At 59.9% G+C, this 56,444-nt stretch carries 54 protein-coding genes; 28 read left to right on the forward strand and 26 right to left on the reverse strand.

Annotated features, from left to right (window positions below; translation table 11 throughout):
- The first annotated feature begins 176 nt into the window (after positions 1-176).
- The 4 genes from NW870_RS00750 (at position 177) to NW870_RS00765 (ending at position 4,668) form a co-directional block, all read left to right on the forward strand.
- Complete coding sequence (locus NW870_RS00750) at positions 177-884, forward strand: Crp/Fnr family transcriptional regulator (RefSeq protein WP_414373342.1); 708 nt, start codon at positions 177-179, stop codon at positions 882-884.
- A 19-nt stretch (positions 885-903) separates the two neighbouring features.
- On the forward strand, positions 904-1,398 hold the full coding sequence (locus NW870_RS00755) for a DUF427 domain-containing protein (protein WP_011433071.1): 495 nt from the start codon (positions 904-906) through the stop codon (positions 1,396-1,398).
- Between the two features lie 128 nt (positions 1,399-1,526).
- Positions 1,527-3,605, forward strand: coding sequence for an SH3 domain-containing protein (locus NW870_RS00760; protein WP_414373345.1), 2,079 nt, complete (start codon positions 1,527-1,529; stop codon positions 3,603-3,605).
- A gap of 79 nt (positions 3,606-3,684) precedes the next feature.
- Positions 3,685-4,668, forward strand: a complete 984-nt coding sequence (locus tag NW870_RS00765) for an energy-coupling factor transporter transmembrane component T family protein (RefSeq protein ID WP_414373348.1) — start codon at positions 3,685-3,687, stop codon at positions 4,666-4,668.
- 24 nt (positions 4,669-4,692) lie between these two features.
- Here NW870_RS00765 and NW870_RS00770 read toward each other — a convergent pair whose 3' ends face one another.
- From NW870_RS00770 to NW870_RS00780, 3 genes are all read right to left on the reverse strand, one after another.
- Positions 4,693-7,599: a GAF domain-containing protein gene (locus NW870_RS00770; protein WP_414373350.1), complete on the reverse strand. Its 2,907-nt coding sequence runs from the start codon at positions 7,597-7,599 to the stop codon at positions 4,693-4,695.
- Positions 7,600-8,209: 610 nt separating this feature from the next.
- A complete protein-coding gene (locus NW870_RS00775; RefSeq protein WP_414373352.1) occupies positions 8,210-8,833 on the reverse strand; it encodes an NADPH-dependent FMN reductase in 624 nt (207 codons plus the stop codon).
- Positions 8,834-8,978: 145 nt separating this feature from the next.
- Positions 8,979-11,321 (reverse strand): fused MFS/spermidine synthase, encoded by a 2,343-nt coding sequence (locus tag NW870_RS00780; protein ID WP_414357267.1) that lies wholly within the window; start codon positions 11,319-11,321, stop codon positions 8,979-8,981.
- Between the two features lie 268 nt (positions 11,322-11,589).
- Here NW870_RS00780 and NW870_RS00785 point away from each other — a divergent pair, with 268 nt between their 5' ends.
- Positions 11,590-12,543 (forward strand): alpha/beta fold hydrolase, encoded by a 954-nt coding sequence (locus tag NW870_RS00785; protein ID WP_414357269.1) that lies wholly within the window; start codon positions 11,590-11,592, stop codon positions 12,541-12,543.
- Between the two features lie 66 nt (positions 12,544-12,609).
- On the opposite strand, the gene NW870_RS00790 is transcribed toward NW870_RS00785, so the two are convergent.
- Positions 12,610-13,092, reverse strand: coding sequence for a pyridoxamine 5'-phosphate oxidase family protein (locus tag NW870_RS00790; protein WP_414357271.1), 483 nt, complete (start codon positions 13,090-13,092; stop codon positions 12,610-12,612).
- 199 nt (positions 13,093-13,291) lie between these two features.
- Here NW870_RS00790 and NW870_RS00795 point away from each other — a divergent pair, with 199 nt between their 5' ends.
- Positions 13,292-13,513, forward strand: a complete 222-nt coding sequence (locus NW870_RS00795; RefSeq protein WP_414349692.1) for a high light inducible protein — start codon at positions 13,292-13,294, stop codon at positions 13,511-13,513.
- A 340-nt stretch (positions 13,514-13,853) separates the two neighbouring features.
- On the opposite strand, the gene NW870_RS00800 is transcribed toward NW870_RS00795, so the two are convergent.
- The 3 genes from NW870_RS00800 to NW870_RS00810 form a co-directional block, all read right to left on the reverse strand.
- Complete coding sequence (locus NW870_RS00800; protein WP_414373354.1) at positions 13,854-16,040, reverse strand: CHASE2 domain-containing protein; 2,187 nt, start codon at positions 16,038-16,040, stop codon at positions 13,854-13,856.
- Positions 16,041-16,215: 175 nt separating this feature from the next.
- The gene (locus NW870_RS00805; protein ID WP_414373357.1) at positions 16,216-18,354 is read right to left on the reverse strand and encodes a polyribonucleotide nucleotidyltransferase; all 2,139 of its coding nucleotides are present in this window, start codon (positions 18,352-18,354) and stop codon (positions 16,216-16,218) included.
- 59 nt (positions 18,355-18,413) lie between these two features.
- Positions 18,414-18,695 (reverse strand): MoaD/ThiS family protein, encoded by a 282-nt coding sequence (locus NW870_RS00810; RefSeq protein ID WP_414357275.1) that lies wholly within the window; start codon positions 18,693-18,695, stop codon positions 18,414-18,416.
- A gap of 251 nt (positions 18,696-18,946) precedes the next feature.
- Between NW870_RS00810 and NW870_RS00815 the strand changes: the two genes are divergently transcribed.
- Entirely contained in the window at positions 18,947-19,867 is a 921-nt protein-coding gene (locus NW870_RS00815) for an arylamine N-acetyltransferase family protein (protein ID WP_414373359.1), read from the forward strand.
- Between the two features lie 59 nt (positions 19,868-19,926).
- Complete coding sequence (locus NW870_RS00820; RefSeq protein WP_414373361.1) at positions 19,927-21,567, forward strand: 2-isopropylmalate synthase; 1,641 nt, start codon at positions 19,927-19,929, stop codon at positions 21,565-21,567.
- Here the strand turns inward: NW870_RS00820 and NW870_RS00825 are convergent.
- From NW870_RS00825 to NW870_RS00840, 4 genes are all read right to left on the reverse strand, one after another.
- Positions 21,564-22,625, reverse strand: coding sequence for an ABC transporter ATP-binding protein (locus NW870_RS00825; protein ID WP_414373362.1), 1,062 nt, complete (start codon positions 22,623-22,625; stop codon positions 21,564-21,566). The two genes, NW870_RS00820 and NW870_RS00825, sit on opposite strands and share 4 nt — an antisense overlap.
- A gap of 132 nt (positions 22,626-22,757) precedes the next feature.
- On the reverse strand, positions 22,758-22,961 hold the full coding sequence (locus tag NW870_RS00830) for a phycobilisome linker polypeptide (RefSeq protein WP_414373364.1): 204 nt from the start codon (positions 22,959-22,961) through the stop codon (positions 22,758-22,760).
- 167 nt (positions 22,962-23,128) lie between these two features.
- A complete protein-coding gene (apcB, locus tag NW870_RS00835) occupies positions 23,129-23,614 on the reverse strand; it encodes an allophycocyanin subunit beta (protein WP_414373367.1) in 486 nt (161 codons plus the stop codon).
- A gap of 63 nt (positions 23,615-23,677) precedes the next feature.
- The gene (locus NW870_RS00840) at positions 23,678-24,163 is read right to left on the reverse strand and encodes an allophycocyanin (RefSeq protein ID WP_414373368.1); all 486 of its coding nucleotides are present in this window, start codon (positions 24,161-24,163) and stop codon (positions 23,678-23,680) included.
- Positions 24,164-24,505: 342 nt separating this feature from the next.
- Between NW870_RS00840 and hslO the strand changes: the two genes are divergently transcribed.
- A complete protein-coding gene (gene hslO / locus NW870_RS00845; RefSeq protein WP_414328989.1) occupies positions 24,506-25,396 on the forward strand; it encodes an Hsp33 family molecular chaperone HslO in 891 nt (296 codons plus the stop codon).
- Positions 25,397-25,443: 47 nt separating this feature from the next.
- Complete coding sequence (locus NW870_RS00850; RefSeq protein WP_414373371.1) at positions 25,444-26,448, forward strand: glycosyltransferase family 2 protein; 1,005 nt, start codon at positions 25,444-25,446, stop codon at positions 26,446-26,448.
- Here the strand turns inward: NW870_RS00850 and NW870_RS00855 are convergent.
- The gene (locus NW870_RS00855; RefSeq protein ID WP_414373373.1) at positions 26,440-27,522 is read right to left on the reverse strand and encodes a YcjF family protein; all 1,083 of its coding nucleotides are present in this window, start codon (positions 27,520-27,522) and stop codon (positions 26,440-26,442) included. The genes NW870_RS00850 and NW870_RS00855 overlap by 9 nt on opposite strands.
- A gap of 466 nt (positions 27,523-27,988) precedes the next feature.
- On the opposite strand from NW870_RS00855, the gene NW870_RS00860 reads away from it, so the two are divergent.
- The 4 genes from NW870_RS00860 to NW870_RS00875 all read left to right on the forward strand — a co-directional run bounded on the left by NW870_RS00860 (position 27,989) and on the right by NW870_RS00875 (position 30,719).
- Positions 27,989-28,540, forward strand: a complete 552-nt coding sequence (locus NW870_RS00860) for a Dps family protein (protein WP_414357283.1) — start codon at positions 27,989-27,991, stop codon at positions 28,538-28,540.
- 123 nt (positions 28,541-28,663) lie between these two features.
- Positions 28,664-28,942: an Asr1405/Asl0597 family protein gene (locus tag NW870_RS00865; RefSeq protein WP_414357285.1), complete on the forward strand. Its 279-nt coding sequence runs from the start codon at positions 28,664-28,666 to the stop codon at positions 28,940-28,942.
- A complete protein-coding gene (locus NW870_RS00870; protein ID WP_414357287.1) occupies positions 28,926-29,576 on the forward strand; it encodes a (2Fe-2S) ferredoxin domain-containing protein in 651 nt (216 codons plus the stop codon). Before NW870_RS00865 ends, NW870_RS00870 begins: the two co-directional genes overlap by 17 nt.
- A 180-nt stretch (positions 29,577-29,756) precedes the next feature.
- Positions 29,757-30,719 (forward strand): Gfo/Idh/MocA family protein, encoded by a 963-nt coding sequence (locus NW870_RS00875; RefSeq protein WP_414373487.1) that lies wholly within the window; start codon positions 29,757-29,759, stop codon positions 30,717-30,719.
- Between the two features lie 19 nt (positions 30,720-30,738).
- On the opposite strand, the gene NW870_RS00880 is transcribed toward NW870_RS00875, so the two are convergent.
- The 6 genes from NW870_RS00880 to NW870_RS00905 all read right to left on the reverse strand — a co-directional run bounded on the left by NW870_RS00880 (position 30,739) and on the right by NW870_RS00905 (position 36,360).
- Positions 30,739-31,989, reverse strand: a complete 1,251-nt coding sequence (locus tag NW870_RS00880) for an LL-diaminopimelate aminotransferase (RefSeq protein ID WP_414373488.1) — start codon at positions 31,987-31,989, stop codon at positions 30,739-30,741.
- Between the two features lie 33 nt (positions 31,990-32,022).
- Entirely contained in the window at positions 32,023-32,298 is a 276-nt protein-coding gene (locus tag NW870_RS00885) for a hypothetical protein (RefSeq protein ID WP_414358425.1), read from the reverse strand.
- Positions 32,299-32,464: 166 nt separating this feature from the next.
- Positions 32,465-34,351: an AAA family ATPase gene (locus tag NW870_RS00890; protein ID WP_414358428.1), complete on the reverse strand. Its 1,887-nt coding sequence runs from the start codon at positions 34,349-34,351 to the stop codon at positions 32,465-32,467.
- A 122-nt stretch (positions 34,352-34,473) separates the two neighbouring features.
- Positions 34,474-35,163, reverse strand: coding sequence for a hydrogenase nickel incorporation protein HypB (hypB, locus tag NW870_RS00895; protein ID WP_414373376.1), 690 nt, complete (start codon positions 35,161-35,163; stop codon positions 34,474-34,476).
- Between the two features lie 35 nt (positions 35,164-35,198).
- On the reverse strand, positions 35,199-35,771 hold the full coding sequence (locus NW870_RS00900) for a phycobiliprotein lyase (RefSeq protein WP_414373378.1): 573 nt from the start codon (positions 35,769-35,771) through the stop codon (positions 35,199-35,201).
- A 61-nt stretch (positions 35,772-35,832) separates the two neighbouring features.
- Complete coding sequence (locus tag NW870_RS00905) at positions 35,833-36,360, reverse strand: HNH endonuclease (protein WP_414373381.1); 528 nt, start codon at positions 36,358-36,360, stop codon at positions 35,833-35,835.
- Positions 36,361-36,527: 167 nt separating this feature from the next.
- On the opposite strand from NW870_RS00905, the gene NW870_RS00910 reads away from it, so the two are divergent.
- From NW870_RS00910 to NW870_RS00930, 5 genes are all read left to right on the forward strand, one after another.
- On the forward strand, positions 36,528-38,735 hold the full coding sequence (locus tag NW870_RS00910) for a glycoside hydrolase (RefSeq protein WP_414373383.1): 2,208 nt from the start codon (positions 36,528-36,530) through the stop codon (positions 38,733-38,735).
- A 27-nt stretch (positions 38,736-38,762) separates the two neighbouring features.
- The gene (gene pip / locus NW870_RS00915) at positions 38,763-39,713 is read left to right on the forward strand and encodes a prolyl aminopeptidase (RefSeq protein WP_414373385.1); all 951 of its coding nucleotides are present in this window, start codon (positions 38,763-38,765) and stop codon (positions 39,711-39,713) included.
- Between the two features lie 242 nt (positions 39,714-39,955).
- The gene (locus NW870_RS00920) at positions 39,956-40,495 is read left to right on the forward strand and encodes a PDZ domain-containing protein (protein WP_414373387.1); all 540 of its coding nucleotides are present in this window, start codon (positions 39,956-39,958) and stop codon (positions 40,493-40,495) included.
- 35 nt (positions 40,496-40,530) lie between these two features.
- Positions 40,531-40,836: a hypothetical protein gene (locus NW870_RS00925; protein ID WP_414373389.1), complete on the forward strand. Its 306-nt coding sequence runs from the start codon at positions 40,531-40,533 to the stop codon at positions 40,834-40,836.
- A gap of 10 nt (positions 40,837-40,846) precedes the next feature.
- Positions 40,847-42,442: a hydantoinase B/oxoprolinase family protein gene (locus NW870_RS00930; RefSeq protein ID WP_414373390.1), complete on the forward strand. Its 1,596-nt coding sequence runs from the start codon at positions 40,847-40,849 to the stop codon at positions 42,440-42,442.
- On the opposite strand, the gene NW870_RS00935 is transcribed toward NW870_RS00930, so the two are convergent.
- Together NW870_RS00935 and NW870_RS00940 are read right to left on the reverse strand one after the other, a co-directional pair.
- Complete coding sequence (locus NW870_RS00935; RefSeq protein ID WP_414350227.1) at positions 42,379-42,771, reverse strand: thioredoxin family protein; 393 nt, start codon at positions 42,769-42,771, stop codon at positions 42,379-42,381. The genes NW870_RS00930 and NW870_RS00935 overlap by 64 nt on opposite strands.
- A gap of 34 nt (positions 42,772-42,805) precedes the next feature.
- Positions 42,806-43,546: an NnrU family protein gene (locus tag NW870_RS00940; protein WP_414373392.1), complete on the reverse strand. Its 741-nt coding sequence runs from the start codon at positions 43,544-43,546 to the stop codon at positions 42,806-42,808.
- A 68-nt stretch (positions 43,547-43,614) separates the two neighbouring features.
- Here NW870_RS00940 and psb27 point away from each other — a divergent pair, with 68 nt between their 5' ends.
- Positions 43,615-44,016, forward strand: coding sequence for a photosystem II protein Psb27 (gene psb27 / locus NW870_RS00945; RefSeq protein WP_414329352.1), 402 nt, complete (start codon positions 43,615-43,617; stop codon positions 44,014-44,016).
- Between the two features lie 218 nt (positions 44,017-44,234).
- Entirely contained in the window at positions 44,235-44,699 is a 465-nt protein-coding gene (locus NW870_RS00950) for a YHS domain-containing (seleno)protein (RefSeq protein ID WP_414373491.1), read from the forward strand.
- Between the two features lie 24 nt (positions 44,700-44,723).
- Here NW870_RS00950 and NW870_RS00955 read toward each other — a convergent pair whose 3' ends face one another.
- The 3 genes from NW870_RS00955 to NW870_RS00965 all read right to left on the reverse strand — a co-directional run bounded on the left by NW870_RS00955 (position 44,724) and on the right by NW870_RS00965 (position 47,318).
- Entirely contained in the window at positions 44,724-45,539 is an 816-nt protein-coding gene (locus NW870_RS00955) for a sensor histidine kinase (RefSeq protein WP_414373394.1), read from the reverse strand.
- A gap of 87 nt (positions 45,540-45,626) precedes the next feature.
- Positions 45,627-46,514 carry a peptide chain release factor N(5)-glutamine methyltransferase gene (gene prmC, locus NW870_RS00960; protein ID WP_414373396.1) on the reverse strand — a complete coding sequence of 296 codons (888 nt, stop codon included), beginning with the start codon at positions 46,512-46,514 and terminating at the stop codon, positions 45,627-45,629.
- Between the two features lie 12 nt (positions 46,515-46,526).
- Positions 46,527-47,318: a Tic22 family protein gene (locus tag NW870_RS00965; RefSeq protein ID WP_414373397.1), complete on the reverse strand. Its 792-nt coding sequence runs from the start codon at positions 47,316-47,318 to the stop codon at positions 46,527-46,529.
- A gap of 946 nt (positions 47,319-48,264) precedes the next feature.
- Here NW870_RS00965 and NW870_RS00970 point away from each other — a divergent pair.
- The 3 genes from NW870_RS00970 to NW870_RS00980 all read left to right on the forward strand — a co-directional run bounded on the left by NW870_RS00970 (position 48,265) and on the right by NW870_RS00980 (position 51,131).
- The gene (locus tag NW870_RS00970) at positions 48,265-49,365 is read left to right on the forward strand and encodes a serine hydrolase (protein WP_414373399.1); all 1,101 of its coding nucleotides are present in this window, start codon (positions 48,265-48,267) and stop codon (positions 49,363-49,365) included.
- Between the two features lie 126 nt (positions 49,366-49,491).
- On the forward strand, positions 49,492-50,889 hold the full coding sequence (locus tag NW870_RS00975; RefSeq protein ID WP_414373402.1) for an NAD-dependent succinate-semialdehyde dehydrogenase: 1,398 nt from the start codon (positions 49,492-49,494) through the stop codon (positions 50,887-50,889).
- Positions 50,889-51,131: an RNA-binding S4 domain-containing protein gene (locus NW870_RS00980; protein ID WP_414373405.1), complete on the forward strand. Its 243-nt coding sequence runs from the start codon at positions 50,889-50,891 to the stop codon at positions 51,129-51,131. Before NW870_RS00975 ends, NW870_RS00980 begins: the two co-directional genes overlap by 1 nt.
- 2 nt (positions 51,132-51,133) lie before the next feature.
- On the opposite strand, the gene NW870_RS00985 is transcribed toward NW870_RS00980, so the two are convergent.
- The 3 genes from NW870_RS00985 to NW870_RS00995 all read right to left on the reverse strand — a co-directional run bounded on the left by NW870_RS00985 (position 51,134) and on the right by NW870_RS00995 (position 52,893).
- Positions 51,134-51,661 carry a hypothetical protein gene (locus tag NW870_RS00985; protein ID WP_414373407.1) on the reverse strand — a complete coding sequence of 176 codons (528 nt, stop codon included), beginning with the start codon at positions 51,659-51,661 and terminating at the stop codon, positions 51,134-51,136.
- 9 nt (positions 51,662-51,670) lie between these two features.
- Positions 51,671-52,057 carry a plastocyanin/azurin family copper-binding protein gene (locus NW870_RS00990; RefSeq protein WP_414373408.1) on the reverse strand — a complete coding sequence of 129 codons (387 nt, stop codon included), beginning with the start codon at positions 52,055-52,057 and terminating at the stop codon, positions 51,671-51,673.
- A 170-nt stretch (positions 52,058-52,227) separates the two neighbouring features.
- Positions 52,228-52,893: a DUF4439 domain-containing protein gene (locus NW870_RS00995; RefSeq protein ID WP_414373409.1), complete on the reverse strand. Its 666-nt coding sequence runs from the start codon at positions 52,891-52,893 to the stop codon at positions 52,228-52,230.
- 205 nt (positions 52,894-53,098) lie between these two features.
- Between NW870_RS00995 and NW870_RS01000 the strand changes: the two genes are divergently transcribed.
- The 4 genes from NW870_RS01000 (at position 53,099) to NW870_RS01015 (ending at position 56,397) form a co-directional block, all read left to right on the forward strand.
- Positions 53,099-53,848 carry a WecB/TagA/CpsF family glycosyltransferase gene (locus tag NW870_RS01000; protein ID WP_414373411.1) on the forward strand — a complete coding sequence of 250 codons (750 nt, stop codon included), beginning with the start codon at positions 53,099-53,101 and terminating at the stop codon, positions 53,846-53,848.
- Between the two features lie 40 nt (positions 53,849-53,888).
- A complete protein-coding gene (locus tag NW870_RS01005) occupies positions 53,889-54,728 on the forward strand; it encodes a cell division ATP-binding protein FtsE (RefSeq protein ID WP_238376738.1) in 840 nt (279 codons plus the stop codon).
- Positions 54,729-54,821: 93 nt separating this feature from the next.
- The gene (locus NW870_RS01010; protein WP_414373412.1) at positions 54,822-55,733 is read left to right on the forward strand and encodes a cell division protein FtsX; all 912 of its coding nucleotides are present in this window, start codon (positions 54,822-54,824) and stop codon (positions 55,731-55,733) included.
- Between the two features lie 61 nt (positions 55,734-55,794).
- The gene (locus tag NW870_RS01015; protein WP_238376736.1) at positions 55,795-56,397 is read left to right on the forward strand and encodes a hypothetical protein; all 603 of its coding nucleotides are present in this window, start codon (positions 55,795-55,797) and stop codon (positions 56,395-56,397) included.
- The last annotated feature ends 47 nt before the right edge of the window (positions 56,398-56,444 follow it).

Here is a 56,444-nt window from a genome sequence, read left to right on the forward strand (position 1 = left end):
ATCTAAAAAAACCAACTTCATCCTCTTTCCTCTATAAATTATTCTCTCTATCCTAACATAAGATCAACACGACCTAGATCTTGGCGCACATGGCGGGGTGGTGGATTGCAGGATAGCTCTTGAGTTGGTAACTGGGCTACAGTGGGCTTGCGGTATGGTGAAACGTCCGACCCGCCATGGCTTCCGATGCTCCTGTTGCCGTCCTCTCCGAGCTCAAGGCGGTACCCATGTTGGCCGAACTTTCGGCAACGTCCTTGCAATGGTTGGGATCCCAGGTCAAGCTGCGGGATATCCCGGCGGGACAGGCCCTCTTCATGCAAGATGCCTGGGGCAGCGTAGTTTATCTGATCCTCGCCGGCTGGGCTAAGGTGCGGCGGGCTTTGCGGGCGCAAGACAGCACCAAAACCCTTGCCTTGCTGGGGCCGGGCGCTTGGGTGGGGGAAATGGCGGTACTGGACGAAGCTCCCCGCTCGCGAGATGTGCTGGCCCTAACCCCGCTGCGGGTGGCCGGGATCCCGGCGGCAACCTTCAAAGCGCTGATGTTGCGGGAGCCGCAACTGTGTTACCAGCTGGCCTGCAGCCTCTCCCGTCGCCTGCGCCTGGCCAACTTGCAGGCGGATCTTGACCAGCAGAGCCCCCCGCTGCGAGTGGTGCATACGCTGGTGCAACTGGCGGAAGCTTTTGGCGAGAAGACCGCCCAGGGGATGCGCATTGTCTACCCTCCCCCCCAGGATTTGGCCGATCTCAGCCAGGTTAGCCGAGAGACAGCCACGGCGGTGCTAAGCCGTCTGCAGCAGCAGGGAGTTATTCAGCCTTTGCCGGAGCAACAGTCTTTGCTGCTGATCCAGTACGCCAAACTGGTAGAGGCCACCCGTCTGCTTTAGATATTGAAGATATTGACCCATGTCTCCCCAACCGATTTCTCCCCATCCAGGACAAGAATCTGTCTGGGACTATCCGCGCCCACCTCGTCTGGAGCCCACCACAGAACTGGTGGAAGTTCTCTTCAATGGCGAGCTCATTGCCCAAAGCCGCCGTTGCTACCGCGTCCTGGAAACCAGCCACCCGCCCACCTACTACATTCCCCCCACCGACGTTCGACTGCAGTATCTCCGCCCCAGCTCTCGCACCTCTTTCTGTGAGTTCAAAGGGGCTGCCTGCTACTGGACAGTTCAGGTCGGATCCCAAACAGCCGTAGATGCCGCCTGGAGCTATCCGGATCCCAGCCCGGCGTTTTTGCCCATCCGCGACTACCTTGCCTTTTATCCAGGCCGTGTGCAGGAGTGCCGGGTAGGTGGAGAACGAGTCCGGCCTCAACCCGGAGATTTCTACGGCGGTTGGATCACCTCAAAGGTCGTAGGCCCTTTCAAAGGAGAGCCGGGTAGCTGGAACTGGTAGGGGCGGAGCAGCGATTCCCGAGGGGGGATCCCTTTTACCGGGGAAAAGGACTACAGTTAAGTCGATGCGGGTCAGTTGTCCAAGGACTCCGTCCCGCTGGCACGAACAGGAGAGCGCGGACAAAAACCATGACGGTGCGGGTGCCCCTCGACTATTATCGGGTTTTGATGCTGTCGGCACGGGCAGATGAGCATCAGATTGAGCAGGCATACCGGGAGCGAATCGATCTCAAGCCGGGCGAGCGCTCCTGGCTGCTGGAGTTCTCGCCACAGGCTGTGGAAGCTCGCGCTCAAATGATCCAAGAGGCAGCTTCTGTGCTGCTTAACCCTGAGGCACGGCGAAACTACGACGAACATCTCATGCCGGCGGATCCCACCTTAACGGTGGAGGAAACACGCTTGCCGGGAGTGCTGTGCTTGTATTGCGAAGCCGGAGAATACCAAGCTGCCTTGGACTTGGCTCAACATATGCTGGAGCAGGGCCACCCTGCTCGTTCCGATGCCATTTTGGCGCGGGCCATCGCTCGTCTGACACTGGGTCGAGAAGCCTGGCAACAGGGATCCTATGAAGAGGCGGCGCGTTCCCTACAGGCGGGCTTGGCGGAGCTGGAGGAGTATCAGGCCTTTCCGCAGATGCAAGCGGAGATCCGTATCGATTTGGGCAAGCTGCGTCCCTATCGCATTTTGCAACTCCTCAGCCAAAGTGCTCCCGCCCAAGCTGGAAGACACACCGCTGATGGGAACGGGGAGCGACAGCAGGGACTGGCTCTCCTCAAAGCCATGCTGGACGAACGGGGCGGCATCGAGGGGATGGGGCAAGATGGCTCTGGCCTCAGCACCGAAGATTTCCTGCGCTTTATCCAACGGGTACGTCGCCACCTCACCCTCAAAGAACAGCAGGAGTTGTTCGAGCGGGAGGCTGAGCGTCCCTCGATGGTGGCCGCCTACTTGGCCGTGCAGGTGTTGCTGGCGGCAGGTTATCTGGAAAACCGCCCGGCTCTGGTGCGGCGTGCTCGCGGCTACCTGGCTCGTCTGGCGCAGCGGCAGGATGTGCATCTGGAGCAGGCCATCTGTAGTCTGTTGCTGGGGCAGACCGAAGACGCGCTCGCCCATCTGCGCTCCACCCAAGAAGTAGAGGCCTTGCAGTTTATCGAAGAACACTCCGCCGGTTCTCCCGACCATCTGCCGGGTCTGTGCCGCTTCACAGAAAAATGGTTTCAGGAGGAGGTGTTCCCGGAGTTCCGCGGTCTGGAAGCCGCCCAAGTGACGTTGCAAGCCTACTTCGACAACCCCCAAGTACAAGCTTACCTGGACGAAATGCCCAGCCGCGAAGACCCGCCGGCAGGGATGCTCTCTCCCAGTGCTCCGCACCGCTGTCGCGAACAAGCCCCCCATCCCCCACCTCATTTGCCTGCCGTGGTGGGTCCTGAGCCAACCCAGGAATTGTATCGCCCACCCGCCCCTTGGCAACAGGGGGTGCCAGAACCCCCGCGCCTCTCGGATTTGCCCTCTTACCGCAGCACCCCCAAAGCAGGCGTCTCTTCTCTTGCCGATGAGAGTTCTAGTGCTCCGCACCGCTGTCGCGAACGCGCCCAAGACCGTTCCCCTCAGGGGGACGGAGTCCAGGGCCTAAGGTCCGCTGGCGCGATCGGTTTGCAGGATGTGGAGCGTTACCGCCGCAGCCGCTTGGGGGGCCGTAAGCGTCCTACCTTTCCCGCTGGCGTTCGTTTGGGCTCCGCACCGCTGGCGCGAATGGCCGGGGTGGTCGGTGTGGGCATCCTCTCCCTATTGGTCATCTGGCAAATGCTGCGGGGCCTGTTCACGCCGCCACCGGCACCGCCGCTGGAGCAGCCCCAGGTGCAAATTGAGCAGCCGCCGGTTGACATATCGCCACGCGACGCTTTCGCGAACAACAATCCCGGCCAGACAGAACCCGCTCCCCCGCCTGAGCTAACTGGCCCTCTGGCGGAGTGGCAAGGAGTACAACAGGTGCGGGTGATCTCCAACGATGGCATCAACATTCGCCAGCAACCCAGCCTGACAGGAGCCATTGTCGGGACAGCCCCACGCCAAGCCCTGCTGCGGGTGGTAGAGGTGCAGGCCGGTGAGGGACAAGTGCCCGTCTGGCTGCGCATCGAGCGAGATGGGGCTCCGGGGGGATGGGTCGCTGCCCAGTCGGGCTCTACCCGTCTGGTGGAACGGCCCTAGCTCTCCCTTGCTGCCAGCCGTTATTGCTCCGCAGTGCTGTCGCGACCAGGGGGTATAGCCTGCTTCCTTCTCAACTGTTGTGGATATTCTGCGCAATGCCCCGTTAGGGATTTATCTGGAAGAGCCTCGCACCTGGCTACATTGCCTGGATCCGCGGGTTAAGCTGGCCTGGCTACTCAGCTTTCTCCTCAGCCCCATTTTGGCCGGCAATGGTTGGCGCTTAGCCGTGGTGGTGGCTCTTCTGCTGCTAACTGTGGCGGCCCGTCTGCCGCGCCGGGTTTGGTCGGGCCAACTCTCCCTGGTGCTGGCCCTGAGCCTGCTCACCTTTGGGATCACCAGCTTGGCGCCGGATGGATTGGGGGTTTTTCCCCAACCGCAACGGCAGGATATGCAGGTGGTGGGCTATGGGCTGACCGGGATCCCCGCTGTTCCCGTTAGCGGTGCAGGGCACTTCGACTTGGCCGTAGAACAGGGATCCCCAGACCGTGCCTGGCGGGAGCAAACCCGTGCTTGGCAAACCCCTTACCGCTACCGCCTTGTTCAATTTTCCCTGTTGGGGCGAACCTTTCAGGTCTCCCGCCGTTCTCTATCGGTGGCGCTGCGGCTGGGCACCCTCATTTTTACGTTGCTCTACGCCACCCATTTGTTTTTGTTGACCACGGCCCCCGAAGAAATTGCCGAAGGGATCGGCCAATTGTTGCAGCCTCTCCGACGTTGGAGCTGGCCGATTGCCGAAGTGATTCTCACCCTCACCTTGGCGCTACGCTTTCTGCCTCTGGTGATGGAAGAGGTGCAAAACTTGACGCGGGCGGTGCGAACTCGGGATGTGCGCTGGGGATCCCTGAGTTTCCGGGGCGGGATCCAAACCCTGCTGGCTTTGGTGGAGCGCTTTTTTGAAAACTTGCTCCTGCGTGCGGAACAGACGGCCATGGCGATGCAAGCCCGTGGGCTGACCGGCCCAGACCATCCCCTGCGCTGGCACCGCCTACAACTGCGGCGGCTGGATCGCGGCCTACTGGCTCTACTGCCCCTGTTTTGGCTGCTCAGAACCTTGTCCCCCTAAGGTGACCGGCAACACAGCTTTTTCCTACCCAGGGGGATGGGGCTCGTCGCTGCCCATCGGCAGGAGCAGCCGAGAGACACAACGCCCATCGGAAGAGAGGTAAAAGGAGAGCTGGCCCCCCATCCGCTGCACCACCCGTTGACACAGGCTGAGTTCCAGACCAGGACTTACCGATAGAGGCGACTTGAGCAGAGGATCCGCGTAGATCACCTGGTTCGGATCCAACTGAAGGGCGGCCATCAGGTGAGGGTCGAAGCTGCCCTGATCCACCACCAGCAGCTCTGCATAGCCAAAGGGCTCCGCATCGCTATCGCGAACGCTGGCTTGGCTCCACAGATCCAGCCGCCCCCCTTCCGGGCTGCGCAAACCAGCGGCTGTCAACACCTCCCAGAGCACCATCTCCAGTCGTTCGGGATCCCCCTGGACGGCAATGCTCATGTCCCCATGGGCCCGCGGCCACAGCTTGCGTTTTTGGGTCAGGGCCTCCACTCGGCGTAGGCTTTTGCGCACCAAGGTTGCCAAGGGCACCGACCGCGACTGCGGCTGCACCTGCCAAGTTTCCGACTGCAACAACGGCCTTGTGGAGACGGTCAGATCCCGCAGCCCTCTGCCAATTTCCACTACTTTTTGCCAGCGGGTGGCTTCGTCTCCGGGGATCTCCGGCACCTGACCCAGGCGGTGCAGGCTGTCCAGAAGGGCATTCTGCATATCCAGCAGGCGGCGGTGCTTGTACCAGTTCAACTCCCTGAGCACCTCCTGCCGCTCTTGCAAAGTTTGCATCCAGAGCAAGCGCCGCACCGTCCAGCCGCAGGTCTGGGCGATCAACATCACAGCCGCCCGCTCGTCGGGATCCCAAACCTTGCCCGCTTCTGCCCCCAAGATCAAAACTCCCAAAGCTCCCGCCTGCGAGGAGTTTGTCTCCCCCAGCGCCACCAGCAGCCAGGATCCCAGGCCGGCAGCAAAGTGCTCCGCACCGCTGACGCGACTGAGCCAAGTGCGGCTGGCAGGGGGGATCTGCTCCTGGGTGAGCGGCAGAGGTTCTGCCGACTGCAGCGCGTAGGCCAGTAGGGGATCTTGCAGATCGATCTCGGTGGGGCCGGTCTCCGTCCCGGCAGCAAAAGATGGCTGGAGCTGAGCCCGGCTCTCCCCCGGCTGCCAACTGACCACCAGCGCCAGAGGGATCCCCAGCAATTGGGCCGTCTGTCGGACGGTGGTGGTGTACAGATCTGACAAGGTGGCCAAGTTTGGCAAGGTTGAACAAGTGGCGATCAGGCCCTTGAGCAATTGCTCTTGTCGTTGCCGGCGTTGTTCTGACCGAATTTGCCGCAGGATCACCCCCACCTGTTGGGCAATCCCCCGCAGCAGTTGCCGCTCTTCCCGGCTCCAGGCCCGTAGCTGGGGATGCAACACCAAGAGCAGCCCTTCCACGGGTGTGTTGGCCCCGGTATGGGTCAGCATCAGGGAACGAACTCCTGCCAGTTCCTGCCGCCAAGAGAGCAGGCGCAGATCTTGGTCGTAGTTTTCTGCCACCACCACCTCGCTGCGCATGAGATCCTGCCAGTCCTGGTCGCTCAGAGGGCTGAACTGCTGCGGCAAAGTCTGCTTGCCCTGTTGCTCCGCGACGCTGCGGTACTCGTAGAAGAGGCGGGGGATGGGGCTGTCGGGATCCACCGTCAACACGGCCACTGCACCGACTTTCAGGCGCTGGGCCAGGCCGACAACGGCTTGCTGGAGAGCCTGTTGCAGCTCCGCCGGGTTGTAAAGCGAGCGGCCCACCTGCTGCACAAACTCTTGGTCATCGGCCAACTGGCGAATGCGGCGATCCAGATTTTCCAGAGGGCTGGCCAGGGCCAACCCATTGGCGGCAGCGGCCACCAACTGTCGCTCAGCGGCTTGCCAGGTACGGGGCACATCGGATTGCACCCAGATAAACCCCAGCAGATCCTTCTCCAGCAAAATCGGGGCTGCCAAAACAGCCTGGGCTCGCAACTGCTGCATCAGCTTGGGGGGAACCTCAGAGCGAGTCGTCCCTGTGCCGCCCACCACCACCTGGCCATCGGCGAGGGTGTAGTACATGTCCCCCAATTCCCGCAGCGAAAGGCTGACCTCTCCTGTCGGCCCTGCTCCGACTTTCTCCGCCCCGCTGTCGCGAACAGCTTTGGGGACGCTCCCGTGGGGAACGAACTGACCCTGGCTGCGCTCGTGCCAATACACCTGAATGTGGACAGCGCCCAGAAAAGACTGTAACTCCTGCCTCACCAGGCTGACCCGTTCCTGCAGGGATCCCACCTGGCGCATCGCCGTTCCCAACCTCAGGAGCGGATCCTCAAGGCGCTTTTCGGTCTGCTGCTGCCAAGCGTTTTCCAACTCCTGCAGAGAGGCTGCCAACTGCCCCAGCAAAATTCCCAAGAGAGCCTTTTCGTCCTCACGGGTGGTAACCCCCCACATTTGGGATCCCAGCATCAGGATCCCCAAGCAGCGCCGCCGTCCCACTGCCGTTCGCGACAGCGGGCCGTAGGCCGAGAAGGGATAAATGAAACAGCCCTGGATCCCGCCCAGTCGCCTGGCCTCCCGCTGCCAAATGCCCATGCGCGGCTCCTGAGAGAGGTCAGGCAGGCTGATCGGTCGCTGCTCGATCACCACCTGCTCCAGGATCTCCCCCGGCTGTAGAGGATGCACCGCTCGCAGTAGGGTTTGATCCTCAAGAAGGGTCACTCCCCCCTGGCCCACCAACTGATGATTTTGATAATCGTAAAAGGCCAGCCAGACCAGCGGCGCCCCAAACACCGCCCCGACATAGTCGAGGGTGAGCTGAATCAGCCCATTGGCATCCGTTTGCTCTCGCATCTGTTGCAATGTCGCTTGCAGGGCCACCAGGGGAGATATTGACCCAGCTCTATCCGAAGAATAAGGGGGAACAGACTGAACCATACCTGTGTGGATCTATTCCGCAGGTTCCTCTGCAAGCCAATGCCGTATCAGCCAGACTTCAGCTCGTCTCTGTTATGAGCCTTCTCGTCTCCCTGCTTCCTTGTTACTGGGCAACACTGACACAAAAAAGCGAGGAGAAGCGAGCCCGGACTTGTTGCTGTTTGAAACAACTATAGCCCCCAGATGAAAGGCTGGGTAGCAATAGGGGCAGCCGAAGTCTTTGACATGCTCCCCCGCCTAAAGGCAGGGGATTCCGGTTCCTGGTTCTGCGACAACTTGCCGTGTTGGGTTGCCCCTCCACAACAGCGGTGCTCATCTCCCCAGGCGTTCCCCCAAGCGCTACGCGCCACTGATGCAAGCGCAGGGCGGTTTCCTCTCGCGCCAGCGGGACAGAATCCTTATGCCCTTAGGTACCGTTGCGAACAACAACTAAAAAACCTATTGAGGTTGCATCCAGTCGTGAGACTGTTGGGCTTAAGGCCTACGGCCCGCTTACGCGAATAGAGCGGTTGATTACCCTGCCGCTGCGGGCAGCATAGCACACAGCCGCCCTAAAGCGCGGGGCTTTAGACCCAGTTTTTTGGTAAGTGATTAAGTAATTAATTTGGGGTTAATTGTGGGAAGGCTTCACAACTGGGATCCCGCGCAGCTTGTGAGTATGGGTCACCAAGCTCTGGACAAAGTGTTGAAAGCGCTGTTGTAGCTTCTCGTCTTTGAGATTGCCTTGCTCGTCAAAAGCGTTCCAAGCCCGACCGATGGCGATTTGCTCTGGGATCACCCAGCCATGCACCCAACGCACAATCAAGCGCATCTGGTTCAGGGTATTGCTGTTGCTCTCGCCGCCCAAAACGCTGATTAACCCAAAGACCTTACCCTCCAGTTGCTCAAAACTCAACAGATCCAGTGCATTTTTCAGGCTGCCGCTGATGCCGCCGTGGTACTCCGGGCTGGCTAGGATGATCCCATCCGCCCGCTTCATGGTTGCTCGTAGGACTGCCACATCGGGATAATCCGCATAGGACTCCGAGCCATCCACAAAGGGCAACTTCATCTGCCGCAGATCGAGGATGTGCAACGGGGTCCCCAACTTCTCAAACTCGCGCCGCGCCACCTCCAGCGCCTGGTACGTTAAGGAATTGGGCCGCAGGCTGCCCCCGATTGCCACGAAACGGGCCTCAGAGGCTTCAGCCATGGTGGTTTGAGGATCGACAGTAAGGGCTTGCAGAGGAGACATGAGCCGGGTTCCTGAGCAGACATTAGTTACGTTGCAAACAATCATAACTCATACCAACTCCGAGTTGTAAAGATTTCTTTAACTTTTCTGCTCCCCAACCCTAATGCATTCGCCGAAGCGTTGCATAGCGATAACAGCCGGATTCCTATCCAGAACTGGGGATCTGGATACCTCTCGGCAAAGGGATCCAAGGCCAGCGGATCACCTGCAGCAGGTTGGAAAAGTCATCCCGCCAGACGGGATCCCCGGCTTGGGGCAAAAGGGGCTGCCAGGGATCCGGTTCCTGCATGGCTTTAGGGTTTTTGGCCAAAGGACTCCGCTCCGCTAACACGGTCGCCGTTCGCTCAATGGGCGTAGCCTTAGCGTCGCGTAGCGATAACAGCACCCAGTGGGAAGGGGCCAGCCCCGCCTGTCGTTGCTCAGGGGAGAGATCCCGATGGGCTTGGTGCCAAGCGTGGAGCTGCAGGGATCCGGCCAGGCCAGCCAACAGCGGGGCCAGGTCGAGGTGGCGGTTGGTGATGTTGAAGAGCAGCCAGCCGTGGGGCTTGAGCTTGCTGAGGTAGAGGGCCAAAGCCTCTTGCGTGAGCAAATGCACCGGCACTGCGTCAGAGCTGAAGGCGTCCATCACCATCAGGTCATAGCTGCCCTCTGGGATCCCCTTGAGGCTGAGCCGGGCATCACCGAGGATGACCTGCACCCGCGCCCGCGTCTGGGCCCACCGGAGATAGGAAAAATAGCGCCCCGCCCAATCGGCCACGGTGGGATCCAACTCGAAAAACGTCCACTCATCCCCTGGCTCGGCATAGGCGGCCAACGTGCCGATCCCCAGCCCCAACACCGCAATGGCGGGCGTGGGATCCACAGTCTGGGCTCTGAACGCCGCAAACACCTGCCCAACCGGCCCAGACCGAGAAAAATAGGTCAGCGGCTCCAGCGCTTTTTCCGGGTCCAAGTTTTGGCTGCCGTGTAGAGTGGTGCCGTGCAGAAGGCTGCGGAAGGATCCCTGCTCAGTTTGGTATTCCACGATCCGGTTGAGGCCGAAGGCGCTGCGCTCGCTGTGGATCACCTGCAGTCCCGGCTGCAGCCAGGGTTGCCCCAGCAGCACAACCAACCCCGCCATTGCTCCCACCCAACCGACCTTGGCCTGCCAGCCAGGGGCTCCGCTCTGCTGCTGTGAACGGCTCTCCCCTGACACCAACAGCGCCAGCACCGCCCAGCCCAACGCCAAACCCACCCCAGCGCCCACCTGCAGCAACGCCTGCGGTTGAAAGTGCAACAGCAGCAAAGGCAGGAGCAGCCCCAGCCCCAGCCACAGGCCCACCCGCCCCCCCTGCGCCCCTAGCACGGCCAGCGACATCCCCAGCAACAGGGGATATTCCAGCACCGTCTCAAACACCTGCGGTGCCAAGAGGGCAGAGAACATTCCCCCCAAACTCCCCCCCAAAGCCAGCCACAGGTAAAACTGCGTCAACTGCTCCACCGGCGGGCGACGGCAAGCCAACCGGCTGTGGCAGCCCCAGCTCACCAGCCCAAAGGTGGTCAGATGCAGCGGCAAAAGCAAAAAACCCGGCCTCACCCAGCCCAAGACCTGTGTCCCCACCGCCCCGCAGGCCAGAAGAGCTGTCGTTCCCAAAACCCCCTTATTGGGGTGGATCCCCCCGAAAGCCAGCATGAGTGTCAGCAGATAGATCCCCAGAGGAATGGCCCACAACAGGGGCACTGCCGCCACGTCGGTGGTCAACAAGGTGGTGACCGCCACCAACAGGCCCGCCGGCAAAAAAGCCAGACCCGCCCAGCGCCAACGCTCTCGCCAGGAAACAGTCAAATCCCCCGGAGCAGCGCCGGATCCCTGGGAATCTGCCCCGCGTTCTTGTTGCTCCGCAACGCTGTTGCGACTGAGCAGCAGACCCACCCCGCTTAGCAGCACCAGGGCTGCCACCAGCGCGTAGGATCCCGTCCACAGGAGAGTTTGCCAAGCCAAAGACAGACGAGGCTCCAACACCAGCGGGTACCCCAGCAGCCCGCCCAAGCTGCCGGCATTGCTGGCCACATAGAGAAAATAGGGATCCAAAGCCTCCCGTTGCCCCGCGACCCCTCTTGCCGCCAACCCCCGTTGCAGCAACGGCGTCGTCGCCGACAGGAGAAACAGCGGCACCCCAGCTCCCAAAGTCAAGTTTGCCAACAGAGCGAGAGGGGGCCACCATCCTTCCGGTTGGCCGGGGATCCCCAGCTGAAAGGGCAGAAGCCTCAGCCCGACCAGCAGCAAGATCCCGTGGATCAGCACCCCCATCCTGGGATTGAGGCCGCGCCCCAGCCGGTCTGCCCACAGGTAGCCCAAAAGCAGGGTGGCCTGAAAAAAGGCCAGGCAGGTATTCCACACCAGGGGGGATCCCCCCCACAGCGGCAGCAGCAACTTGCCCACCAACAACTGTCCCCAGAAGAGGCAAAAAGCGCTACCAAACAAGCTGAGGCCAACTAGCCAAACCAAAGCCGACCCACCGCAAAACCCTCAACTGCCAGTATTCCCCACTTTCTCCCGGAAGCTTGAGATGGGATGTTGTAGCCGCTTGGTGGTGCCCCTTGGGATCACCCAACTCAGAGGAAGGCCGATCCTTGTTCCTCGATTCAAGTGCGCCAACGGGTGGAAGGGGGCCACCCTCCGCCAGTACTCTCAGTTGCCCCGATCACAAGGACTTTGTCCCGCTGTCGCGAACGGTTAGGATCGCAACGCTGACTCAAACCTACACTGCACCCCCATGTTGCCATGCAGCGCCAACGCGAACACAGAGCATCGCTGGCTCTGGCGTGACCAGCCCATTCGCTACCAACAGTCGGGATCCACAGGCCCAGCCGTGTTGCTCATCCATGGCTTTGGGGCCAGCAGCGACCATTGGCGGAAAAATTTGCCGGAGCTGGGGCAGCACTGTCAGGTGTATGCGATTGATTTGTTGGGGTTTGGGGGATCCGCCAAGCCTCTGCCGGGATCCCCTTTGCCCTACACCTTCGAGACCTGGGGATCCCTGGTGGCAGACTTTGTCCGAGAGGTGGTGGGCCAGCCAGTCTATCTGGTGGGCAACTCGATTGGCTGCATTGTGGCTTTGCAGGCGGCGGTTCTGGATCCAGCCCAGGTTTTAGGGGTAGCGATGTTGGATCCCTCGCTGCGGCTATTGCACGAGCGGAAACGGGGCCAGGTCTCCTGGCTGCGCCGCCAGTTTACCCCTTTGCTGCAATCCCTGCTGGGGTGGCCCCCCTTTGGTCGTTTCTTCTTTGCTCAGGTGGCCCAGGCTAGGGCCATTCGCAATATCCTCCTCCAAGCCTACGGGCGCAAAGAAGCGGTTACCGAGGAGCTGATCCAGCTTTTGCTCAAACCCGCTTTGGAGCCGGGGGCGGCAGAGGTCTTTTTGGCCTTTGTGCGCTACTCTCAGGGGCCTTTGGCTGAAGATCTCTTGCCTCAGCTCACCTGTCCCGTCTTGATCTTGTGGGGGGAAGCGGATCCCTGGGAACCCATTGCTCTGGGGCGGGCCCTGGCACAGTTTCCTTGCGTGGTGGGGTTCATCCCGTTGCCGGGGGTTGGCCATTGCCCCCAGGATGAAGCCCCCGAGCTGGTCAACCCGCTGCTTTTGGATTGGATCCGGGATCCCACCAAAAAACCTGAAAAAGGAGTTCGTTCCGCCGGGATCCCCTCACCCCCCCTGCAAGAGGAGAGCTAGGAAGTGGCGCAGCAGGAGCTTCCCCGTGCTGGGGAATGGCATGGGCTGCCCTTGGAATCCTCGTACCTACGCCCGACCGAGGTGCTCCAGTCGATCCAGGTTGGGGCCGCTCAGCCGGAATGCCTGGCCAAACCCCTGGATGAAGCTGCCAGCTTTGGGGATGATCTGACAGAAGTGAAAATCCGCCAAGCCCAGGATCATCTCGGCAATCTCGTACTTGGCGCGGTAGAGGGCTTCAAACCCCTGCGCCTGCGCCTCCTCGCGGCTGAGAAACTGGGCTTCTCCGCTCACCATCACCCGCGACAGGGCATGGTTACTGCGGGGATCCCCTGGGGTGGGCGGCTCGTGGATGAGCAGGCTGGCACGGGGATCTGCCCGCAAAGCCTGGGTGTGGCCAGAAAGATCGCTGATGACAATGGCAAAGCGCAAGGGATCCCGCTGCACCACAAAAGGCACCAACGACACCGCCGGGGATCCCTGCTCCAGCACCGCCAAGCTGGCCACCGGCTGGCCATCCAGCAGCATATTTAACTGTTCCAGCACCGACATGGTTGTCCTCCAGTCCCCTTGCTATTATCAGCTCCCCTGTACTGGGACAAGAGCCACAACCCTGCTTACAGGCTGTTCCTGGCCTGGTTGAACTCTGCCCGGCAGCTCGGAACATTGGGCGTCAACAACGTTGTAAATAAAACTTTACAATCCTATGCAAAGCGAGCTACGCTGGTGAAGAAAGCACAAGGAGAACCCTATGACCCGATATCGCTCCGTTGTCGTCGAAGAAGGTGGTCGGCTGAACAACTACGCCATCGAGCCGGAAATGTATGTGGACAGCACCCCCCGCGTGGGCTTCACCGAATATGCAGAGCGCTTGAACGGGCGTTTGGCAATGATCGGCTTTGTTGCCCTGATCCTGTTTGAAGCTCTGTCCGGTACCACCCTGCTCGGCTGGCTGCAATCCCTGGGCCGATAAGCCAAAGAACGCTTCCTAGGAAGAGGGCTGTCTCTAATCGCCGATTGACTGTTCGCGATAGTGGGACGGAGTCCTCACTTTGCTGCACAGTTCTCTACAACCTGATGTGCAAACGCTAGGCAGTTGTGCGAGTGTGCAGAGAGCGGGTGGTTAGGTTTATGTTTCTAGACCCCAGCTACCGTTTGAAATGTACCCCAAGCTCTGGGGGAACTAACGCCTGTGGAGACTCCTCTGGCGGGGTGGTAGGTCTAAAACCTACCGCTAGTCAAGGGTTGCTGAAGCAGGAAGAAAGCAACAGCGCTGAGCAAAAATCTGTTCTGTTCAGTGCTGTGTAGGTCTTTCAGAGCGGCATCTCCCAGTGCAGCTCGACATGGGTATGGCCTTCTGGGGTGCGGGTGCGATGCCAGGATCCCTTGGGTAGATAGCGGGCGATGGTGTTCATGGCCTTGCTGCCGTAGCCGCCGCTGAGGCCGGGAGCGTACTCGATGCCGTCATTGACCACAGAAAGGCAGCAGTGGCGATTCGTTTGGGCCAGCGACACTCTGACAAAGGAAGCATTGCCTTTGGGGGGTTGCACGTGGGCGATGACATTGCCGATGGCCTCTCGCAAGAAGCGCAAGATGTCTTCTCGCTGATCAAACCACTCGCCGGTGTTGGGCTCCTGCAGAGGTTGCAGTTGGCGCTCCACAGACAGCGTCAGGCTGCCCGCTTGGATCAGCTCGTCCAGATAGATCTCGATGCCGCGATGCAACCCCTCTCGCAAGCTGGGGGAGATGCGCAGCTTGGCGGCTAGGGTGCGCACATCGTTGAGCTGATTCCGGATCCCGCGTCCGATCCTCTCCAGTTGTTCGAGCAGGTGATCGTAGACGGCGGGGTCGGGCGACCTGCCTTGCTGCTGCTGCCATTGCAAGCTCTCCAAGTCGTCCATCACCACCTTCAACTCCTGCAGCTCCCGATCGTGAATGTCGGTGGCTACCCGGTAAAGCAACTTGCGGGCTTGGTCGATAGCTGCCTCCTGTTCGGCCCGACGCAGACGCTCCAATTCCTGCTGTTGGGCCAAGAGCCGCTCCTGATTCTCCACAATGATCAAAGTGAGCAGCAGGCTTACCCCCGTTAGCCCACTGGCCAAGGCTGGCAAGACGAGAGGCCAAACCCAACGCCACAGCAGAAACTGGGCCACAGCCCACCCTTCGTAAACGGCAAGCCCTACCATGGGTCGCAGGAGAAACTGCTGTTGCTTCCAGCCCCAATGGCTCAAAAGTGCTCCGCACCGCTGACGCGAACGTAGGGGGGGACGATAAAGCACCAAAAGCAGTCCCGTTCCCACTCCCAGCAGCAAAACCACCGCAGCCGCCACCCCCTCTGGCACAGATTGGTAGACCTCTCCGGTGAGCAGGCTGGAGAGGATTTGCGCCTGCAACTCCACCGCCGCAATCTGGGATCCATCCGCAGTCCGCACTGGGAAGGTTTCGGGGTAGCCGCCCACAAAACCCACCAGGACAATTTTGTCCCGCAATTGGTCGGCAGCTTCGGGATCGAGGGGAGGGATCCCTTCTTGGCCGCGGCAGGCTTGGCTGGGGTTGATCATCGGGGCAACAGACCCGGATCCTGCCTGGAGAACAGCTGGAGGGCAAACCCGTTCGATGGGGATGATGGGGATCCCGTGCTGGGAGCCGAGGGGGTTGAATTGAATCGGCTGCAAACCCCGTTCTCGAAACCAGCGGCTGGCCCGCTCCGGGTCGTATTTGGCAAAAGCCAGAGCCTCGACCGAGGCGAACATCTGCTCCTCTTGGCTGTCGCGGCGCAGGTAGAGCCCCCGCAACTGGGCCTGGCGCAGGATCCCGGCCCTATCCACCCGATATTGCACCACCCCCTGCACATGCTCTGGCGGCACCAGGTACTCCAGTCGCAGAGAAGAGAAGGGCAGAAAATGGTTGTAGATGTTAATCTCGGAGCGGCCAAAGCTCTCGCTGCTGCGGGTGGCCAGGACCAAGCGATCTGGGTAGCGCTGCACCACCTGACGCAGAGGGGCATCTAAGTTCTCGTTGCCCAGGTTTTGAGGTACCACAAAGCTGCTGGGCAGGTTTAGCACCACCACCCTGGCCTCAGCTTCTTCCAGTAGACGCAACGTCAGGCCGGCGTAGTTGGCCCGTTCCAGAAGGAAGTCAACTTGATGTTGGCCAAGGTGCTCTGCACCACTGGTGCGGCCATTGCTTTCCCCCTGTCCGCTGTTCCCGTTAGCGGGAACGTGCTCCGCACCGCTGTCGCGATCGAGTCCTATACGACCATCAATGCCGACGATCACCACCTCGGGAGAAGGCTGCTGAGGGCCACGCCAAGCGTACAGCCACTCCTGGGCGTCGCTCTCCATCCGCACCAACAAAGGATGCTGAGCAGAAAGGTTAAGCAGAGCAGCCCAACCCAAGCCCCAAGCCAACGCCCAGCCCAGCCGCCGCCGGGAGGGGGACAGTCGAGCTGGAGAAGTATAGCCTTGGCCAACGAGAAAGGGAGGGACGGGATCCGGCATATTGCAAAGGGCTTTGCACCGCTGACGCGACCACACGAACGGCAGTGCAGACGCGAGCCAGCTAAAAAGCGCTCCGCACCGCTGTCGCGATGGAGTTTTCTCTGCCATTTTGGCCGCTGCCGGCGGCTGTCGAGGGGATCCCTGGCCCCCCCGTTGCTGGGGGAAAACCGCAGCCTCAGTGGTGATGGTTGCGCACCCGCGCTGCTTCCTCAGGGCTAATGCCGAGGCGAGTGAGGTTGATGCGGCCTTTGTGATCGATGCTGCGCACCTTGACCACCACCTCATCCTCCACAGCCACCTCATCTTCCACCCTGCCGACGCGGTACTCCGCCAGTTGCGAAATGTGGATCATGCCTTCTTTGCCGGGCAAAAACTCCACAAAAGCGCCGATGGGGATGATGCGGGTCACCTTGCCCAAATACACCTGCCCCTCTTCCACCCGCCGCACCAGATTTTCGATCATCTCCCGAGCGGCTTCGGCTTGCCCCCCCACCGAGGAAGACACGGTGATCGTGCCATCGTCGCTGATGTCCACCTTGGCCCCCGTCGCTTCGGTGATGCCGCGCACCGTCTTGCCGCCAGGGCCGATAATCTTGCCGATATCCTCGGGATCCACCTTGAACGTGAGCAGACGGGGAGCTGTTTTGGCCAACTGGGGTCGAGGGGCGGCAATGGTCTCCAGCATCTTGTCGAGGATGAACTCGCGCCCGGCCTTGGCTTGCCGAATGGCCTGCTCCACCACGTCAACGGTGATGCCGGTGATTTTCATGTCCATTTGCAAAGCAGTGATCCCCGCCCGCGTACCGGCCACCTTGAAGTCCATGTCCCCCAGAAAGTCCTCGATCCCCTGGATGTCGGTGAGGATGCGCACCTCATCCCCCTCCTTAATAAGGCCCATGGCCACCCCGCTGACCGGCGCTTTGATCGGCACCCCGGCATCCATCAGAGAAAGGGTAGAGCCACAGACGGATCCCATCGAGGTGGAGCCGTTGGAGGAGAGCACTTCCGAGACCACCCTCACCACATAGGGAAACTCCTCTTCCTTGGGCAGCACCGGCACCAAGGCCCGCTCCGCCAGCGCCCCATGACCAATCTCCCGCCGCCCCGGGGAGCGTGAAGGCCGCGTTTCTCCCACTGAAAAGCCCGGAAAATTGTAGTGGTGCATGTAGCGCTTCTCATCCACCGGGTGCAAGTCGTCCAGCTCCTGGGCATCGCCGGGGGTGCCGAGGGTGGTAATGGAAAGGACTTGGGTGAGGCCGCGATTGAACAGGGCACTGCCGTGCACCCTTGGGATCAAACCCACCCGGCAAGAGACCGGTCGCACCTCGTCCAGCTTGCGCCCATCCACCCGCACCCCCTCTTGCAGGAGCTGCTGGCGCATCAGCTTCTTGAGCAGAGCCTTGAACTGATTGTCCAACTCCTTGGGATTTTCCAGAAGATAGAGCCGCAAGGGATCCCCCTCTGGCCGTTCCTGGATTTGGGCCTCCAGCTTGGCCCTGAGCTCCTCCAGTTGTTGTTCCCGGCTGGTCTTGTCCAAAAACTGCCTGAGGATGGAGCGAATGCCCTCCTGAGCCTGCTCTTCTACAAAGGCAATCAGCTCCTCGTTTTTGGGGGGAGGGGGCAGCTCTACCGGGGTGATGTTGAGATCCGCCAGGACTTGCTGTTGGGCTTTGAGCAGCTCCTGGATGGCCTCAAAACCAAACTCGATGGCCTCTACCACATCCTTTTCCGGCAGTTGGTTGGCCCCGGCTTCCACCATGATCACGCCATCGGCACAGCCGGCCACCACCAAATCCAGATCGCCCGCCTCAATTTCGGCATAAGTGGGGTTGAGGATAAATTCATCCTTGACCAAGCCCACCCGCACCGCCGCCACGGGGCCATTGAAGGGGATGCGAGCGCCGTGAATGGCTAACGAGGCTCCCAAAATACACAACACATCGGGCGGCACCGTATCATCTACAGAGAGGGTGGTGGCCACCACCTGCACATCATCCCGCAGCCATTCTGGGAACAACGGACGAATGGGTCGGTCTATTAAGCGAGAGATCAAAGTGGCCCGTTCCGGTGGCCGGCCTTCTCGCCGCAGATATCCCCCTGGGATCCGCCCCGCTGCGTAGAGGCGCTCTTCGTAATCGACCAACAAGGGCATAAAATCAACGCCAGGCCGGCCTGGCTGCCGTGTGGCGGTAACCAAAATCGAGGTTTCGCCCGAAGTCAGCCAAACCCCACACCCTGCCTGGGGGGCCATCAGCCCAATATTGATGTCAATTTCCCGCCCATAAAAGGAAATCGACCGAGTGTATTCTGCCATGTAACGCTTCGCCTTCTTTTTTTCTTGCCGCTATCGTAGCATTCTCCTTTTGCTCCTTTTCAGCCCCCGCTGACCGGAGGGATCAGAACGACTTCGTCTCCCGCCGATAGGGGAGTGTCGGCAGCTACAAAATTGAGGTTGAGACCGAAACGGGTTTGGGAGCGCCAAGGAGCTAAGCTGGGGTAGCGCTGGATCAGTTGATCGCACAGCTGCCCGACGGTGGTACCAGGGCTCACCTGCAGGCGCATCTCGGTTTGTCCGATTACTTCTTGATAGACGGCAAAGAGCTTCAGCGTGATGGGAAAAAGCTCATCGGAGGGCAAATTTTGGGCAGCAGCCATCGGTAGCGCTCCCACCTGCTTTGAACGATCTTGTGGACAATCTTGGGCAATCTTTGGCCGGTTTGTCCACCAGAATCCTCTGCCCATATCCTGGCCATCAGGGATCCCTACAGCCACAGAAAAATCGGCTCCGGGGAAAAGATGCCGTCTTTCAGATTCCAGTGAACTGTTCTTCTGGCTCTGGCCGGGGATTCGTGGCAAGGCTAGGGTAGGCCAAAAGCTTGCTTGGCAGCCAACCGGCTTCTGTGCTGATGCTAGAGCCACTGACCCCCTCCCAAATCAGGGCCTACTTGGATCGGATTGGCTACGTTGGCCCCACCCAGCCCACCCTGCAAACCCTCCGCCAGATCCACCTAGCCCACCTGCTGCGGGTGCCGTTTGAAAATCTGGACATTCATCGGGGTCGTGCCATTCGCCTGGAGCGGGATTTCTTGTTCCAAAAAATCGTCCGAGAGCGGCGGGGTGGGTTTTGCTTCGAGCTGAACAGCCTGCTGGCCGCTGCCCTGCAGGGGATGGGGTTTTCGGTACACCTACTCTCAGGACAGGTGAGCCGCGCCGTTCGCGCTACTCCGACGGAGTCCGACGTCCGCTTTGGACCTGAGTGCGACCACTTGGCTGTGCAGGTGAACATCGGCGATGAAGCCTGGCTGGCAGATGTGGGGTATGGGGAGGCCTTTCGCGAGCCGTTGCGGCTGGGGGATCCCGGGATTCAAGCCCAGGCTGAAGGACGCTACCGCCTCACCCCTTGGCCAGGGGATCCCACTGCTTGCCGTTATTGGCTCATTCAGCAGGAACAGCCGGATCGCACCTGGAAAACTCTATTTCTTCTGGATCGGATCCCACGCTCCCTGCAGGAGTTCGAGCCCATGTGCCACTTTCACCAAACTTCGCCAGAATCGATGTTTACCCGGCTGCGCCTTTGCACCCTGGCCACTCCGACCGGACGGGTCACCCTCACCGCCCGCGCCAATGGCTCTTTTAAGTGGATCGAGACCACCCCAGAAGGCCGCCGGGAACGCCCTCTCAAGGACGAGAAAGAGTATGAACAACTGCTCGCTTGCGCCTTCGGGATCCACCTTTCTCCATCTCCTTCTGCCGCCGAGGAACGCAGGGAAAACAAGCCAAATGGCAATTTAACAGAGCCCACCCCAATCTCCCCCGAGCCAGGTTAGAACCCCTGCCAGTTAATGTCAAAATAGTAAGGCAATGTTTCGTTATCTCAGTAACCGTTATGGATGCTGCCGCGGTCGCTGCGTTTGATGGCCAAGCTTTGGATCACGTACTCATTTTCGACACCACCCTGCGAGACGGGGAGCAGTGCCCCGGCGCCACCCTCAACACCGAAGAAAAGCTGGCCATTGCCCGGCAGTTGGCCCGGCTGGGCGTCGATATCATCGAAGCGGGATTTGCCTATGCCAGCCCTGGTGACTTTGAGGCCGTGCAGAAGGTGGCCGAGCAGGTGGGAACCCCCGATGGCCCTGTGATTTGCAGCCTGGCCCGTGCCCTCAAGCCGGACATTGAGGCCGCCGCCGCCGCCCTGAAGCCTGCTGCCAAGCCCCGCATCCACACCTTCATCTCCACCTCAGACATTCACTTGAAGTATCAGTTGCGCAAAACCCGCGCCGAAGTGCTGCAAATTGCCGAGGAGATGGTGGCCTACGCCAAGTCCTTCGTGGACGATGTGGAGTTCTCCATGATGGACGCCACCCGCTCCGATCCCGAGTTCCTATACCAGGTGATTGAGGCGGCCATTCGGGCGGGGGCTACAACCATCAACATCCCCGATACCGTCGGCTATGTCATGCCGGAGGAGTTTGGCCAACTGATCAAGGGCATCCGCGAAAATGTGCCCAACATTAAGCAAGCGATCCTTTCCGTGCATGGCCACGACGATCTGGGGGTTTCGGTGGCCAACTTCTTGGAAGCGATCAAGCAGGGCGCACGTCAGGTGGAAGTGACGGTCAACGGCATTGGTGAGCGGGCCGGCAACACAGCGCTGGAAGAGTTGGTGATGGCCCTGCACGTGCGGCGCAGCTACTTCAACCCCTACTTCGGCCTGCCGGTGGACTCCGAGAAGCCTCTCACCCACATCAAAACCCAGGAGATCTATCGCACCTCCCGCCTGGTCTCTAACCTCACCGGCATGTTGGTGCAGCCCAACAAGGCCATCGTCGGCTCCAACGCCTTTGCCCACGAATCCGGCATCCACCAGGACGGCATGCTGAAAAACCGCCAGACCTACGAGATCATGGACGCCCAGACCATTGGCCTGCAATCGAGCACCTTGGTGTTGGGCAAGCACTCGGGCCGCAATGCCTTCCGCACCCGCCTGAAAGAACTGGGATTCGAGCTGTCGGAGCAAGATCTGAACAGAGCCTTCTTGCGCTTCAAAGAACTGGCCGACAAGAAAAAAGAAATCTCCGACCTGGATCTGGAAGCGATTGTTAACGACGAAACTCGCCCGGTGCCGGAGCTCTATCGCCTGGAGCATGTGCAAGTGGTGTGTGGCAATCGGGAAGCTCCCACCGCCACGGTGCGGCTGGTAACCCCGGAAGGAGAAGAGCGGGTGGACGCTGCTGTGGGCACAGGCCCGGTGGATGCGGTGTACAAGGCCATCAACCGCATCGTCAATATCCCCAACAAGCTGATCGAGTTTTCCGTCCAATCGGTTACCGCTGGCATCGACGCCATTGGGGAAGTCACCATCCGCCTGCGCCACGAAGACCGCATCTTTTCCGGCCATGCCGCCAACACCGACATCATTGTCGCTTCTGCCCAAGCCTATATGAATGCCCTCAACAAGCTCTACTCTGCGCTGCATGCGGCGCGCTCCACTCCTGAACAACGGGAGGCCGCCACACAAAAAATCTAAAGGTGCTCTGCACCGCTGGTGCGAACGCTTTGGGGGCTGCCAGAAGGGATCCCGTCCGCAAACACCCGCCCGATCACTTCCTCAATGGGCGGGTCGGTTACCGTTAGATCCAGCACCTCCAGCTCCGCCAACAGCTTCGCCACCGTCTGGGTAAGCTGCTCCCGCTGCACCCAAAGCCGCGCCTCACAGCCGCCGGCCTCTCCATCCGTGCGCACCTCTCCATACAGCTGCAGTTGAGCCACAGGGCAAGGGCGGGCCAATTCCAACTTCACCTCTCGGTAGGGGGCAAAGCGCTCCAGCAGCCCCTCGAGGTCGCCATCGTAGATGAGCTGCCCCGCGTTGATGACCAGCACCCGTTGGCACAGCGCAGTAATATCGGCCATGTAATGGCTGGTCAACAGCACCGTTGCTCCGTAGCGGCGGTTGTAGTCCCGCAGAAATTGCCGCACACCGGCCTGAGCGTTGACATCCAACCCCAAGGTGGGCTCGTCCAAAAACAAAATCTGCGGGCGGTGCAACAGAGCCGCCAACAGCTCCGCCTTCATCCGCTCCCCCAGCGAGAGCTTGCGCACCGGTTGCTTCAGCTTGCTTTCTAGGTCGAGCAGCTCTGCCAGCTCCCCCACCCGAGTTTGAAACTCTTTTTCGGGGATCTCGTAAACGGCAGCGTTGATGCGCAGAGAGTCCATCGCCGGCAGATCCCAGATGAGCTGCTGCTTCTGTCCCATCACCAGGGTGATCTGCCGCAAAAAAGCCGGCTCCCGGCGGTAGGGCACATGGCCGACCACCTGCACCGTGCCGCCGGACGGATAGATTAAACCGGTCAACATCTTGAGGGTCGTGGTCTTGCCCGCCCCGTTGGGCCCCAAGAATCCCACCATCTCCCCCGGCTGAACTTGAAAGCTCACGGACTGCACCGCCGGGATGTAGCGATAGGTGCGACGAAAAAAGTGGCGCAAGGTGCCAACCACTCCGGGATCCTTGACGGCCACTGGATAAACTTTGCTCAGGTTGTGGGCGGCAATGATTGGCTCCAACCGGGTCGGAACATCAGTTGACATCTGTCCTTACCCCCACGAAATAGCCAGACCCGCTACCCCAACCCCAAGGGCAAATCTTCTGGAGCTGGGCATACCGGATCTGGAGAGGGCTATTCTCAGTATCTGAGGGAAAGGAACGACTGGATAGGGGAACTACAACAGTCCTACATCCATCCCGGGCTTACCCGTGGCCAGCTCCACCTTCAGGATGCGGCCACCCGATTTCTGGATGCGCTGCTGCTCCCGAAACCAGTTGTCGTAGGGCACCAGCTTGGTGAAGTAGGTATTTTGCAGCTCCCGCTGAGTGCGAATCCGGGTTTGGCTGGGCACACAGGCCGTGATCTTAAACATGCGCATGATATGGGATCCCTGCTCAACAACGAAATGGGCTATCTCGACCAGCAGAACAGGCGACTCACCTCAGAAAGCTCGCGTACCGCAGATAGCACACCAGATCCCTGTGGCAAATCGCCCGTCGTGCTCGTTGGACAATGAACCTCACGCCGAGGCAATGACGCTGGCAGTTAGCTCAGGCCAGAGCAGATGTAATCGAAGTACACCCCCATTTCCTTGCCGGCATCGGCACCCACCAGAGCGGCAGTCACTTCTTTCATGGCTTGGATGGCCTGGATGGTGGCCCCAATGGGTACCCCCAGCGAATTGTAGGTTTCCTTGAGTCCGTTCAGCACCCGCTCATCCAGAATAGAGGGATCCCCGGCCAGCATGGCGTAGGTGGCATAGCGCAGGTAGTAGTCCATGTCGCGGATGCAAGCGGCATAGCGACGGGTGGTGTACATGTTGCCACCGGGACGGGTGAGATCGGAGTACAGCAACGCCTTGGCAGCAGCATCCTTGACGATGGTGGAAGCATTGGCAGCAATGGTGGCAGCCGCCCGCACCCGCAGCTCGCCCGTGGCGAAGAAGGCTTTCAACTTCTCCATAGCCGAGCTGTCCAGATACTTGCCTTGGACATCGTAGCTGTTGATCACAGCGGTAATCGCGTCTTGCATGATGAGCTTCCTAAATCCAAATCGGTGAACAGCAAAAGGTTGTGCGGCAAGAACAATGAGGGACTAGCCCATTGCCCCTACCACAAAGTCGAAGTAGTAGCCAGCTTCAGCCGCATCGTCAGGAGAGAGCAGACCCATGGCCACCTGCTTCATTTGACGAATGCTCTCGGCCACCGCCGGAATGGGTGTGCCCAGGGAGTTGTACATCTCGCGGACACCCACCAGGCCGATCTCTTCGATTGGGGTGACATCGCCGGCAATGATGCCGTAAGTGATCAGGCGCAGGTAGTAGTCCATATCCCGCAGGCAAGTCGCCGTCATCTCTTCCCCGTAGGCATTGCCCCCCGGAGAAACAATGTCGGGGCGCTTCTGGAAGAGTTGGTCGGCAGCTTGTTTGACGATGCGCTCACGAGACTCGGTCAAGACTTGAGCAATGCGCAACCGCTTCTCGCCCGAGGTGACAAAGGACTTGATCCGATCCAGTTCCCCCGGGCTGAGGTAGCGGGCCTCCGCGTCCGCGTTCACAATCGATTTCGTAACAACACTCATGGATATCCATCCTCAAGTCGATTTTTTAAAGAGTATGACGAGCATACCCGCAAGCTATTTTCCGATATGCTTGCCGTCTGCCATCTCAGATCTTCACACTTCTTAAAATCTCTCCCAGAAAAGGGACAGTCCCATTCCCGCCCCGACAGGGCAGTTCCCTCCCCAAAGTCCGGCAAGAGAGGGGCTACAATCTCACTTAGACTCACTTAGAATGAAGGCTGAGTCGCCAGGGGATCCCTGCAGGCTTGGTTTAAGACATGCGTTGAGGTTGCGATGACGGATGCCTCTGGGTCAGAACGATTGAAGCGAGCGAAAGGTATTTCTGAGGGTACGCCCTCATCTCTGCCGGATCACCTCATCCGGGCCACGGCGGCAGAAGGCAAAATCCGAGTGGTGGGCTTGGTGGCCACCCAGGCGGTACAAGAGGCAAGGGAGCGGCACAAGCTCTCCTATGTGGCGACAGTGGCCTTGGGGCGGGCCATGAGCGCAGCCCTGTTGCTGGCGGCCAACTTGAAGCGACGCCAGGCGCGGATTAACCTGCAACTGAAAGGGAATGGCCCCTTGGGCAACATCTGGGTGGATGCCGGCTTGGATGGCACGGTACGCGGGTATGTGAGCAACCCCGCCATTGAGCTTCCTCTCACTGCCGAGAGCAAGTTGGATGTGGGCCAAGCCGTTGGGCGCTATGGCTACCTCCATGTGCTGCGGGATCTGGGGTATGGCCAGCCTTACACCAGCGCGGTGGAGCTGGTTTCGGGAGAGGTGGGAGACGACATCACCTACTACCTCTCCTCCTCAGAGCAGATTCCCTCGGCAGTCCTTCTGGGAGTAAATCTCGACTCACAGCGGGTACGCGCCGCCGGCGGAGTGTTGTTGCAGCTGATGCCAGGGGCGCCGGCCAGTCTGATCCCAGAGATGGAAGCCCGTTTGGCCAAAGTGGAAGAATTTAGCCCGATGTTGGCTGGTGGCGGCGGCTTGCGGGAGCTGTTGCAAATCTGCCTGGGCGACTTGGATCTGAAAATTGCGCCGGAAATGCGCACCATCCGCTTCTACTGCAAGTGCAATTCCGACCGAGTGAAGGGGGCCCTGCGCATGCTGGGGCGGGACGAGTTGCTCGATATGATCCACACCGACAAGGGGGCAGAAGCGGTTTGCCAATTCTGCAACGAGGTCTACCGCATCTCGGAAGACGAGCTGCGCTCGATTGTGGCGGAGATGTCGGCCACCCCCTGATGGCACAATGATGGCCAACTACGGGATCCCGATTCTGACACCTCTCGATGTTGTCTGAGCCCCCGGTTGAGTTGGTTGAATTATCGGTTGTTGTCCCCTGCAAAAATGAGGCGGATAACCTGGAACACCTGTTTGAGCGTCTGCGGCAGACCTTGGATCCTTTAGGGATCCCCTACGAGATTATCTGCGTCAACGATGGTAGCCAAGACAACACGCTGGAAAAGCTCATTGCCTTCCATCGTCGGGATCCCCGTATCAAAGTGGTGAACCTTTCCCGTTGCTATGGCAAGGAGATCGCCCTTACTGCCGGCCTCGATCACGCCTCTGGCAACGCTGTCGTTCCCATCGATGCCGACTTGCAAGATCCGCCGGAGCTGATCCCGGAGATGCTGCAGCAGTGGCGGCAGGGCTATCAGGTGGTTTATGCGGTGCGCCGCAGCCGCCGCGGGGAGAGCTGGCTAAAACGCTTTACAGCCAACGGCTTCTATTGGTTGATTGATCAACTCAGCCAGGTGCGGATCCCGCGCAATACGGGGGATTTTCGACTGCTGGATCGGCAGGTGGTGGAGGCAGTTAAACAGCTGCGAGAGCGCACCCGCTTTATGAAAGGGATCTTTGCCTGGGTGGGCTACCGGCAAACGGCCATTTTTTACGATCGCGCCCCCCGCTTTCGCGGCAAAACCCAGTGGAACTACTGGCGGCTGTGGAACCTAGCCATAGAAGGCATCACCTCTTTTAGCTCTTGGCCGTTGCGGGTGTGGAGCTACATAGGGTTGGCGATCTCGGTTCCAGCCTTTTTGTATGGCCTTTTTCTCATCATCCGCACCTTGCTCTTTGGCTCCGATGTACCTGGCTATGCCTCTTTAGCGGTGATGATCTTGTTTTTGGGCGGGATCCAGCTGATCAGCTTGGGCGTGATTGGCGAGTATTTAGGCCGCGTTTTTGAAGAAGTGAAAGGCCGCCCCCTCTACCTGGTCGATGGCACCTTTGGGTTTGAGACCCCACGACCTTCCCCTGCCCTAGATTCAGTACCTACGCAAAAGCTAGGATGAAAAGTCATCTTTCAGAGTTTTGGATCCCGAGGCAACATAACTTTGGTACTCGCGTATAAAGATATCTTTCATCTCTTCTGGAGATAGCTGGATCCCTTGGATTTTGGCGCGGGCGATGGCCTTCATCAGCTCGATATAGGCCAGGCCCAGAGAGAGAGTGAGGGTGGCTGCCGTAGTGGATTGGATAGCGCTGCCTACAATCCCCGGGCCGGGAATCATCTTCAGCAAGTTGGACACAATCGTTCGCCCGATTGCTGTTGTAATTGTAGTGCCTGCCAAAGCGGCTATCAAAGAGTAGTAAAAAGAAGGGGAAGCCTCGAAGCCAAAAATAAAGCTGATATTGGCAATCATGCCTGCTTGGGCTGTAACCAACAGAGGGGCATCTGCAAAGGGAAGGGGTACTGCCCCGATAAACGCTGCACTGGCCACATAGCCTGATACGTACTTAAAGGCAGCCTCGGCTTTGAGATCCACCCGCAGCAATTGCTGGCGGATAAAGGCAAGGCGAGCCACTTCCGGCAAAAGCTCTAGCGTGCAGCCAATCAGGTGCTCCAGCCCGTGGGCAGGAATGGTAATTTGCCGGTTAATCGCCTTGTTGCGGGCCAAAACGGGAACAATGTAGCGGACAGGCAAATTTTGATGCTGCAAATACCGGAAAAACTCGCTCTCTTCAGGATTGGGATATTCCAAGCATTGGGTTAAGACCAAGATGACGGGAACGTCTTTGAGTTCCAACTCCTTTAGCCATTTGCGTTCAACTTCCTCCAACCGCTTCAGTTCGTGGTGGAGGCAGTACCAAACAACATGGATGTGATGTTCAGGATCCTTAAAGCGCAGCTCCTCGATAAGCTGGGAAACCTCCAGGCGAACTTGCTGATTCTGTTCACCGTCTAGTTCCATGCCAGGTGTATCGTAGATGGTGATTGGGCAACCTGGCTTGGAATACTGACGAATGTGGCGGGTGACGGGGCTGCCAACACCGGTACGGGCCAGCTCATCTCTAAACACTGCATTGACCAAGGTGCTCTTGCCCACCCCGCTTTTGCCAATGACCAGGATGTTGCAGTGGCCCAACTCTGTCTGCGCCTCTAGGAGGTCCTTCTGTAGTATCTGAGACACCGAATTCCAGAAAGACTTAAAGGCTTCTGGCTTCTCGAGAGATTCAGAAGCTTCTGGGATGCCTCGGGCACGGTCAACAATTTGGCGGGTTAGGTCAGTCAGTTTCTCTAAGAAGGATGGGCTTTTCTGAGACATGCTTCTTGCTTCTTCCCCTAAGGCCGATAGCCCCACAAAGGTAGTTCAGGGCGGATCCTACTGCCAAGTTTCTTCCGATACCGGAGACTGACCTAGCCAAGAGCCAATCTGTCCGCGCCCTGATCCCGCTCAGCGGGATCCGCAACAACGGGTTTATTGAGAGTTATTCACAAGAGTCATTTTCTGCACTATGCTAGATTTGGAGGCAAACACCCAGGGATCCCAGGCCCGTTGTGGCGGGCGCTCTAGGATTCACAGCTCCTTTTAACTTGTGCTGGAGAGTTTTATGTCCGAAACTTCAACCCTGCGCCAGTCTTTCAACAGCGTGCGCGACAATCCTGTCTTGCTTGGCACTGAGATAACCCAGCCGGTTTGCGAGGGGATGAACGCCCTGCTGGCCAGCTTCCAGGGGCTGTACTTGCAGTACCAGAAGCATCACTTCGTGGTAGAAGGCACTGAGTTCTATCCGCTGCACCAACTCTTCAAAGATCACTACGAGCAGGCGAGGGAGCATGTCCACGACCTGGGAGAACGCCTAGAAGGGCTGGGAGGTGTGCCGGTAGCCAGCTTTGCCACCTTGGCCCAGCTTTGCTGCTTTACCCCTGAGCCGGATGGAGCTTTTGGGGCGCGGCAAATGTTAATGAACGACCTGGCGGCAGAGCAGGCCATCATCGATCTGCTGCGGCGACAGGCAGCCCAGGCGGAGAGCCTTGGGGATCGGGCCACTCGCTACCTCTACGAGCAAATCCTGTTGAAAACAGAGGATCGCGCTTTCCATCTCCATCACTTCCTGGCCAACGATAGCCTGGTGTTTGGCTTGATGAACGGCAGAGTCTAGCCAGAGGGTCTACAGGTGGGCTTGAGCCTGCCTAGCTTCCGGCCTCTGGCTTTTTTTTGAAAGGCTATTGAGAATTTGTTTCATCTCTTCACTATTCTTTACTCTGAGGTGCTGATCCCGGCCATGAACCCCGTCTTTCTGGACTCTGAGCGCGGCTATCTCTTGAACATTCCTCTGGGCGAGCGCTGGCGCGTTGGTCGGCGGCTGATGGAATTGGGGATCCCGGCGATTTGTACAGGAGATGGTCGTCTGCGGGTGGAGGCGAGTACTCCATTGGCTGTTCTACAGGTGCGCAGTGTGATCCGTCAGCACACAGCGCGGCGACAGGAGTTATTGGATGGCCTAGAGGTTTGTTGGCAGCTCAACACAGAGGCTGGGGGTCAAGATGAGCAAGTTCCCTAAGCAAGGAATCCCGTTTGAGTCGGAGGGCCAGTTTTTGGGATTTCTTCCCGATAAGGATGGCAAGCTCAAGTACCTGCGTTGGCAGGCTGGGGCTGACATTTTTTCCGGCAAGATCCCCAAGTCTCTGCGCTCTGCCCTCTACCGCACCCTCAAACCTGGAGACACCGTGCAGATCTGTGGGGAGCGGGAGGTGGATCCGCACAAAGGGCGAGAGAAGTGGGTGCTTTACCGGGTGGTTCCCCTCGGAGAGAGGGCGGGGGGTTTGTCTTCGGCTTCTGGGGCTGAGGCAGCTTCCGAACCGGTTGCTCCAAACATCACAGATATCAAAGGAGATATCAAAGGTACAGACATCAAAGGTAAGGTGCTGGTCTGCCAGAAATCCGACTGTTATCGGCGTGGGGCCGGAGCGGTGATGCAAGCCCTGAACGCCCACTTGGCCGCCTACTCTGGTTCGATTTGCGTGCAGGGGGTGGGCTGCATGAAAGATTGCAAACGGGGCCCCCATGTGGTGTTTATGCCCGACAAGGCTCGTTATAGCGGCGTTTCCCCCCAGGGGATCCCGGCTTTGTTGGAGCGGCATTTTCCGCTTTCCTCGCCGCAACCCCAAGAGGTTGAAGCAGCAGCTTCTTCCTAACGCCCATGGGATCCCCACCGGCGAACAGCTCTGTGAGGTAGGCACAAAATCAAAGGGTGCAGCAGGAGTTTTCCGGCAAACCTAGGCGGAGCGAGATCCGGATTGCCGGGTGGTACAAAGGATCCCTCCTGTGTGATGCTACAGACAGAGGCAGGCTAGGGGAGGGAACAAACCTTGCGGGTGGGGATCATCGGCACCGGCTACGCAGCTCGCTCACGGGCCGAGGCCTTGCGCAAAGATGGGCAAGTGCAGATTGTCGCTGTTGCCGGTCGAGCTCCCGACCGGAGCGATGCTTTTGCCGCCGAGTTGGGGGCCGTCGCCTATTCGGACTGGTCTTCTCTGTTGGGCGAGCAGCGGCTGGATCTGGTTTTTGTCAGCACCATCAATCGGGATCATGCCGCCATTGCCCGTGCTGCTCTGGAGGCAGGGATCCACACCGTCGTGGAATATCCCCTCGCCCTCAGCGCTGCCGAAGCGCGTTCCTTGGTGCAATTGGCAGCCGAGCGGCAAGTGCTGCTGCACGTCGAACACATCGAGCTAATTAGCGGCGTTCACCGGTTGCTGAAACAAGAGCTGGAAGGGTTGGGCAAGCTGTTTGCCGTTCGCTACATCACTCTCACCGCCACCCACCCCGCCCCCGATCGCTGGACCTATCGGCCTGAGTTGTTTGGCTTCCCCCTCATGGGGGCCGTTTCTCGCATCCACCGCTTGGTGGACTTGTTGGGCAGGGTAGAACGGGTGAGCTGCCAACTGCGCTACGACGGGCCGGATCTGCCCCACCGCTACAGCAGTTGCTACTGCACAGCCCAGCTGAGTTTTGCCAGTGGGTTGCTGGCGGTGTTGACCTATGGCAAGGGGGATTCCCTGTGGTGCTCGCAGCGGCTACTGGAGTTCCACGGTCAACGGGGGGGCCTATTGATCAACGGCGAAGAGGCAACGTTGCTGCGGCCCGGCAGCGCCCACCCTCTAGAGACGGGATCCCGCCACGGCCTCTTCGAGCAAGACACCCGCATGGTGCTGGATCACCTGCGCCACGGCAGACCCCTCTACATCAATACCGAAAACATGCTCCACGCCCTGGCAGTGGCCGAGGCAGCCGAGCGATCTGCCCAAACCCAGCAGGTGGTTCCCGTTCAGGATTGATCCCAGAGTCAAGACCCAATTAACCAACGGCTCCAGCCCCCGCAAACACGCTGCCGATGCGGCGCATCGCCTCTTCCACGTTGGCGCGGCTGTTGAAAGCTGACAGGCGCAGATAGCCCTCTCCGGCGCTGCCGAAGCCAGAGCCGGGGGTACCCACCACATGGCAGGTGTGCAACAGCTTGTCGAAAAACTCCCAACTGCTCAGCCCAGCGGGTGTTTTCACCCAGACGTAGGGGGCATTCACACCGCCATAGACTTGGATCCCCACCTCGGCCAATTGCTCGCGAATGATGCGGGCATTTTCCAGGTAAAACTGCACCAGACCTCGCACCTGCGCCTGCCCCGCTTCGGAATAAACTGCCTCTGCCCCTCGTTGCACAATGTAGGACACCCCGTTGAACTTGGTGGATTGGCGGCGATACCACAAGCTCCACAGATCCACCCAGGATCCATCGGCAGCTTGCCCCCGCACAGACTTGGGCACTACCGTAAAGGCGCAGCGGGTGCCGGTAAACCCAGCGGTTTTGGAAAAGGAGCGGAACTCAATAGCGCATTCCCGCGCCCCCGGAATCTCGTAGATGGAGTGGGGGATCCCAGGCTCGGTGATGTAAGCTTCGTAGGCGGCGTCGAACAGGATCAAGGAGTTGTGGGCACGGGCATAGTCCACCCAGTTCTGCAGATGCTCCCGCGTGGCCACTGCACCTGTGGGGTTATTGGGGAAGCAGAGGTAGATCACATCCACCTTTTGGCTGGGCAGGCTGGCGGTGAAGTGATTTTCGGCGGTGATGGGCAGATAGACTAGGCCCTCATATTCGCCGCGTTCGTTGGCTGGCCCTGTATGGCCCGCCATCACGTTGGTGTCCACATAAACCGGATAGACGGGATCCGTGATGGCAATGGTGTTGTCGTGGCCGAGGATATCCAGGATGTTGCCGCAGTCGCACTTGGAGCCATCGGAGACGAAGATCTCGGAAGCATCGATATCGCAGTTGCGAGCTTGGAAGTCGTGCTGGGCAATGGCCTGGCGCAGCCACTCATAGCCTTGTTCTGGCCCATAGCCGCGGAAGGTGGCCCGTTCCCCCATCTCTTCCACCGCCCGGATCATGGCTGTCCGACAGGCTTCCGGCAGCGGCTCGGTGACATCGCCAATCCCCATTTTGATGATCTGAGCTTCGGGATGGGCGGCGGCAAAGGATTGTACCCGTCGGGCAATTTCAGGGAAAAGATAGCCGGCTTTGAGCTTAAGGAAATGGTCGTTGATCCTGGCCATGGAGATTTGCCGAAGAGGAGTTGACATTCCCCCCTAAAAGCAGGGGATTCTTTCAAGCGCTCCGCGCCGCCAGAGGCGAACAGCGCTATGGGCATGGAGCTCATTCTCTGAGGTGTTGGGGAACCAGCGCAGGAGGCCGGTGGGTTTGAGCCACAGACCTTTCTTGCGCACCACGCGCCAAAAGGCGACGAGGGCTCTGAAATACAATTCTCCAGAGGCCAAAGCCAACTGGTGCAACTGTGGGAAAGTCGCTGACTTCAGCTCCGGACGCAATACACTGACTTTCACCAGTGCCTCGAGAAAGATCATAGCGCTCTGTGCCACCAGAGGCGTTCGCGAAAGCATCGCGTAGCGATAAAGCAAAAGCCGCCCTACTGGCTTGCTAAGGCCTACGGCCCGCCAAGGCGAACCGCGTAGCGGTAAGTCGGGGCTTGTTCGTTTTAGCAGCGCGGAGCGCCGAACCCGGTTTTCCTGGTCAGCCGGCTTGGCGTTGCTGCTGCAGCTCGGCAAAGGCCCGACAGAAGTCTTCCTGTTGGATGACCAGGGTTTTGGCATCCACCGACTCTGAGGTGGCCCGGTGGCGACGAATGGCAGCGATGGCGGCGCGGTTGCTGAGCAGGGCGAGGTCGGCACCACTCCAACCTTCGGTTTGCTCAGCCCACCCTTGCAAATCCACATCGGGCCCCAGGGGACGCTTGCGGTTGTGAACCGCCAAAATTTCCCGTCTCCCGTTGCGATCTGGCAGCTCCACGCTCAAGTGCAGCTCCAACCTGCCGGCCCGGGTGAGGGCGGGATCCAAACTGGCCTTGCGGTTGGTGGCGGCCACCACCAATACCCCTTGGCTGGGGCGGATCCCGTCCAGCTCTGCCAGCAGTTGCCCCAGAACGCGGTCGCTGACCCCACTATCCCCGGAGTAGCTGCCTCGCGCCGGGGCCAGGGTATCGATCTCGTCGATGAAAATCACGCAGGGGGCACACTGCCGAGCACGGGCAAACAGCTCCCGCACCGCCTGCTCGGAGGATCCCACCCATTTGCTGAGCAGCTCCGGGCCGGAGACGGCGATGAAGTTGGCCTTAGCCTGGGAAGCGATGGCTTTGGCCAACAGGGTTTTGCCGGTGCCGGGCGGCCCGCTCAGGAGGATCCCCTTGGGTGCTTGGGCCTGAGCCTGCTCGTACAACTCAGGGTGAAGCAGGGATCCCTCGATGGCCTCTTGCAAAATCTGCTTGGCGTGATCCAAACCGCCAATTTGATCCCAGCTCACCTGTGGGGATTCGATCTCCACCGAGCGCAGCACCGCCGGCTTCACCTGTTGCAGAGCCTGTTGAAAATCTGCCGCCGAGACCGTCAACGAGTCGGGGATGGGGGATCCCAAATCGGGCACCTGCCGCCGCAAAGCCGCATAGGCTGCCGCCTGACACAACCCCCGCAGATCTGCCCCCACAAAGCCCAAGGTCTGATCCGCCAAGCTGTCCAGATCCACATCCTCCGCCAAGGGCATGTCGCGGGTGTGGATGGCCAAGATCTCCCGCCGCCCCTCCCGATCCGGCACCTTGAAGATCACCTCCCGGTCAAAGCGCCCCGGTCGCCGCAGAGCCGGATCCAAAGCCTCGGGCCGATTGGTGGCTGCCAGCACCACGATCCCTTTTTGGGCCACAAATCCATCCATCAGCCCCAGCATTTGGGCCACCAGGCGTTTTTCCACTTCCCCCTCGACGGTGGCGCGGTTGGGCACCAAGGCATCGATTTCGTCAATAAAAACCAGACAGGGAGCCGATTTGGCCGCCTTTTCAAAAAGCTGTCGCAGGCGCGCCTCCGCCTCGCCGTAATACTTGCCGATCAGCTCCGGGCCGACAATGGCGATGTAGTTCACCCCCAGGCTCTCGGCCAGGGCGCGGGCCGTCAGGGTTTTGCCGGTGCCGGGGGGGCCTACCAACAACACGCCGCGGGGCGGATCCAACCCCAGCTTGGCCAGCAGATCGGGCCGCTTGAGGGGAAGCTCTACCATCTCCCGCAGGATTTGCAACTGTTCTTTCAGCCCACCCACATCCTTGAGACGTGGCCCAGCCCAAGACTCTGCGCGGTCGGCAGAAGTTGATGGCGAGTCGGGCACAGCAGCCTGGGATGGTTCCTGAAAGCGGGTTGCAGACACCACTCGGGGCTCGCTGCTCCAGGGGGGATCCCCCGTTTGGGCATGGCTGCGGCGGCGAGGGATGGAGCCGGAAGGGGGGATAGAACTGCTCAGGGGACGGGTTTGGATGCGGACTTCGGTTCGCAGTTCTCCACTTTGTTTTTTCTCATCCAGCTTTTGAGCCAGCTCGATCAACTGCTCAATGCCCTGTACAAAGTCGCTTAAATTGGCCATAGCCGGGATTTTCCATCCACACACGTTATCTGAAATTGACCCGCCAGAGGTGCTAACTCATCCCCTGCCTGGCCAGCTCAGGTGAGGAGAGTTCCACGGCCAGATGCCCAGTATGATACCCTTCACTGCGGCTGCTGTCGGCGTTGGGCCAGGAGAATCTGCTCTCGGATCCAGCCCAGCCAGGGCTCCAGCCCGACGCCCGTCTTGGCAGAAAGACAAAAAATCGGCACAGAAGGGTTGATCTCGCGGATGTTGGCCTGGATCCGCTCCAAATCCACCTCTAAGACAGGAACCAGATCCACCTTGGTGATCAGTAGACAATCCGCCTCTCGAAACATAATCGGGTACTTGAGAGGCTTGTCTTCCCCTTCTGTGACGCTGAGCAGGGCTACCTTGGCGTGTTCCCCCACCTCAAACTCCGCCGGGCAGACCAAGTTGCCGACATTTTCCACCAGCAGCAAATCCAGTTGCTGCGGATCCAGTAGCGCTTCCAATTGCCGCAAGCCCCCGGCCACCATGGCCGCATCCAAATGACAGGCCCGCCCTGTGTTGATGGCGATCACCGGGATCCCGTAGCGACGCAGCCGCTCCGCGTCCAGTTGGGTCGTCATGTCCCCCTCGATCACCGCCAGGCGCAGCGAGTCAGCCAGAGCGGCCACGGTTTTCTCCAGCAAAGAGGTCTTACCCGCCCCCGGCGCGCTCATGAGGTTCAGACAGGTCACCCCCCAGGCATCAAAGTGCTCCCGGTTGTGGTCGGCCTGGTGTTGATTGGCGTGGAGCAGGTTAATCCCCAGATCCAAGACTTGGTGCATAGCACAACCCGCGTTGCAGTTGAGGAGAAACAGCTCTAGCTGCGGAAAGGGCTGGATTCGGCCACCGTAGGGGTGGGAGAAGGGCCGACGGAGAGTTTACGCACCTCGGAGCAGAAAGAAGCCATGCTGAAGCCACCGAACCGCTTGACAGTGCTGGCCCGCAGGCGCAAGTTGGGGCTGGCAAACCAAATGCGCTCTTCCGACTCAGTCATCTCATACTGGGTGTAAAGGGTAAGGGCGCCATCGGATCCCATGACATAGGTACCGGCCACCGGCACTTTCTCGGCGTAGCCCTGATCCCGCAGCAACTGCCCGCGCATGGGATCGGTCTCATCGGGGATAGGTACCAGCACCACATCTCCCTTGTACTCTTCGTTATCCCACTCCTGCTCGCCATCCCACTGCACCCGCGCTGCTCCCACAGCTCGTCGGGGATCCACCTTGAACAACTCGCAAACCCGTATGACTGCCGGATCGGTTGCCGAAAGCGTTGCAATTTGGACTCTCGACCTCCCCCCCTCAGAGCGGCGAAAAGCCAAATGATGGCTGGTGCGCTGGCACATCCACTCCCCGGCACTGAGGGCAAAAAACTCCATTACGGTCATCATGGCCGACGCGGATCCTCATCGATGGAACAGGGTTCGCCGATCTTAGCTTGCACGGCAACCCTCAATCTTGCCGATCTTGCCGACTTTGGTGCTCGCGCCAAAACTGTTCTGCAAAAGCCACCGTTGGGTGGAGAGGGGCACGGGGTTTGCTGCGCAGGGGCATGTTGGCTTCTTCAGGGGTGCGGTTGCCCTTGCGTTGATTGCAGCGTTCGCAAGCCGTCACCACATTGTCCCAACTGTGGGATCCCCCTTTGGAGAGGGGCACGACATGATCCAAGGTCAAATTGTGGGTGGTGCCACAATACTGGCAGGTGTGGTGATCCCGCCGCAAAACCTCCCGCCGATTCACAGGGGGCACGCGCCAAGCGCGCTCTTTGCCCTTGATGGTCAGGCGAATATGTTCGGGCACTTCAATGACCTGGCTGGGGGAGCGCACCTTCCACACCGGCACATTCATCATCGAGAGCGGTTCGGCTTTGCCTGTTAGCAGCAGCACGATTGCCCGCTTGATATTGACCCGGCTGATGGGCAAATAGTTTTGGGAAAAGACAACGATCGACTGTTCCAGAAGGTGGGTAGCGGCAGTCATGGCTCAGCTCTTCCTTTTGCCGCCATTCTCCTGAGGAATCTTGCGAATGGCAAGCTTTTCCCCACCGCCATCGACACCGGCAGAGCTCGGACATTCAAGAGTTTCTTACGATCGCCAGCCAGACAGATGGGCTAGTATCCGGGTGATGGTTGGATCCGGTACCGCCCATGACCTACCCGCTGCACGTCGCCCTGGTTTGGCACCAACACCAACCCCTCTACAAAAGTCCGGTGGCGGGTAAATATCGCATGCCTTGGGTGCGCCTACACGGGATCAAAGATTACCTGGACTTGGTCTTGCTGCTGGAGCGCTATCCCCGCTTGCACCAAACGATTAACCTGGTGCCCTCCCTGATTCTACAAATCGAAGAGTATGTGGCCGGCTCGGCTTTTGATCCTTACCTGGAACTGACCCTATCCCCTGTCGAAAAGCTCGGCCCCGATCAACTGCGCTTTGTGGTCGAGCGTTTTTTCGACAGCCACTACCCCACCATGATCGAGCCCTACCCCCGTTACCGGCAGCTCTACAACCAACGGGAATCTCAGGGGGTGAACTGGTGTCTGCAGTACTGGACTCCGCAGGACTTCAGCGATCTGCTGGCCTGGCACAACCTGTCTTGGTTTGATCCCCTCTTTCAGGAGGATCCTGAGATTGAGGGCTGGATTAAGATGGGATCCGGTTTTACCCTGGCGGATCGGCAGCGGATCTACGCCAAGCAACAACAGATCCTCGGCGCTATCCTGCCCCAACACGCCAAACTGCAGAGCAACGGCCAACTGGAGCTGACCACCAGCCCCTATACCCACCCCATCTTGCCCCTGTTGGTGAGCGAGCGCTCGGCGCGGGTGGCTCGGCCAGGGTTGCCTTTGCCTCGCTACCCCTTTCACTGGGAGCAGGATGTCCACAGCCAACTGGAGCGGGCTAAGCAGATCTATCGGGAGCGCTTTGGCCGCGAGCCGCGGGGCCTGTGGCCTTCGGAGCAATCGGTGAGCCCTGCCATTGTGCCGATTGTGCAAAAACAGGGCTTTGAGTGGATCATCTCCGACGAAGGGGTTTTGGGGTGGAGCCTGGGTCAACCGTTTCACCGCGATGGGCAGGGCCACATTCTGGAGCCGGAGAAGCTCTACCGCCCCTACCGCCTGGAAACCGAGCGGGGGGATCTGGCCATCGTCTTTCGGGATCACCGCCTTTCGGATTTGATTGGCTTCAGCTACAGCGCCATGCCCGCCGATGCTGCCGCCAAAGATCTCATCGGCCATCTGGAGAGCATCCGCAACCGCCTGCCCCAGGAGCAGCCCTGGCTGGTGACCATCGCTCTGGATGGGGAAAACTGCTGGGAGTACTACCCCCAAGATGGCCGGCCCTTCTTGGAAAACCTCTATACCCGCCTCAGCCAGCACCCGGCGCTGCGCTTGGTGACGGTCTCCGAGTTTCTGGATCAGTTTCCTCCCACTGAGTTTTTGCCGGCAGAGCAGCTGCACAGTGGCTCCTGGATCGAGGCGGACTTCACCACCTGGATTGGGGATCCCGTCAAAAACCGCGCTTGGGAGCTCTTGGCTCAGGCCCGCCAGGTGATTCAGGATCATCCCCGCGCCAATCCCCAAGCCTGGGAAGCCCTCTGGGCCGCCGAGGGATCCGATTGGTTCTGGTGGTTTGGGGCAGGCCACTCCTCCGCCCATGATGCCGTTTTCGACCAGTTGTTTCGGGAGCACCTGCAGGCGCTCTACACTGCTTTGGGAGAGGCGGTGCCGACCGTGCTGCAATTTCCCCTGGAGGATCATGACGGCCTAGGGGATCGCCTGCCGCAGGGGTTTATCCACCCGGCCATCAACGGTCGTCCGGCAGAACGGGAGTGGAGCCAAGCCGGGCGGGTGGAGATTGGAGCGGCCCGAGGCACCATGCACCGCAACAGCATTGTTCGTCGCCTCTGGTACGGGTTCGATCACTTCAACCTCTATCTGCGGCTGGATTTTAACTCGGTGGTGCAGCGGCCCAGGCAATTGCTGGTGCTGTGGTTCTATCCCAACCGCGTCACCGTCAACAGCCCCATTCCCCTGCAGGGATTGCCGGCAGAAGCCCCTCTCAACTACCACTACCGCCACCTGTTGCGGTTGTCACTGCCGCCTCCCGGCACCGGCCAGCATCCGGCAGAGGTGCAAGCCCAGCTCTTGCAGGCAGGGGAGTACCACACCTGGCACGCCATCGGCCATCAAGTGAAGGCGGTGGTGGATGCCTGTTTGGAGGTGGCCATCCCCTGGAGCAATTTGGGCGCCCAGCCGGGTCAGGAGCTGCAATTTGTCATCCTGGCCGCGGATGGCGAGACCTTTCAGGAAGGGATCCCGCCCAAGGCCACCATTGCCCTGCGCAGACCCTGAGAGTGATGACCAGCAGAGCTTCAAGTTATGTCGCGCGATCTCTATCCCCCCATCGAGCCCTACGATCAAGGCTTTCTGGCGGTTTCCTCCCTCCACACCCTGTACTACGAGCAGTGCGGCAACCCGGCAGGCAAGCCGGTGGTGTTTTTGCACGGGGGGCCTGGAGGCGGGATCGATCCCATCTACCGGCAGTATTTCGATCCCAGCCGCTGGCGGGTGGTGCTGTTCGATCAGCGGGGCTGCGGGAAAAGTCGCCCCTATGCCGAGCTGCGGGAGAACACCACCTGGGATCTGGTGGCGGATATCGAGAAGTTGCGCCAGCATCTGGGCATTGATCGCTGGTTTGTGTTCGGGGGCAGCTGGGGCAGTGCCCTTGCCCTGGCCTATGGGCAAACCCACCCCCAATCCTGCCTAGGGTTTGTCTTGCGGGGCATTTTTCTCTTGCGCCCTTTTGAGCTCCGCTGGTTTTACCAGTCGGGGGCCGGCTACTTTTTCCCCGACGCTTGGGAACATTACCTGGAGCCGATCCCTCCCGAAGAGCGGGATGACCTGCTGGCAGCCTACCACCGCCGCCTAAACGACCCAGATCCCCAGGTACGGCTGAGGGCAGCTCGCGCCTGGTCCGTCTGGGAGGCCAGCACCAGCAAGTTGATCCCCAGCCCAGAGCTCATCGAGCGCTTTGGTCGAGGAGAGTTTGCCGAGGCCTTTGCCCGCATTGAGTGCCATTACTTTGTCCACGGCGGTTTTTTGGATCCCGAGGATCAGCTCCTCAGGGGGGTGGGACGGCTGCGGCATCTGCCGGCGGTGATCGTCCAGGGACGTTACGACGTGGTGTGCCCTCCCATTTCTGCCTGGGAACTGCATCAGGCTTGGCCGGAAGCGGAGTTTCGGATGATCCCCGATGCCGGACATTCCATCACCGAACCCGGAATCCGCGCTGCCCTGCTGGAGGCCACCGATCGCTTTGCCAGCCTGTGAGCCCTGTAGCCGGGTGAGCTGAGGGCTGCAAGGGATCCCAAGACTTGAAGAATTGCTACAGGAAGGCCGGCAAAACCTCGGGAGCCAGCCCAGAAGCACGGCCAAGCCTATCGACAGTTGGCGATTTTGGGTTTATCACTGAGGGAGGGGCGGTGCAAGCTGCCCACACCTGGCTGGTGCATCCACCCAAGTGCTTCGCGGATTCAAGCTCATTTCTACTTCACCGTTTCCAGGGTCGAACCATGCAGAAACCAACCCATCTGTTCAAGCTTGCCCTAGCCCTGCCCGCCTCTTTTTTGCTGGCAGATGCAGTTGTGGCCTACCCCTGCGGCTCGGTTGGGGGTGAAGCTTACAATCCCTACAGCTCCACGGTTCAGGTCAGCAGCGACGCCAACAGCTTCGGGGTCCAGTGGTCGCCTGCCTCCTCTGCTGTAGGCAACGGCTTCATTGGAGTTGCCATTGAAACGGTGAACGGCGAGCAGGCTCAGAGCGCCATCAGCCGTCGTCTGTTCGGCCCCGCACCGCAAGTTCAAGGGGTGCAGGTGGTCGGCCTGCTCCAAGACGGCCCTGCTCAACGAGCTGGTTTGGCCCAAGGCGATATCCTGATTGGCGTGGATGGGCAGCGGGTCACCTCCGTGCAGCATGTGCAACAAATCATTCAAAACACCCCGGTGGGCCAATCGGTGCCGATTACCTTCCGTCGCGGCGGGCAGGTGCTGTCAACGGTGGTTGTGGTGGGGGATGGCCGTGTGTTGCGCCCCTTGATGCTGCAGCAGCAGTGAGGCTTGTCGGGATCCCTACCCGGAGACCTCCGTAAATGCCGATGGGAGTTTCAGGATGGGCCGTCTGGGCAGTTTGTGCTCTTAACGGGCTGCTGTTTCTGGCTCTGATCGCCCTTATCCCCATCATTTTGAGCCTGCGCTCGGCTCTTGGGGTTACGGAGCGGGCCATGGCTGATTGGCGAGAAGCAGCTCAGCAGGCTTTGGCTCCCACCCCGGCTGAGTTGCTGCGTCTGCGAGACCGTCTGCGCGAGAGTCGCCGTACCCTTGACCGCTGGCAGCGTCGTTTGCAGTTCTGGCAAGGGATCCGCAGGGTGGCCGTTTGGCTGCGGCGCAGGCTTTGATTGGAGAGGTATGGATAGCAACCGTCCTGTCTCCAACCCCATCCGGTTGCAGGTCATGGCCAACGCTCTGGCGGGGATTGCCGAAGAGATGGGGGCGCGCCTCATCCGCGGTTCATACTCGGCCAACATCAAGGAACGGCGGGATTGCTCCACAGCTCTGTTTGACGCGCAAGGGGCCTGTATTGCCCAGGCGGCCCACATCCCGGTACATCTGGGAGCCCTCTCGGAGGCGGTGCGGGCGGTGGTGGCAGCCGACCCCTGCCCCGGAGATGTGTTTGTCCTTAACGATCCCTACCAGGGGGGATCCCATCTGCCGGACGTCACGGTGGTCGCAGCCATTCCCGGCTGGCGGGATCCCGACCGGATTTGCGCCTATGCTGTGAACCGTGCTCATCACGCTGATATTGGAGGGATGCGCCCTGGCTCCATGCCCGCCGACTCCACAGAACTTTGGCAAGAGGGGCTGGTGATCCCGCCGGTACGGCTGGCTGGGCTCTCTCTAGAAGGAGAGTTGTACTGGCAGGAGGATCTGCTGCGCCTAATCCTGGCCAATGTGCGCAATGCCGAGCAGCGGCGGGGGGATCTGCAGGCCCAGGTGGGGGCCAGCGCAGTGGGGATGAGCCGGTTTCGGGAGTTGCTGGCCCGCTTTGGAGAAGAGGAAGCTTGGCAGTTGATCGCGGGGGTGATCGAATACAGCCGCCGGCGGATGCGGGCGCAAATTCAGGCTCTGCCCGATGGGATCTACACGGCTGAGGATTGGTTGGAGGGCTACGGGGATCCGCCCGCGCCCCTTGAGATTCGGGTGCAGGTGGAGGTCAGGGGCGAGAAGCTGCGGGTGGACTTCACCGGTACCGCTCCGGCCATGGCGGGAAACCTGAATGCGCCGCTGGCCGTCACCCGCTCGGCAGTGTTGTTTGCCCTGCGTTGTCTGTTGGATCCCACGGCCCCCAGCAATGTCGGCCTGGAGGATCCCATCGAGATCGTGGCGCCGCCCGGCTGCTTGGTGAATGCCCAGTTTCCGGCAGCAGTGGTGGCGGGCAATGTGGAAACCTCGCAGCGAATTGCCGATGTGGTGTTCAAAGCTCTGGCTCCCGTGGCCGGATTGCGGAGCATCGCTCAGGGGCAGGGCACCATGAACAACTGTGTGCTGGGCAACCGCCACTTCACCTACTACGAAACCCTGGGAGGTGGTCAGGGGGCCAGCCGGCAACGACCGGGTTTGGACGGAGTGCATGTGGGCATGAGCAATACCCTCAACACCCCCATCGAGGCTCTGGAGCTGGAGTATCCCCTGCGGGTACTGCGCTACGAGCTACGCCAGGATTCCGGCGGCCATGGCCAACAGCGGGGCGGCTGGGGGCTAATCCGCTCCATCCAGACTTTGCAGGATTGCACCCTCTCCCTGCTCACCGAGCGGCGCCACTATGCCCCCCAAGGAGAACAGGGAGGCGGGCCAGGCCAAGTGGGGATCAACCTCCTCAACGGGGATCCCTTGCCTGGCAAAATCAGCCGCTCCCTAAAAGCCGGCGACGTGATCACCCTCTACACGCCGGGCGGCGGGGCTTGGGGCTCAAACAAGGATGAGCAGGCTCCCGAACCCAGGTAGCGCAGGTGGTCAAGAAACAACTGCTCGCAGCGGCGAAGCACCTCATCGCGGCTGGCGAAGTGCTCCAGCCTTTGCACTTCTTGACCTTTCTCAAACAAAATTAGGGTTGGCAAAGAGCGCACCCGATAGCGGCGCGGCAGCCAAAAATTGTCGTCTACATTCACCCGCAGTACTTTGACCGCCCCTCCCCACTCGGCTACGAGACGGTCGGTAATCGGCTGAATGAAGCGACACAGGCCACACCAAGGGGCGCCGAAATCCACCAAAACCAACCCATCACTTGTCAAAAGTTCTTGATTAAAAGCATCTAAAGCAACTTGCAAGGCCATCACTCCCAAACTAAAGAAGTTCTTTGGGATCATGCTACCAGGCAACTTGGCTGGCTGCAGAAACCATTTGGGGATGGAAAGCATAAAGAATCAATACAAAGCTGAATACCCCCAGATAGGCCCAGCGAAAAAACTCTTGGGGGCGCAGTTGCTGTCGCTTCTGCAGAATGGCCAAGCCGGGGATCACGGAGGTGCGCGCCTTGAGATCGCGGAAGGCCTGCCCGTATTTCCGCTCCAGGCGGTGATCCCCGTGCCAAACCGCAAACAGGTGGTAGGCAATGAGCCCAAGCGAGGTCACCGCCATAAAGCTGGAGCCAATCCACAGGGAATGGGCCACACACCAGATCACCTGGCCCACCATTTGGGGATGACGGGTGATACGGATGATCCCGGTTTCAAACAGGTGGATCTCCGGCTTGCGAATGGCGGCGATCTCCAGCAAGTTGAAGGTGGCCGGATACAAAAAGAAAAAAGAGAGGGCAGACAAAAGAGCAACGGTGGTGCGAATGCCTGGGACGGCTTGGAGATCCCAGAGAATCACCCCGTCGTAGCGGTGGTTGAAAAAATAGATGAGCAACAGCGGTGCCAAACTGAGGCTCACCAGAGCAAAGAAGATGCGGTACAGACGGGATCCCAGCCGGCTTTCCCCCCAGGGTCGCAAGTAGGCCAGTCCGCTGTGAGCACAGGCGAATCCCAAGATTAGGGCCAGCATTGTCCAATGGGATCCGTACTGGCCTAGCCTCTGCAGAAAGTCGCTGAAGGGCGTGAACAGCATCTTTTGGATGACTCCTCTTCCGGTGTTGCTGTGGCTTATGCTTAAAAATAAGTTACATTAGGTTCCCCATGCTCAAAACTTTTTTTCGGCGTCTTGTCAGCCTGCTCCTGTCTGTAGCCCTTTTGCTGGGATCAGGGAGTTCAGTTGCTCAGGCTGCCCGTCTCACCGGCAAGTATTACGAAGACAGCATGACCTTGATCCAAACCCTGCGCACCGTCCTTTCCGAAGGGGATCCCCTGATGAACCCGGAAGAGGCGCGAGCGGAAGCCATGCAAGCCATCCAGGAGTTTTCTGGGCGCTACCACGGCCATCGCTACGACAAGCTGCAGTCTTTTACCACTTTGCGCACGGTGTTTAATACGCTGGCCTCCCAGTACCGCACTTCCAACCGGCCTCTCAACCCCGAAAAGGTGGAGCGGGTGCTGATGCAACTGGATCGGGCGGAATTGGCCTTGCGCCGAGAAGGTTGAGCTTTTTTAGATCTCCGAGATCCAAATCACAGGCAAATTTCCCCGCTGCGGCCAGACTGTTCCCAGTCCGCAGAAGCCAGGGTCTTCTCAGGTCTCTTTTTGAATCTGAGAGGAAGGGCGCAGTGCTTTTCTGGAAGTGGAGGAGATTTTTATCTCGATTGAGGATTGGGGAGGTCGTGATGGTCAAAAATCGTTGGGTTTTGCTCTCGCTGCTGCTGATGGTTGGAGCTGTTGCTTCTCATCCCGCTTGGCTCCTGTCTCGCCCAGCCCAAGGACAGGTTGTTGGGGCTGCCGAGGAGGGATCCCCGGGCCCCTTTTTTGCAACGGATGGCCTGGCCCTGCGGGGCTATGACCCGGTGGCCTATTTCATCGACGGCAAGCCCGTCAAGGGATCCCCAGAGTATGAATGGGAGTGGGGAGGGGTAACCTGGAGGTTTGCCAGCGCCGAGAATCGAGAGCGGTTTCGCAACAACCCAGAGCGCTTTGCCCCCCAGTACGGCGGGTTTTGTGCCTGGGCCGTGGCCCACAACTACCTTTACCCGGTGGATCCCTTTGCCTGGAAAATCGTCGATGACAAGCTGTACCTGAACGCCAACCAGCGGGTACAGCGTAACTGGGAGCGCGACATCCCCGGCTTGATCAAGAGGGCAGATGCCAACTGGCCAGCTTTGAGAAGCCGATAGGCCCAAGTCCCTCTGGCCTGGGGTTCAATGGGCGAGGCGCAGGGTTACCTTGATGCCAACCCGGTAGAGTCCACTTTCACAGAGTTCCAGCTCGCCTCCCATTTCTCTCAGGAGCCGCTCGCTTACCCGCCAGGCGGCACAGCCCTCTGTCTGAATGGGCACATGGCATCGCCCCTCAAGGTTCCACTCTAGGCACAAACGTCCCTCTCCTTCTGGGGCGGGATAGAGGTGCAGAGCCATCGAACCATAGCGTAGGGTGCGGATGCCCCAGCGACACACTCCCAGAAGCGCCTGTACCAAGCCGTGGGGATCCGCCCAAACGGTGAGGCTGTCGGGGAGAAGGGGCACCTCAAAGGCCGAGGTGGGTTGTAGGGCCGGCCATTCGTAGCGAATGCCCTGATCCTGGGCCTGTAGGCGAGTTAGGCTGTACACATTCTGCAGGAGGGGGCGTAGTCGGGTCGGTTCCGGTCGCAGAGGTTGGATGGGCAGGTCATGGCGAGCCAGGCGGGTGTATTCCTCAAGCAGCTTGATCAGGCGCTCTACCGCCTCTTTGGCACTTTGCAGGTATTCCCGCTCCTCTTCGGGAGAGTCACATAGATCCGACAACACCAACTGCAGGGATCCCATCTGGCTGCTGAGGGGATTGCGCAGCTCATGGCCGATGCTGACGAGCAACTCTTGTTGAAAGGCTCGCATCACCTCAGAGCGTTCAAAAGCAAACTGCCAATCCACGGCCCCTTGCCCGTCGGCAGGGGCGGCCTGCTGTAAGGGTGGGTCGGGTTTGGCTGTAGGCGAAGGCTCCCTCAAGAAGTGCTCCTGGCGAAGGACAGGGGATCCCATCCGTGCTCAGATCTCTGGGCTCGGAGCTTTAAGTTTTGGACAGTTCCGGCTCCGGCGATACCCCATCTTATGGGATCCTACCCTTTTCTATCCGACGAAGTGGGCGCTGACCACCCGTTCAACCCCGGCCAGATCTCGGTGAACTTGGATCTGCCGATAACAGCCCCTATCTCGCAACTGCTCCGCCACCCAAGGGGCTTGGCCTCGCATCACTTCCACCGCCCAAAAGGAGTTCGGGGCCAGGTAATCCGGTGCTGCTTGAATCAACAGTCGCAAGTGGGCTAGGCCGTCTTCTCCCCCATCCAGAGCTTGTCGCGGCTCGTGCAGTCGCACCTCTGGCATGAGCGAGGCCAGCTCAGCAGAGGGAATGTAGGGAGGGTTGGAAACCAGGCCGCGCAGCTGCCCCCGCCAGGGATCCAAGGGCACAAACCAGGATCCCAGCAGCAACTTCACCCGCTCCTGCAGATGGTGGGCTGCCACATTGTCTGCTGCAATAGCCAAGGCCTCTGGGCTAGAATCCACGGCCAGAAGCCGCAACTGGGGGTGCTGATGGGCCAACGCAATGGCAATCGCCCCGCTGCCTGTACCCAGGTCGGCAAAACAGGATCCCGGCGGCAGAGGATTGGCCTGTAGCCAAAGGGAAGCCTGCTCCACCAGCAGCTCGGTCTCCGGGCGCGGGATCAGCACCGCCGGCGTCACCCGTAAGCTCAAGCCCGCCCACTCAACTTTGCCCAACAGATACTGTAGGGGGATGCGCTCTTCCACCCTTTGCCGCCAAAGGGTCTGCACCTCCTCCAGGGGATCCCCCTCCCCAGCCGGAGCGCGACCCATCAACCGCTCCAATGGCCCCCACCCCAGCCGTTCCCTGAGCAAAATCTCCACTTCCTCAGCAGGGATCCCAGCCGCTTTTGCCGCCCTCAGGGCTTGGGCACGCCACTCTGTTAACCGCTTCACCAGAGCAGACGGGGATCCCATCAGGGGCTTAGGTTAACGCTGAGGCTGGGGACTTGCAGAAGGATTGGCAGGCCGGGCCAGGGATTGGATATACTCCAGCGCCGAGCGAGAGGGGATAAAGGCAATTTTCTGCACATCGGCCTGCGCGTCGGGGGCCAGCATACGCTCTACCACAATGGCCAGCGAGGTCACTTCAATCTGGGTCTTTCCAACTACATCCGGGTTCTGCGCCGCCGCCCGATCCAAAGCCCTCCGCAAATCGTTGCGGTCGAAGAAGAAGGGCACCACCTCATGGCCATCCTGCTCGATGGTCAGCAGCCCCTCTCCGGAGCGGCCATAGAACAGAGGCACACCAATCGCTTCTGCAGGCACATCTTGACCGGTTTCCTTCAGCACCTGCTTGGCTGCTTCCACATCAGAAGCCCGAGGCACCACCTCAAAATACAGGTCACTATTCTTGGCGCGCTCCTCTTCCGATTTTTCGTAGGCATACCCCAGCGAGAGAGGCACCACCCGGGCTTGACTGGCTATCTCGGGGTTGCTGGCTTTCACCTGCTCCAACACTTGCTGGGCTTGGGCTTGATCCAGCCAGAAGGAAACCACTTGGATGGTGCGGCCATCCCGCTCCACATTGGCGACAACGGGGGTGCCGTTCTGAGACACAATGGCAAAAACAGGCACCAGATTTAGCCGTTCCGCCACCTCTTGCCGGCTCATGGGGCCTGCCGCAGCCTGAGCCAGTAGGGCACTCTCCTGAGCCCAAACGGGAGTTACAGCCAAACCCCCCCAAGCTGTTCCGATCAGGATCCCGGCTATGCTGCTCACCTGAGCTGCACGGCGGCAGAGGAATCGCGCAGACGATACTACATTACAGCGCATCATTCTCATCTCAACTCCCGGCATCGCGCCTCGTTCTGGTTGCTATGGGGTCAGATCCCTTAAGTACTAACCAACAGCCTGGGGCAGAGCAGAAGCTGCCCAGATTAAACCTGCTCGACAGGGCCTAGGCTAGCGATGCGGCACACTCTCAGCCTTAGGATCCCGGTTGGCCATCGCTGACAACACCCCGGCACACCTATCTTGAAGAGCGCTCTTGGGCCACCCTAGAAGCCAAGGTTAGAACATCTGCTCGACCTCTGTCGAGGGGCAAAGCCCCTATTTTGGGTGGGGATCCCGCATCACCCAATACTATATACGGAGTCGCATACAACTGATCCACGCTAGATGCAGATCCGCTTGAATCATTGCATACCTGGCTCTTCCTCCAGCACGCTGCTTGTTCTGGCCTTGTTCAGTTCACCGTGCGGAGCTGCCACCGATCCCTGTGGTCAAGGATGGGGTTCTGAGCCGCCGGGCCGGGGGATGGTACATCTCGTCACTGCCCCACACTGCTAACGCGGACGTGGAGGCATAGTGTAGTGATGACAGTTTGATGGGCGTTTTGCAATCGTAGGTCAGGTTGGTCAATTTGTGGGTTTAATTAAGCCAAGCTCACCGAAGTTGAGTCGGTGAAACGGTCAGCATTGTCTGTTAGGAGCATGGCGTTAGTACTCCGCACCGCTGTCGGGAAAAGGCAACCGTTCTCATGACCAAAGCAAGGGAGAGGAAAGGCACCGATCCATCCGCGCTAGCGGGCCGTAGGCCTTTGCCAGAGAAGTCGCGGGATCCCCGCCGCCCTCCACAACCTGCCAAGAACGCCGTCCCGCCTCCAGAGGGGTCAAAGCCGCAAACAGGTTCTGGTCGCCTGCTTCCTGCCCCTAGGGGATCCCTATTGGTTTCCCGTCCTCAACCGCTGCGTCTTGCTCGCCAGAAAGCCATTGCTCGTCTGCGCCAACGGGCTGCCCGGCCTCGCCGCTTGAGACGTTCTCCATCTCTTGGCCAAGTATTGCTCAGGGGACTAAGCTTAAGTCTCATCCTGGGCCTGACGATGGCGGGCCTCTCGCAACTGCTGCAATCGACCACCGCTGGCCGGACAGAACAGTCCACGACGCAGCTTGGGGATCCTCCCCCGTCGGCATTCCCGAGTAACATTCTGCCGGGAGAAGCGATCCCGGCTTTGCAGGAGCGCTTGGCCGGTTTGGCCGACCAACCGGGCTTGACGGCAGGGGCTCTGTTTTGGGAGGTGGAAACTGGCGCCTTTGCTGGGGTTAGGCCGGATCAGGCTTTTCCTGCCGCCAGCGTGATCAAGATCCCCATTCTCTTGGCTTTTTTCCAGGCTGTGGAAACCGGACAGGTGCGGCTGGATGAACAGCTCACTCTGCGGGAAGATCTCAAGGGAGGGGGAGCTGGTGTGTTGCAAACCCGACCCCTCGGATCCCAGGTTTCTGCTTTGGAAGCGGCCACCCTGATGAGCACCCTCAGCGACAACTTCGCCACCAATCTGATCATCGATCGCCTGGGTGGGCAGGAGGCTCTCAACCAAAAATTTCGGCAGTGGGGGCTACAACACACGCAAATTTCATGGTGGCTACCGGATCTGGAAGGCACCAACACCAGCAGCCCGCGCGACATGGTTTGGCTGCTCAGCCAGGTGGAACAGGGGCGCATGCTCAGCCGCCGCAGCCGCGACCGTTTTCTGGACATTCTCTGGCGCACCCAACGGCCCTCCTATTTCCGGCCCAACTTGGGTCAAGAGGTGCGCATTGCCCACAAAACGGGAACCTTGAGCTCCGTGGTGGGGGATGCCGGGATCCTGGATTTACCCAACGGGCGGCGCTATGTGGCGGCGGTGTGGGTGAAGCGAGAAACCCCCAACGACCCCAGAGCTGAAGGGCTGATCGCCAGCCTGTCGCAAGCAGCCTACGAGTTCTGGTCTGCTCCTGGATCCGCCCCGCCATCCCGAACAGACACCGCCGGCAGCCCGCAACCCTGAGTCCCCCACTCCGCAAATCTTTCCATATTGCTACGCAACGCTTACGCGAACGCAGTAGCAGTGCGGAGCACTATTCCAGGCAGAGCGCAAATGCCAGAGTGGAGAAACAGGCGTTGAGGGAAAAAGATGGGGCACCTGGTCAGCATCAACCCCGCCACCGGAGAGGAATTGGCTCGCTACCCCGTTTTCGACGCTGGGCAGATCCAAAGCTGTATCGCCCAAGCCCACGAGCGGTTTCAGAGCTATCGTCGGATCCCGTTTGCTCAGCGATCCGCCTGGCTGAAGCGGGTGGCAGGGATCCTGGAGGAGCGCAAAGCGGAGTTTGGCCGCCTAATCAGCCTGGAGATGGGCAAAACCTTGGCCTCTGCCGTTGCGGAAGTGGAAAAATCCGCTTGGGTTTGTCGCTACTATGCCGAGGAGGCAGAAGGGTTCTTGGCCGAGCGCTCCATATTGCTACGCAACGCTTACGCGAATGCCACCGGTGCGGAGCACTTTGCCAGCCGCAGCGGGATCCGCTACCAGCCGCTGGGGGTGATTTTGGCAGTGATGCCCTGGAACTTTCCCTTTTGGCAGGTGTTTCGCTGTGCAGCCCCGGCCCTGATGGCGGGCAATACCCTTCTGCTCAAACATGCTTCCAACGTGCCCCAATCGGCTTTGACCCTGGAGCGGATCTTTCAGGAGGCGGGATTTCCGCCAGGGGTCTTTCAAACCCTGCTGATCACAGCAGCCCAGGTGGCAGAGGTGGTGGCGGATGAACGGGTGCGGGGGGCCGCCCTCACCGGGAGCGAAGCCGCCGGCTCCAGCCTGGCCCGTTTGGCCGGTCAATATCTGAAAAAAACGGTGTTGGAACTGGGAGGGAGCGATCCCTTCATCGTGCTGCCCAGCGCCGATCTGGAGGCAGCAGTTGCCACAGCGGTCACGGCCCGTCTGATCAACAACGGCCAGTCCTGCATTGCCGCCAAACGATTTATCTTGCACAGGGCTATCGCTGAACCTTTCACGGCTGCCATGACGGAGCGATTTCGCCGGCTCAAGGTAGGGGATCCCTTGGATCCGCAAACGGACGTGGGGCCTCTGGCTACCCCCAGCATCCTGCAAGAGGTGGACGGACAGGTGCAGGCTTTGGTGCAGGCGGGGGCCAAAGTTCACATCGGTGGCTCCCCCTGGGGAGGGAATTTTTACCCGCCCACGATCCTGAGCGACATCCCCCCCGATCATCCGGTGGCCCACCAGGAGGTGTTCGGGCCGGTGGCGCTGCTGTTCACCGTCCCGGATGTGTCGGCAGCCATCGAGCTGGCCAACGGCACGCCCTTTGGCCTGGGCGCCAGCGCCTGGACAACCGATCCAGAGGAACAAGAGCGCCTGCTGGAGGAGCTGGAGGCGGGATCCGTGTTCATCAATGGCATGGTCAAGTCCGACCCGCGCCTTCCCTTCGGCGGCATCAAACGCTCAGGGTATGGACGGGAACTGAGCCGGGAAGGGATCCTGGAATTTGTGAATGTCAAAACCATTTGGGTGAAGTGATGGCGGAGACTGCTCAAAGGGATCCCCAGCCGGCGGCGGATCCCGTGATCAAGCTGGATCAGTTCCTCAAGCTGGCGGGGGTTGCTCCCACCGGTGGGCAGGCCAAGCAGCTCATCCAAGCGGGGCAAGTGCGGGTGAATGGCGAGGTGGAAACCCGGCGGGGACGCAAGCTGCGCTCAGGAGATGAGGTGGCCGTGGGAGGTGGAGTTTGGCGGGTGCACCTGGGTGAGGCCCCGAAGTGAAATCAATGCAATGGGATCAAGAAAAGCATGGCCAAAGCCCCGATTCCCCCTGCCACCGCAAACTGCCACTCCAGCCCCCACAGCAGGCAGGCAACTCCGGCCAGGATCTGGATCCCACCGGTGATCCAGTAGGGGAGACGCGGCGGATCCACCAGGCCGTTGAGCCAGTGGCCCAGCCCCATTTGCCACAGCCAAAACACCCCCAGGTATGGGCTCAAAGCTGCCAAAGGGGTACGCCCGACAAAGGGCAGCACCGAGAGGATCATGCCCTGGGCGATCACCAACGTCCACACCAAACCCACAAAGTAGAGGTGGGCCAGTCCGGCTGTTCGAAACTCCGGCAAGCTAGTCTGCCGCACCATGTAGCCCAAGCCAACCAGGGAAATCACCAACCACAGCCAGTTGATGTTGGCCTCTTGGTGAAACTGGGTGGCGGCGAACCCCATCCCCAGAAGAATGGCCCAAACCAGGTACACCCGCCGACAAATGTTCCAGAAGGGAAGAGGGGATCCCAGGGGTTCCATTTGCATGGCCTTCACCTAATCGACGACGACAATACGGCCCACCATGCTGGGGTGGATCTCGCAGAAATAGTCCTGGATGCCGGCCACTTCGAAAGCCACTGCTTTGCTCTCGTTGCGCCTCAGCCGTCCCGTTCCTTGGAATTGCGCTCCCTCTATGGGAGTAGCCGTGTGGGGGGTGGAATCCAGGTTGGTGAAGGTCACCTTGCCCCCCCGCTTGAGGGTAACCTCCGAGGGCAGGTATTGAAACCCGCGAATGATCACCTCTGCTTCCGCCGTTGCCTCGACAGGATCTCGCCCCGCAACAGAGCTGGCTTGTCGCCACCGATCCACAGCCAAGATAGCCCCCACATTGAGCAGGGATCCCAGTCCACTCAGCAACAGCAGCCGCCGCGTCATCGGCATAGGACTTTCTCCACACAGGTTTAGGAAGAGAACAAAGGCTGAGGCGCTCAGAAGAAGGCGATTGCGACAGCAGTGCAGAGCACTTGGATCTCCAAGCCCCAAGTCCTACAGAGGACGTTGGAAGGCTTTGCAGATCATCGCCTCATCGCCGGCAGGGGTTACCAACAGCTCTACACCTTCAGGATCCAGCGCTCCCGAGTCTCGGCGCTGACAAAGGGGGCAGGCACCACCAGAATGCTGGGGTCAAGGCTGTGGAACACGGCCCGGATTGCGGTGGCATGGGCAACTTCGTTGGGGCCAATGGTGCTGGCAGCAGCCACCAGGTCTTTGTTGGAAAGCTGGACAAAGGCATCGTTGTAGGCTAGGGCCGCATCGAACTCCAGAGCCAGGGCCAGCTTGGCGATGTTGGCATCGGAATCGAGATTGCCTTCTTTGTTGTCGATGTAGGTGGAAAGGTCGTAGCTATCCCGCGCCCGAGAGGGGATCCCTCCCAGTTGCCGCACGGCACCCGCCAGCAGATCCCGATGCTGCTCGTGATCCTTCAGGTTCTTGGTGGCCACTTCCAACACGATCTTGCCCACCTCGGTGTTGCTCAACTTGCCGGCAGCGGTTTTGTAGGCCCAGATCGCCTGCTGTTCCAAGTCGATGGCGGCATTGAGAATGGCAATATCAGCAGTGTTGGACTGAGCGGCACCGGGCAGGCTGCGCAACCCAATTGCTCCACCTACGCCCGCCAGCAAACCAGCCAACAACAAGCTGCGGCGGGAAGTTGCAGGGCTGGGATCCCATTCGGCAGCCAAGTGAGGCAGAGCGAAGGGAGTCTTCGAAGTTTTCATCTCAAGTCTCCTGTCTCGAAAGATGGCAACCAACCTTCAGGGACTTGCTCTTGGTCGGGCAATTCCCTCTCGGCCTGGTCTGATGGGAATACGCCGCTGATGCCACGGCGGATGCCTGGGGGAAAAGATTTGGATTGTGTGCTCAGCTTTTGGGCTGGGCTATTTTGAAAGTTGGGTTTCACTGGGGACAAGCGTTCGGTCGGTAGTGTCGTTAGCCATCCATTCGATTCTGGGCGTGAACCTGCACCTTGCTCTGCCGGAGGCCAGCCTACAGAGCTACACCACGTGGATTGAGGCGCGTATTCGGGAGGGTCAGGGCGCTCAGGTGGTTACCTGCAACCCGGAAATGATCATGCAGGCGCAGCGGGATCTGGCCTTTGCCCAGGTGCTGCAAGCGGCGGAGCTGGTGATCCCCGATGGCATCGGGGTGGTGTGGGCTTTGCGACGGCAAGGGATCCGCGTCCAGCGGGTGCCGGGGATCGAGCTGGCAGAAACCCTGATCCCGTTGGCGGCAGAACGGGGGTGGCGCTTGGCCTTGGTGGGGGGAAGGCCGGAAGTCAACCGGGCAGCAATTCGATATTGGCAAGCCCAGTGTCCTGCTTTGGCCCTCTGGGGCTACCACGGCTACTTTTCTGGCAACGAAGAAAAAGAGCTTCTGCAAGCTCTCCAGGAATTTCGACCGCAACTGGTGTGGGTGGGGCTGGGATCCCCGCGCCAGGAGCTGTGGATCCAGAAGTGGCGTCCCCTTTTGCCCCAGGCTATCTGGATGGGGGTGGGGGGCAGCTTGGACATTTGGGCCGGCCAAAAACGGCGAGCGCCCCGTTGGTGGCGTGACCATCACCTGGAATGGTTGTATCGTCTCTATCAGGAACCCTGGCGCTGGCGACGCATGTTGGCTTTGCCCAAGTTTGTCTGGCGGGTGCTGTGGGATCCCCCTTCTCGTTTGCGCCCCTAGTCTGCCGGCGCTCTCTCCCTCCTCTGTCTAGGCGCTTACTATGGTGATCGGTCAGCACATCGGCTATCCTCCTCGCTTACACCGTTGGGCGGGTACGGCTCCGACCCCTCATCCCCCTGCCCCAGCCCATCCAGAGGCCACCCTGGGCTTTTACAGCAGCACCCAATCCGGATCCCTGCAAGCCCCGGCCAGCATGGTGTCCTTGCGGGGCGTGAGCAAGGTCTTTCCCAACGGCAACTTAATTTTTCAGGATGTGAACTTGGAGGTGCGCCGCGGCGAGTTTGTGTTCGTAACTGGGGTCTCCGGGGCGGGCAAGTCCACCCTGCTGCGGCTACTCTACGGGGCGGAACAGGCCACCGAGGGCACGGTCATCGTCGATCAAGTCTGTCTCTTTTCTTCTGAAGGGCGGCGGCGACCCTACCGCATCCCACCGCGTCCGCTGGCCATGTTGCGGCGGCGCTTGGGGGTGGTTTTCCAAGATTATCGCCTTCTGGCCAACCGCACCCTGGCAGAAAATGTGGCCTTCGTGCTGCGCGCCCAAGGGCTGTCCCCCGCAGAAATCCGCCGTCGCATCGGGCCGACCCTAAAGATGGTGGGGCTGACCGAAAAGCGAGATCACTTTCCCCATGAGCTTTCGGGGGGGGAACAGCAGCGCCTTAGCCTGGCCCGTGCCATTGTCAACATGCCGGTGCTGCTGCTGGCGGACGAGCCAACAGGAAACCTAGATCCGGAAAACTCCCTCTTGGTTCTCCAGATTTTGGAGCGGCTCAATTCCTTTGGGGTGACCGTCATCATGACCAGCCATGACCCCTATCTGGTGGAGCGGGCCGGCCACCGGGTGGTGCGCATGGAGGGAGGGCGCCTGTATGATCTGCGCTGAGGGCTGCCGGGATCCCTATTTTGCTCTCCACAGGCTCTGTTGAGCTCCAGGGGGCAAGGGTCTGAGCCCATTGATTGTTGGATGGAGAACAGCATGCAATCTCTCTCCCGACTTCTCAATAAAATCCGCTATCTCCTACAGGAGACTTTTTTGGGGTTGCGGCGGGGGGGCTGGCTGAACTGGGCTGCGGTGAGCACCCTGCTGGTGTTGTTGTTCCTGGTGGGGATCGGCGTTGAGCTGTCCTGGGGTGTGGATGCCACGGTGCAGTCTCTGGGGGGACAACTGGAGATCTCCGTCTACCTGGAGCCGGAACGGCAGGGGGTGGAGCTGCAACCTCAGGTCGCCCAACTGCCTCATGTGGCCGAGGTGAAGGTCATCACCAAAGACCAGGCTTGGCGCAACCTTTTGCTGGAAATGGGGATCCAAGACGAGGCGGCCATGGAAACCCAGTTGGGGGAGAACCCCTTGGTGGATGCTCTGCGGGTTAAGGCGGATTCCACCGAAGCCTTGGGGGAAGTGGCGGAGCAGATTCGCCAACTGGAAGGGGTGGATGAGGTCTACTACGGCGACCGCATTGTGGAGCAACTGGCCCAGCTCCAGGACATGCTGCGGCTGGGATCCCTGACCATTACCGGCGTGTTGGCCCTAACAGCGGTGGCGGTCATCACCACCACCATTCGCCTCATCGTCATGGCGCGGCGGCGGGAGATCGAGGTGATGCAATTGGTGGGGGCGACGGCAGCCTGGATTTACTTGCCCTTTATTTTGCAAGGGTGCCTGTTTGGGGTGATCAGCGCAGTGGGAGCTTGGGGATTGATCTTGGGATCCCAGCAGTTGCTGCAGGAGCTGCTGGAGCAGTTGATTGCCTTGCCCTTCCTCAAGGTGATGCAGGCAGATCGCAGCCAACTGGAGTTTTGGCTCTTGCCGTCGATGTTGTTGGGGATGGGGGTTTTTCTGGGCACCACCAGCAGCTTGATCGCGGTGCGCAAGTCGGCAGGGCGATGAGCTGGAGGCGATGCTGAGGAAAGCCCTGGATATTCCAATCTGAGGATCGCCATAGGATAAGATGATGGACTCTACTTCCCTGGCTTTCCAAGATCTGGCCGCCATGAACCCATTGCCTCCTCCCGCCCACCCCTACCAGTTCCGCGCTTTGGGCCTGATTAAGGGATCCCTGAAATCGATCCCCAAGACTTATGCGCAGGCAACCTTGGTTGCCTCTGACGGAGCAGAATATCCGGCTACCCCCGGACGCGCCGAGCTTCTCGGCCCCTTCGAGCACTGCATCAAGAGCGGCCATACCTACTGGTACTACGTGCAGCCGCAGCCGCGTTCAGGGGGGGCTTTGGGCTTGAGCATCATCCGCATCCTGGCCCTGCCGGAAGAGGAGCAAGACCCAGAGTGGGAAGAAGAACCGTTTTTGCCTGCCCCTGAGGACACAGAGGAAGGCTTTAACATCCGCGGCATTGTCGAGCCCCACGATGGCTTTGTTGAGGTGACCGTGCGGCGCAAGCCCCAGGGAACCAAGCAATTTGCTCCTCTGCAATTGCGCTTGGAAGGGTTCTTGCCGGGAGCTGTGGCGGGAGAGTTTTGGGATCTGTTGGCAGAGCGAGAGGGCAACAAACTGCTGTTGGTGGATGGTACCCGCCTGTTGACCGCAGTAGCCTAGCTATCTAGATTGGCCCTGCTTGAGAACCTTAAAATAAACCAAAGAGC

Source organism: Synechococcus sp. R50.1 (assembly GCF_047462115.1).
Taxonomy (GTDB): Bacteria; Cyanobacteriota; Cyanobacteriia; order Thermostichales; family Thermostichaceae; genus Thermostichus.

Coding starts and splice junctions, on each gene's coding strand:
- NW870_RS00880 (WP_414373488.1), bottom strand. CDS start 31,989: ATGGCCAGGATCAACGACCATTTCCTTAAGCTCAAAGCCGGCTATCTT.
- NW870_RS00975 (WP_414373402.1), top strand. CDS start 49,492: ATGGGGCACCTGGTCAGCATCAACCCCGCCACCGGAGAGGAATTGGCT.
- NW870_RS00795 (WP_414349692.1), top strand. CDS start 13,292: ATGACCCGATATCGCTCCGTTGTCGTCGAAGAAGGTGGTCGGCTGAAC.
- NW870_RS00950 (WP_414373491.1), top strand. CDS start 44,235: ATGGTTGGAGCTGTTGCTTCTCATCCCGCTTGGCTCCTGTCTCGCCCA.
- NW870_RS00760 (WP_414373345.1), top strand. CDS start 1,527: ATGACGGTGCGGGTGCCCCTCGACTATTATCGGGTTTTGATGCTGTCG.
- NW870_RS00900 (WP_414373378.1), bottom strand. CDS start 35,771: ATGATGACCGTAATGGAGTTTTTTGCCCTCAGTGCCGGGGAGTGGATG.
- NW870_RS00885 (WP_414358425.1), bottom strand. CDS start 32,298: ATGATCTTTCTCGAGGCACTGGTGAAAGTCAGTGTATTGCGTCCGGAG.
- NW870_RS00990 (WP_414373408.1), bottom strand. CDS start 52,057: ATGCCGATGACGCGGCGGCTGCTGTTGCTGAGTGGACTGGGATCCCTG.
- NW870_RS00750 (WP_414373342.1), top strand. CDS start 177: ATGGCTTCCGATGCTCCTGTTGCCGTCCTCTCCGAGCTCAAGGCGGTA.
- NW870_RS00785 (WP_414357269.1), top strand. CDS start 11,590: ATGTTGCCATGCAGCGCCAACGCGAACACAGAGCATCGCTGGCTCTGG.
- NW870_RS00920 (WP_414373387.1), top strand. CDS start 39,956: ATGCAGAAACCAACCCATCTGTTCAAGCTTGCCCTAGCCCTGCCCGCC.
- apcB (WP_414373367.1), bottom strand. CDS start 23,614: ATGCAAGACGCGATTACCGCTGTGATCAACAGCTACGATGTCCAAGGC.
- NW870_RS00925 (WP_414373389.1), top strand. CDS start 40,531: ATGCCGATGGGAGTTTCAGGATGGGCCGTCTGGGCAGTTTGTGCTCTT.
- NW870_RS00850 (WP_414373371.1), top strand. CDS start 25,444: ATGTTGTCTGAGCCCCCGGTTGAGTTGGTTGAATTATCGGTTGTTGTC.
- NW870_RS00860 (WP_414357283.1), top strand. CDS start 27,989: ATGTCCGAAACTTCAACCCTGCGCCAGTCTTTCAACAGCGTGCGCGAC.
- NW870_RS00830 (WP_414373364.1), bottom strand. CDS start 22,961: ATGCGCATGTTTAAGATCACGGCCTGTGTGCCCAGCCAAACCCGGATT.
- NW870_RS00825 (WP_414373362.1), bottom strand. CDS start 22,625: ATGTCAACTGATGTTCCGACCCGGTTGGAGCCAATCATTGCCGCCCAC.
- NW870_RS00810 (WP_414357275.1), bottom strand. CDS start 18,695: ATGGCTGCTGCCCAAAATTTGCCCTCCGATGAGCTTTTTCCCATCACG.
- NW870_RS01015 (WP_238376736.1), top strand. CDS start 55,795: ATGATGGACTCTACTTCCCTGGCTTTCCAAGATCTGGCCGCCATGAAC.
- NW870_RS01005 (WP_238376738.1), top strand. CDS start 53,889: ATGGTGATCGGTCAGCACATCGGCTATCCTCCTCGCTTACACCGTTGG.
- NW870_RS00805 (WP_414373357.1), bottom strand. CDS start 18,354: ATGGCAGAATACACTCGGTCGATTTCCTTTTATGGGCGGGAAATTGAC.
- NW870_RS00935 (WP_414350227.1), bottom strand. CDS start 42,771: ATGGCCTTGCAAGTTGCTTTAGATGCTTTTAATCAAGAACTTTTGACA.
- psb27 (WP_414329352.1), top strand. CDS start 43,615: ATGCTCAAAACTTTTTTTCGGCGTCTTGTCAGCCTGCTCCTGTCTGTA.
- prmC (WP_414373396.1), bottom strand. CDS start 46,514: ATGGGATCCCCGTCTGCTCTGGTGAAGCGGTTAACAGAGTGGCGTGCC.
- NW870_RS00985 (WP_414373407.1), bottom strand. CDS start 51,661: ATGCAAATGGAACCCCTGGGATCCCCTCTTCCCTTCTGGAACATTTGT.
- NW870_RS00955 (WP_414373394.1), bottom strand. CDS start 45,539: ATGGGATCCCCTGTCCTTCGCCAGGAGCACTTCTTGAGGGAGCCTTCG.
- NW870_RS00775 (WP_414373352.1), bottom strand. CDS start 8,833: ATGTCTCCTCTGCAAGCCCTTACTGTCGATCCTCAAACCACCATGGCT.
- NW870_RS00800 (WP_414373354.1), bottom strand. CDS start 16,040: ATGCCGGATCCCGTCCCTCCCTTTCTCGTTGGCCAAGGCTATACTTCT.
- NW870_RS00940 (WP_414373392.1), bottom strand. CDS start 43,546: ATGCTGTTCACGCCCTTCAGCGACTTTCTGCAGAGGCTAGGCCAGTAC.
- NW870_RS00890 (WP_414358428.1), bottom strand. CDS start 34,351: ATGGCCAATTTAAGCGACTTTGTACAGGGCATTGAGCAGTTGATCGAG.
- NW870_RS01010 (WP_414373412.1), top strand. CDS start 54,822: ATGCAATCTCTCTCCCGACTTCTCAATAAAATCCGCTATCTCCTACAG.
- NW870_RS00995 (WP_414373409.1), bottom strand. CDS start 52,893: ATGAAAACTTCGAAGACTCCCTTCGCTCTGCCTCACTTGGCTGCCGAA.
- NW870_RS00755 (WP_011433071.1), top strand. CDS start 904: ATGTCTCCCCAACCGATTTCTCCCCATCCAGGACAAGAATCTGTCTGG.
- NW870_RS00790 (WP_414357271.1), bottom strand. CDS start 13,092: ATGTCGGTGCTGGAACAGTTAAATATGCTGCTGGATGGCCAGCCGGTG.
- NW870_RS00930 (WP_414373390.1), top strand. CDS start 40,847: ATGGATAGCAACCGTCCTGTCTCCAACCCCATCCGGTTGCAGGTCATG.
- NW870_RS00840 (WP_414373368.1), bottom strand. CDS start 24,163: ATGAGTGTTGTTACGAAATCGATTGTGAACGCGGACGCGGAGGCCCGC.
- hypB (WP_414373376.1), bottom strand. CDS start 35,163: ATGCACCAAGTCTTGGATCTGGGGATTAACCTGCTCCACGCCAATCAA.
- NW870_RS00910 (WP_414373383.1), top strand. CDS start 36,528: ATGACCTACCCGCTGCACGTCGCCCTGGTTTGGCACCAACACCAACCC.
- NW870_RS00980 (WP_414373405.1), top strand. CDS start 50,889: ATGGCGGAGACTGCTCAAAGGGATCCCCAGCCGGCGGCGGATCCCGTG.
- NW870_RS00815 (WP_414373359.1), top strand. CDS start 18,947: ATGCTAGAGCCACTGACCCCCTCCCAAATCAGGGCCTACTTGGATCGG.
- NW870_RS00870 (WP_414357287.1), top strand. CDS start 28,926: ATGAGCAAGTTCCCTAAGCAAGGAATCCCGTTTGAGTCGGAGGGCCAG.
- NW870_RS00865 (WP_414357285.1), top strand. CDS start 28,664: ATGAACCCCGTCTTTCTGGACTCTGAGCGCGGCTATCTCTTGAACATT.
- pip (WP_414373385.1), top strand. CDS start 38,763: ATGTCGCGCGATCTCTATCCCCCCATCGAGCCCTACGATCAAGGCTTT.
- NW870_RS00905 (WP_414373381.1), bottom strand. CDS start 36,360: ATGACTGCCGCTACCCACCTTCTGGAACAGTCGATCGTTGTCTTTTCC.
- NW870_RS00820 (WP_414373361.1), top strand. CDS start 19,927: ATGGATGCTGCCGCGGTCGCTGCGTTTGATGGCCAAGCTTTGGATCAC.
- NW870_RS00770 (WP_414373350.1), bottom strand. CDS start 7,599: ATGGTTCAGTCTGTTCCCCCTTATTCTTCGGATAGAGCTGGGTCAATA.